The organism is Haloferax sp. Q22 (genome assembly GCF_001482285.1).
In the GTDB taxonomy this organism is placed as follows: domain Archaea; phylum Halobacteriota; class Halobacteria; order Halobacteriales; family Haloferacaceae; genus Haloferax.
This window is the reverse complement of the sequence record NZ_LOEP01000012.1, coordinates 1-56,511: the sequence shown is the minus strand read 5'-3', so window position 1 is coordinate 56,511 and position 56,511 is coordinate 1. Positions and strand designations below refer to the sequence as shown.

General features: G+C 50.2%; 54 protein-coding genes and 1 tRNA gene. 30 read left to right on the top strand and 25 right to left on the bottom strand.

Annotation, left to right across the window (positions count from 1 at the left end; genetic code table 11):
* Positions 1 to 73: 73 nt before the first annotated feature.
* From AM590_RS19745 to AM590_RS20390, 5 genes are read right to left on the bottom strand one after another with little or no spacing between them, the layout of a single operon-like run.
* Positions 74 to 502, bottom strand: a complete 429-nt coding sequence (locus AM590_RS19745; protein ID WP_172795756.1) for a transglutaminase domain-containing protein — start codon at positions 500 to 502, stop codon at positions 74 to 76.
* Positions 503 to 543: 41 nt separating this feature from the next.
* Positions 544 to 843, bottom strand: a complete 300-nt coding sequence (locus AM590_RS04245; protein WP_058826383.1) for a hypothetical protein — start codon at positions 841 to 843, stop codon at positions 544 to 546.
* A 22-nt stretch (positions 844 to 865) separates the two neighbouring features.
* On the bottom strand, positions 866 to 2,011 hold the full coding sequence (locus AM590_RS04240) for a 26S protease regulatory subunit (protein ID WP_058826382.1): 1,146 nt from the start codon (positions 2,009 to 2,011) through the stop codon (positions 866 to 868).
* Complete coding sequence (locus tag AM590_RS04235) at positions 2,008 to 2,691, bottom strand: hypothetical protein (protein ID WP_058826381.1); 684 nt, start codon at positions 2,689 to 2,691, stop codon at positions 2,008 to 2,010. The genes AM590_RS04240 and AM590_RS04235 overlap by 4 nt, the downstream gene beginning before the upstream one ends.
* Positions 2,688 to 3,011, bottom strand: a complete 324-nt coding sequence (locus AM590_RS20390) for a hypothetical protein (protein WP_157575433.1) — start codon at positions 3,009 to 3,011, stop codon at positions 2,688 to 2,690. Before AM590_RS20390 ends, AM590_RS04235 begins: the two co-directional genes overlap by 4 nt.
* 79 nt (positions 3,012 to 3,090) lie before the next feature.
* Here AM590_RS20390 and AM590_RS04230 point away from each other — a divergent pair, with 79 nt between their 5' ends.
* Positions 3,091 to 3,615, top strand: coding sequence for a winged helix-turn-helix domain-containing protein (locus tag AM590_RS04230; protein ID WP_058826380.1), 525 nt, complete (start codon positions 3,091 to 3,093; stop codon positions 3,613 to 3,615).
* Here AM590_RS04230 and AM590_RS04225 read toward each other — a convergent pair.
* The 9 genes from AM590_RS04225 to AM590_RS20980 form a co-directional block, all read right to left on the bottom strand.
* Positions 3,607 to 4,119, bottom strand: coding sequence for a hypothetical protein (locus AM590_RS04225; RefSeq protein WP_058826379.1), 513 nt, complete (start codon positions 4,117 to 4,119; stop codon positions 3,607 to 3,609). The two genes, AM590_RS04230 and AM590_RS04225, sit on opposite strands and share 9 nt — an antisense overlap.
* Positions 4,120 to 4,145: 26 nt before the next feature.
* Positions 4,146 to 4,991 carry a DUF6610 family protein gene (locus AM590_RS04220; protein ID WP_058826378.1) on the bottom strand — a complete coding sequence of 282 codons (846 nt, stop codon included), beginning with the start codon at positions 4,989 to 4,991 and terminating at the stop codon, positions 4,146 to 4,148.
* A gap of 124 nt (positions 4,992 to 5,115) precedes the next feature.
* Positions 5,116 to 5,400: a hypothetical protein gene (locus tag AM590_RS04215; protein ID WP_058826377.1), complete on the bottom strand. Its 285-nt coding sequence runs from the start codon at positions 5,398 to 5,400 to the stop codon at positions 5,116 to 5,118.
* A gap of 48 nt (positions 5,401 to 5,448) precedes the next feature.
* Positions 5,449 to 5,868 (bottom strand): hypothetical protein, encoded by a 420-nt coding sequence (locus AM590_RS04210; RefSeq protein ID WP_058826385.1) that lies wholly within the window; start codon positions 5,866 to 5,868, stop codon positions 5,449 to 5,451.
* A complete protein-coding gene (locus AM590_RS04205; RefSeq protein ID WP_058826376.1) occupies positions 5,868 to 7,790 on the bottom strand; it encodes a type IV secretory system conjugative DNA transfer family protein in 1,923 nt (640 codons plus the stop codon). Before AM590_RS04205 ends, AM590_RS04210 begins: the two co-directional genes overlap by 1 nt.
* Complete coding sequence (locus AM590_RS04200) at positions 7,787 to 8,764, bottom strand: hypothetical protein (protein ID WP_058826375.1); 978 nt, start codon at positions 8,762 to 8,764, stop codon at positions 7,787 to 7,789. Before AM590_RS04200 ends, AM590_RS04205 begins: the two co-directional genes overlap by 4 nt.
* 6 nt (positions 8,765 to 8,770) lie before the next feature.
* Entirely contained in the window at positions 8,771 to 11,257 is a 2,487-nt protein-coding gene (locus tag AM590_RS04195) for an ATP-binding protein (RefSeq protein ID WP_058826374.1), read from the bottom strand.
* Positions 11,250 to 12,404, bottom strand: coding sequence for a hypothetical protein (locus tag AM590_RS04190; RefSeq protein WP_058826373.1), 1,155 nt, complete (start codon positions 12,402 to 12,404; stop codon positions 11,250 to 11,252). Before AM590_RS04190 ends, AM590_RS04195 begins: the two co-directional genes overlap by 8 nt.
* A 3-nt stretch (positions 12,405 to 12,407) precedes the next feature.
* Positions 12,408 to 12,782, bottom strand: a complete 375-nt coding sequence (locus AM590_RS20980) for a hypothetical protein (RefSeq protein ID WP_216635669.1) — start codon at positions 12,780 to 12,782, stop codon at positions 12,408 to 12,410.
* 184 nt (positions 12,783 to 12,966) lie between these two features.
* Here AM590_RS20980 and AM590_RS20385 point away from each other — a divergent pair, with 184 nt between their 5' ends.
* Positions 12,967 to 13,566: a hypothetical protein gene (locus AM590_RS20385; protein WP_157575432.1), complete on the top strand. Its 600-nt coding sequence runs from the start codon at positions 12,967 to 12,969 to the stop codon at positions 13,564 to 13,566.
* 5 nt (positions 13,567 to 13,571) lie between these two features.
* Here AM590_RS20385 and AM590_RS04175 read toward each other — a convergent pair whose 3' ends face one another.
* On the bottom strand, positions 13,572 to 13,994 hold the full coding sequence (locus AM590_RS04175; RefSeq protein WP_058826371.1) for a hypothetical protein: 423 nt from the start codon (positions 13,992 to 13,994) through the stop codon (positions 13,572 to 13,574).
* A gap of 346 nt (positions 13,995 to 14,340) precedes the next feature.
* Here AM590_RS04175 and AM590_RS04170 point away from each other — a divergent pair, with 346 nt between their 5' ends.
* The 16 genes from AM590_RS04170 (at position 14,341) to AM590_RS04110 (ending at position 33,291) form a co-directional block, all read left to right on the top strand.
* Positions 14,341 to 14,859 carry a hypothetical protein gene (locus AM590_RS04170; protein WP_172795755.1) on the top strand — a complete coding sequence of 173 codons (519 nt, stop codon included), beginning with the start codon at positions 14,341 to 14,343 and terminating at the stop codon, positions 14,857 to 14,859.
* Positions 14,860 to 15,104: 245 nt separating this feature from the next.
* The gene (locus tag AM590_RS04160; RefSeq protein ID WP_058826368.1) at positions 15,105 to 16,829 is read left to right on the top strand and encodes a hypothetical protein; all 1,725 of its coding nucleotides are present in this window, start codon (positions 15,105 to 15,107) and stop codon (positions 16,827 to 16,829) included.
* An 18-nt stretch (positions 16,830 to 16,847) separates the two neighbouring features.
* The gene (locus tag AM590_RS04155) at positions 16,848 to 17,420 is read left to right on the top strand and encodes a hypothetical protein (RefSeq protein ID WP_058826367.1); all 573 of its coding nucleotides are present in this window, start codon (positions 16,848 to 16,850) and stop codon (positions 17,418 to 17,420) included.
* A 6-nt stretch (positions 17,421 to 17,426) separates the two neighbouring features.
* Positions 17,427 to 18,410, top strand: coding sequence for a hypothetical protein (locus AM590_RS04150; protein WP_058826366.1), 984 nt, complete (start codon positions 17,427 to 17,429; stop codon positions 18,408 to 18,410).
* A gap of 10 nt (positions 18,411 to 18,420) precedes the next feature.
* Positions 18,421 to 18,825, top strand: a complete 405-nt coding sequence (locus AM590_RS04145; RefSeq protein ID WP_058826365.1) for a hypothetical protein — start codon at positions 18,421 to 18,423, stop codon at positions 18,823 to 18,825.
* Complete coding sequence (locus tag AM590_RS04140) at positions 18,822 to 19,001, top strand: hypothetical protein (RefSeq protein ID WP_058826364.1); 180 nt, start codon at positions 18,822 to 18,824, stop codon at positions 18,999 to 19,001. Before AM590_RS04145 ends, AM590_RS04140 begins: the two co-directional genes overlap by 4 nt.
* A gap of 45 nt (positions 19,002 to 19,046) precedes the next feature.
* Positions 19,047 to 19,643, top strand: coding sequence for a hypothetical protein (locus AM590_RS20380; protein WP_157575431.1), 597 nt, complete (start codon positions 19,047 to 19,049; stop codon positions 19,641 to 19,643).
* A 116-nt stretch (positions 19,644 to 19,759) separates the two neighbouring features.
* Positions 19,760 to 20,986 carry a hypothetical protein gene (locus AM590_RS04135; protein ID WP_058826363.1) on the top strand — a complete coding sequence of 409 codons (1,227 nt, stop codon included), beginning with the start codon at positions 19,760 to 19,762 and terminating at the stop codon, positions 20,984 to 20,986.
* 212 nt (positions 20,987 to 21,198) lie between these two features.
* Positions 21,199 to 21,492 (top strand): hypothetical protein, encoded by a 294-nt coding sequence (locus AM590_RS20375; protein ID WP_157575430.1) that lies wholly within the window; start codon positions 21,199 to 21,201, stop codon positions 21,490 to 21,492.
* 300 nt (positions 21,493 to 21,792) lie between these two features.
* Entirely contained in the window at positions 21,793 to 23,754 is a 1,962-nt protein-coding gene (locus AM590_RS04130; protein WP_058826362.1) for a hypothetical protein, read from the top strand.
* 343 nt (positions 23,755 to 24,097) lie between these two features.
* A complete protein-coding gene (locus AM590_RS04125; RefSeq protein ID WP_157575429.1) occupies positions 24,098 to 25,132 on the top strand; it encodes a hypothetical protein in 1,035 nt (344 codons plus the stop codon).
* Between the two features lie 102 nt (positions 25,133 to 25,234).
* A complete protein-coding gene (locus tag AM590_RS04120) occupies positions 25,235 to 25,870 on the top strand; it encodes a hypothetical protein (protein WP_058826360.1) in 636 nt (211 codons plus the stop codon).
* Positions 25,871 to 25,981: 111 nt separating this feature from the next.
* A complete protein-coding gene (locus AM590_RS20370; protein ID WP_172795754.1) occupies positions 25,982 to 26,782 on the top strand; it encodes an HNH endonuclease in 801 nt (266 codons plus the stop codon).
* 134 nt (positions 26,783 to 26,916) lie between these two features.
* A complete protein-coding gene (locus AM590_RS20365) occupies positions 26,917 to 28,470 on the top strand; it encodes a hypothetical protein (protein WP_157575427.1) in 1,554 nt (517 codons plus the stop codon).
* Positions 28,471 to 28,539: 69 nt separating this feature from the next.
* Positions 28,540 to 32,421 (top strand): hypothetical protein, encoded by a 3,882-nt coding sequence (locus tag AM590_RS20360; RefSeq protein WP_157575426.1) that lies wholly within the window; start codon positions 28,540 to 28,542, stop codon positions 32,419 to 32,421.
* Positions 32,422 to 32,427: 6 nt separating this feature from the next.
* Positions 32,428 to 33,291 (top strand): hypothetical protein, encoded by an 864-nt coding sequence (locus AM590_RS04110; RefSeq protein ID WP_157575425.1) that lies wholly within the window; start codon positions 32,428 to 32,430, stop codon positions 33,289 to 33,291.
* Positions 33,292 to 33,351: 60 nt separating this feature from the next.
* Here the strand turns inward: AM590_RS04110 and AM590_RS04105 are convergent, their stop codons facing one another.
* Genes AM590_RS04105 through AM590_RS04090 form a run of 4 tightly spaced genes read right to left on the bottom strand, consistent with a single transcriptional unit; the run spans position 33,352 to position 36,444 of the window.
* Positions 33,352 to 33,942, bottom strand: coding sequence for a hypothetical protein (locus AM590_RS04105; protein ID WP_216635668.1), 591 nt, complete (start codon positions 33,940 to 33,942; stop codon positions 33,352 to 33,354).
* Positions 33,943 to 33,970: 28 nt separating this feature from the next.
* Positions 33,971 to 34,243 carry a hypothetical protein gene (locus AM590_RS04100; protein WP_058826356.1) on the bottom strand — a complete coding sequence of 91 codons (273 nt, stop codon included), beginning with the start codon at positions 34,241 to 34,243 and terminating at the stop codon, positions 33,971 to 33,973.
* A complete protein-coding gene (locus tag AM590_RS04095; protein ID WP_058826355.1) occupies positions 34,240 to 36,117 on the bottom strand; it encodes a hypothetical protein in 1,878 nt (625 codons plus the stop codon). The genes AM590_RS04100 and AM590_RS04095 overlap by 4 nt, the downstream gene beginning before the upstream one ends.
* A gap of 39 nt (positions 36,118 to 36,156) precedes the next feature.
* Positions 36,157 to 36,444 (bottom strand): hypothetical protein, encoded by a 288-nt coding sequence (locus AM590_RS04090; RefSeq protein WP_058826354.1) that lies wholly within the window; start codon positions 36,442 to 36,444, stop codon positions 36,157 to 36,159.
* A 237-nt stretch (positions 36,445 to 36,681) separates the two neighbouring features.
* Between AM590_RS04090 and AM590_RS04085 the strand changes: the two genes are divergently transcribed.
* The 7 genes from AM590_RS04085 (at position 36,682) to AM590_RS04060 (ending at position 42,706) form a co-directional block, all read left to right on the top strand.
* Entirely contained in the window at positions 36,682 to 37,809 is a 1,128-nt protein-coding gene (locus AM590_RS04085) for a site-specific integrase (RefSeq protein ID WP_058826353.1), read from the top strand.
* 675 nt (positions 37,810 to 38,484) lie between these two features.
* Positions 38,485 to 38,556 (top strand) — tRNA-Tyr (locus tag AM590_RS04080).
* Positions 38,557 to 39,096: 540 nt separating this feature from the next.
* Entirely contained in the window at positions 39,097 to 39,996 is a 900-nt protein-coding gene (locus AM590_RS19740; RefSeq protein WP_082677659.1) for a winged helix-turn-helix transcriptional regulator, read from the top strand.
* 90 nt (positions 39,997 to 40,086) lie between these two features.
* Positions 40,087 to 40,860, top strand: a complete 774-nt coding sequence (locus AM590_RS04075; RefSeq protein ID WP_172795752.1) for a hypothetical protein — start codon at positions 40,087 to 40,089, stop codon at positions 40,858 to 40,860.
* A gap of 186 nt (positions 40,861 to 41,046) precedes the next feature.
* On the top strand, positions 41,047 to 41,820 hold the full coding sequence (locus AM590_RS04070) for a hypothetical protein (RefSeq protein ID WP_058826351.1): 774 nt from the start codon (positions 41,047 to 41,049) through the stop codon (positions 41,818 to 41,820).
* A 44-nt stretch (positions 41,821 to 41,864) separates the two neighbouring features.
* A complete protein-coding gene (locus tag AM590_RS04065; RefSeq protein ID WP_157575423.1) occupies positions 41,865 to 42,341 on the top strand; it encodes a hypothetical protein in 477 nt (158 codons plus the stop codon).
* A gap of 35 nt (positions 42,342 to 42,376) precedes the next feature.
* Positions 42,377 to 42,706, top strand: coding sequence for a HalOD1 output domain-containing protein (locus AM590_RS04060; protein WP_058826349.1), 330 nt, complete (start codon positions 42,377 to 42,379; stop codon positions 42,704 to 42,706).
* Here the strand turns inward: AM590_RS04060 and AM590_RS20355 are convergent.
* Together AM590_RS20355 and AM590_RS21325 are read right to left on the bottom strand one after the other, a co-directional pair.
* A complete protein-coding gene (locus AM590_RS20355; RefSeq protein WP_157575421.1) occupies positions 42,673 to 43,077 on the bottom strand; it encodes a hypothetical protein in 405 nt (134 codons plus the stop codon). The genes AM590_RS04060 and AM590_RS20355 overlap by 34 nt on opposite strands.
* A gap of 17 nt (positions 43,078 to 43,094) precedes the next feature.
* The gene (locus AM590_RS21325; RefSeq protein WP_157575420.1) at positions 43,095 to 48,143 is read right to left on the bottom strand and encodes a glycine rich domain-containing protein; all 5,049 of its coding nucleotides are present in this window, start codon (positions 48,141 to 48,143) and stop codon (positions 43,095 to 43,097) included.
* Between the two features lie 89 nt (positions 48,144 to 48,232).
* Between AM590_RS21325 and AM590_RS04040 the strand changes: the two genes are divergently transcribed.
* The 3 genes from AM590_RS04040 (at position 48,233) to AM590_RS04030 (ending at position 51,053) form a co-directional block, all read left to right on the top strand.
* Positions 48,233 to 48,754: a hypothetical protein gene (locus tag AM590_RS04040; RefSeq protein WP_157575419.1), complete on the top strand. Its 522-nt coding sequence runs from the start codon at positions 48,233 to 48,235 to the stop codon at positions 48,752 to 48,754.
* A gap of 98 nt (positions 48,755 to 48,852) precedes the next feature.
* Complete coding sequence (locus AM590_RS04035) at positions 48,853 to 49,938, top strand: hypothetical protein (protein WP_058826344.1); 1,086 nt, start codon at positions 48,853 to 48,855, stop codon at positions 49,936 to 49,938.
* On the top strand, positions 49,935 to 51,053 hold the full coding sequence (locus AM590_RS04030) for a hypothetical protein (RefSeq protein ID WP_058826343.1): 1,119 nt from the start codon (positions 49,935 to 49,937) through the stop codon (positions 51,051 to 51,053). Before AM590_RS04035 ends, AM590_RS04030 begins: the two co-directional genes overlap by 4 nt.
* A gap of 10 nt (positions 51,054 to 51,063) precedes the next feature.
* Here AM590_RS04030 and AM590_RS20345 read toward each other — a convergent pair whose 3' ends face one another.
* From AM590_RS20345 to AM590_RS04015, 4 genes are read right to left on the bottom strand one after another with little or no spacing between them, the layout of a single operon-like run.
* Positions 51,064 to 51,675, bottom strand: coding sequence for a hypothetical protein (locus AM590_RS20345; protein WP_157575418.1), 612 nt, complete (start codon positions 51,673 to 51,675; stop codon positions 51,064 to 51,066).
* Between the two features lie 53 nt (positions 51,676 to 51,728).
* Entirely contained in the window at positions 51,729 to 52,025 is a 297-nt protein-coding gene (locus AM590_RS04025) for a hypothetical protein (RefSeq protein WP_058826342.1), read from the bottom strand.
* A gap of 3 nt (positions 52,026 to 52,028) precedes the next feature.
* Positions 52,029 to 52,265, bottom strand: a complete 237-nt coding sequence (locus AM590_RS04020; RefSeq protein WP_058826341.1) for a hypothetical protein — start codon at positions 52,263 to 52,265, stop codon at positions 52,029 to 52,031.
* 47 nt (positions 52,266 to 52,312) lie between these two features.
* Positions 52,313 to 52,651: a hypothetical protein gene (locus AM590_RS04015; RefSeq protein WP_058826340.1), complete on the bottom strand. Its 339-nt coding sequence runs from the start codon at positions 52,649 to 52,651 to the stop codon at positions 52,313 to 52,315.
* Between the two features lie 577 nt (positions 52,652 to 53,228).
* Between AM590_RS04015 and AM590_RS19730 the strand changes: the two genes are divergently transcribed.
* Both AM590_RS19730 and AM590_RS04010 read left to right on the top strand, forming a co-directional pair.
* Positions 53,229 to 54,365 carry a hypothetical protein gene (locus AM590_RS19730; RefSeq protein WP_082677657.1) on the top strand — a complete coding sequence of 379 codons (1,137 nt, stop codon included), beginning with the start codon at positions 53,229 to 53,231 and terminating at the stop codon, positions 54,363 to 54,365.
* The gene (locus AM590_RS04010; RefSeq protein ID WP_058826339.1) at positions 54,365 to 56,332 is read left to right on the top strand and encodes a hypothetical protein; all 1,968 of its coding nucleotides are present in this window, start codon (positions 54,365 to 54,367) and stop codon (positions 56,330 to 56,332) included. Before AM590_RS19730 ends, AM590_RS04010 begins: the two co-directional genes overlap by 1 nt.
* Positions 56,333 to 56,511: the final 179 nt, after the last annotated feature.

Below are 56,511 nucleotides of genomic sequence, written 5' to 3'. Positions count from 1 at the left end.
CTCAGAAGATCCACAAGCAACGACCGATCCTTCGAGAACAGCTCGCTACCACCATCCAACCGACTGCTGAGGCTTAGCTAAAGACCAATGACCAGTAGCCTATGTCGTCAAGGCTGTCGTGACGGTTACGATCCCCCAGAATCCATACCTCTGTATCACGGGATATGTTGTAGAGACGTTGGACCTTTCTCTCGCTAATGTTTCCGGGAGAGGTCTTGAGCAATGCTTCTGGGAAAATGTGGTCTTGGACTTGGACGAAACGCACGGGTATCCCTCGTGACAAAAGCATCGAGGAAAGGAGTATAGACTGGTCTGTACAGTCTCCCGACTTTGTTTCTAAGACTTCTTCTGCATGTCTGAAGTCATTGAACGCCTCATACTCGATCTCCGTTGAACAGTACTGATGCAGGGAGCAGGCTTCTTTGAAGACGCTTTCTTCTGTCTGTTCTACGATTTCTACAGCTCTTTTGGCTACAGAGCTGGGGTCGACGGCATCTTCCAACTTTTCTATTGAGAAACTTGCTCTTGTCATAATCTGTGGTTTCAGTCTTCGTCGTCTCCGAGGCCTAGCTGACTCATCGCATCGTCGGACCTCTGGGAGAGCTCTTCTGCCTGTTGCTCTAACTCTTCGAAGCTGTCGACACTGCTTCCGTCATCATCACTACTGCTGCTTTCGAGCCCCATCTGATCCATCGCGTTTTCACGGCGGTCTTTCAGGTTCTCGTATCGGTCTACCAGTTGCTCGAACCTGTCCGGTTCACCGTTCTCTGCAGCGTCTTCCTGGATTTCTCCGATTTTCTTTGCCAGTTCTTCAGGATCGTCGGGAAGTTCATTCTGTCTCATAGTTTATCTATGGGAATTTCCGTTATCCGCTGCTGTTCCAGTGCTTTAGACTGGGTTCCGTTTCTTCTATAGCAGTTCGAAGGTGGTCTGGGTTCACCGGCTGAAGACTCTCTTTCTCCAAGGAATCGATATGTGCCTGTTGAGCGGCGTCCTCAACACATTTTTTCAGGTCAGCAGCGGTGAACCCCTTAGTCTCCTCCCCGAGTTTCTCCCAGTTGAAGCTGCCTTCTGTCTCCTTCTCCCGGAGATGGATCTGCAGGATTTCTTGACGTGCTTCTTTGTCGGGAGGCGGAACCTCTATCTTCTCATCGAATCTGCCGCTCCTCCTGATAGCGCCGTCAACAGAATCAAGCATGTTAGTAGCCGCGATTACAACGGCATCTGTACCCTGCAAGTCTTGAAGGCCTTGAAGCAGCTGCGATACTGCCTGTGTATAGGCCTGTGATCCGTTTGTGTCGGCCAGTGATTGCCTGCTTGAGGCGATTGATTCCAGTTCGTCGATGAAGACGAGGCAGGGCTGGTTCTCTTCGATTTGCTGGAACAGTGCGTCGACGTTCTTCTCTGTCTCTCCAACGAACCGGCTGAACAAGTCGCTGGCCTTCACGTTCGCATAGTTGTATCCGAGCTCGCCGGCTACTGCTTTGGAGATGTACGTCTTCCCTGTTCCTGGTGGTCCGTGTAGGAGAACTCCATTCGTCGGTGAGACTCCTAACGGTTCTCTGTACGGAGAGTCACCGATCTGGTTGATGACGCTGTCGTTGAAGGTGGCGATCAATTCTTTCATCCCGCCGACGTCATCAAAGGTCAATTCGGGGGGTTCCCGGAACTGCACTGGTCCTTCGTTCGAGATTTCTTCCCTGTTTCGACTGTTTCCCCTTCGGCTCCGTTCTCCTTGCTTTCTGCCGCTGCTCTGAGCTGTTTTTACGTTAGTCGATATCCCATCGGAGCTATCTGTTCTCTGGATTTTTTGCCTGGACTTGTCAGCCAGCTTCTGCCATTTCTCAGCTTTCTCTCCGCTCTTCTGATCGGCCAGGTACTCTGCCTGTACAGCAGCCTTCACTAGGTTCTCCTCGGTCTTCTGTACAGTATCTGCTTCCTCTGCCTTCCGGACGAAGTCCTTGAATTTTTCAAGGAATTTCTTCTCCAGAGGCTTTCTTTTCCCCGTCATAGGTCCTCCAGTTTCTGAAGCTCTTCTTCTATCGCCTGGTCGATCTCCTCCTCGGTCTCCAAGCTCCGGTCTTCCAGCTGGGTTTCCTCGTTACTGTCGACGTCGTCCTCGACCTCTTCTTCTATATCGCTGAGATCGAGGCCTGCTGCTTCACTGTCTGCGAGCTCCAGTGAGTCCTCGAGATCTTGGATGCTATCCCGGCTTTCGAGAAGGTCGTCACCGCTTTCCTCGATAGCGGATTCGATATCGCTGGTCGGGAGCTGGCCTACATCGATATCCAGTTCGGAGTTGAGACTGGAACCGACGTTGTCCTGCATGTGCTGAAGCTTCAGCTTCTTCAGCATCAGCTTCTCCTTCCTCAGGTGGTTGAGAACCTTCTTTTTCTTCTGCTTCAGGACTTTGTGCTCCTTCGCCTCAACCATGTAGTCTTCTTTCTCAGACCCGGTTTCAGCCTCACGCGCACGTTCAACCGCCCGTTCTTTCTTCTTCCGGTGACGGTCGATATCTCTCTGCAGCTGGTCGATGAACTCTTCTCGCTCCTCGATGTCTCCCTGGAACTCATCGAGTTCGAACCCGGACTCGAGTACCTCGCCCTCCGGATCCAGTTCAAGGCCTCCGACCTCGACAGGCTCCTTGACCTGTTCCTCTGTATCGCTGAACATCCATTTCCTCAGGTTCATTGGTTATCTGGTTCGAAGAAGTACGTTGTCAGACCTGCTCCCAGGCTTGCACCGATACTTGAGAACACGGCCTCGCCAAACCGGGTGTCAGGCTGAGTGTTGAACAAGGACTCGTCCGGACACTGTAGGCAGACGCTGAACGTGCTGATCTCTGGATTGAAGACGAGCACTCCCAGCCCTACTACCAGGCCTCCGGTCACTGCAGCTGCAGCGATGAACAGCAGTCCTATCCAGCCTCTTCCTCGTTCAAGGCCTTTGATTGCGGATGCTGACGCGATTGTGCCTCCGATTATGGAAGCGATCAGTACTGTGTTGCTCACACTGTTTTCACCTCTTCACCAACCTCTTTATGCTTGCACAGATTTAGGTGTTTCCCTAAACAAGGTACTCACAGAACCAATGGAAGATACAAAGGTATCCAAACGCCTTTTTAGGAAGTTCCTCGTAGCGTTAGAGACAATGAGGCCTGAGCAGTGGAACAAGGAAGATTTCGAGGCCGTGGCCTCTCTGTTTCAGGGCTTGGGTCACGAGGCTCGTTTAGCGCTTCTACTCGGTTTATATGAGGATAAGTCGTTGAACGAGATCGCTGAGTTCCTTGATATCACCCGCGGGGGAATGCAAGACCATCTGGAAAAGCTAATCGACTGTGAGCTACTTTACAGGCCTGAGGATTCGGGGAAGACGTATGATTTGACTCCGTTCGGCACGTTTTTCGTCGAGTTCCTACTTGAGAATGAGGAGACGTTTGTTGATGCTGTAGATGAGCTCAGGGTTGAGGAAGAAAAGGTGCAGGAAGCTGTTGATGAGGTCCGGTCGCAGGTGGATGATGAAGATGTACCTGTCTCTGAGAAGGATTGGGAGCGGAAGATCCACTCAAAGAAATGGGAACAGGCCTGGGACGAGATAGAGGATATCCTAAACTGAATCCTCTTCAGTTAACGTAAGTTCGTAGCGAGGATGCTCTATCAAGGCGTTGACCACGCCTTCGATACAAATATCGCTGTGTTCCTCCGCCTCGTACAGCTTCTCAATTGGTATCCCTTCTGACTCGGATTTGACGTCTAAGGCGTGTACACAGCCTTCTGCGTCGAAATAGTAGTAGCCACCGTCATCCATTTTCCACCTGTAGATGTAACCCGCCTTTGTCAATTCGTCGAGTGCAGTGTAGAACTGTTCTTCATCAAGCAGCTCTGAATCCTCCGGGAGGTCCTCGCTCTTCGCCTCTTGGAACTCTTGGAACAGTTCTTCTCCACGGCCTTGGTCAAACTCGTCACCGAAGAAAAACAGTAGCGTCCTCCTCTCCTCGTTGTAAACCGATGAATCCGTATAGACATTTTCAGCAAGGCCTACAGAGCCAAGCATCATCTTTGATACCTCGGGATATTCCTCTTTCAACGTATCCCATTTCCTCTCCAGATCTTCTTCCATGACATCTATTTAGGCATCTTCCTAAATCAAGCTTTTCGATTAATCAGGCCCTCTCGATACTCGGTGAACTTCTTCTGTGACTCGCTCCGGAATGCCAGCTTACCCTTGTCCTCGTATTCATCGACGTAGGCCTTTTCCAGTTCCTCCAGGGAAGTAATGGGGTCGCCGCCGTCGTCCATCCACAAGTATTCGTCTGGTTCCTCAGTCGGCTCTCCATACAGTTCTACAGGCTCGGTCTCCGGCCAGATCTCCCTCTCTTGAAGGAAGCTTTTGATCTCTTCGTAGGAGCGTCGGGCGGTTTCCCGAGGCGTCATACTGCCGTTGTCCTGCCATCCTTCGGGGGTCCAGTATTCCCAGTGGGCCATCCGAAGCGGTAGATTACAATCGTAGCCGACTACGTTAGCGGGATTGCTGTCGTCCAAAGTTGGCTGGGTCAGCTTCTGTATAGCGTTGTAGGCCTCGTGAGGGTTCCCTCCTAAGAGGTGGACGTCCCAATCACGGAATTTTGCAGGTCCGAGATCCTCTGCCTGGATAGGACTGTCTCCATTCGCGTATCCTAGTGTAGTGGATTCGGGGTCGAGAACGTCGAAGGCCTCCTGGCACTTCGGAGCGACGATAAAACGACGGTACGGAAATTCATCAACAAGTTCGTCGATTACCTGTTGATACCGTTCCGCCTCCTCCCGGGTGTAAGCATCTCCGATAACAGCTACCTGAGGTCTCCGTTCACGCCATTCCTCCAAGAAACGGTCTAGGTCAGGATCTTCGTAGTCATTATCCATGAATCCTTCAAAAATGTCGACGTTGACGTGCTCCTCCGATAATTGGTAGTTGCTGTCCTCTCGGTTTCCCGGGAGATATCCAAGCTTCATCGCCTCGGTGACAAAGGGGTGTCTTCCGGTCGTAGCTGCATATTGCAGTTGCTGAGCATCCTGAAGATCTTCGCTGTCAACAGTCTGAACCTGATATCACCCTGGAGAAGGTCTCGAATTGACCTTATTGGGTAGGAACGGCTTTTTCGCCAGTTTCCGGTTGGCCGTTGTCCTCGATCTGGTTGTGGAGGAGGACTTTGTTCAGTTCGGTTTTCTCCTGCTGGGTCAGTTCCTCGTATGTTTCTTCGATGGAGGTGGCCGTAGTGTGGTGTATGCCGATGGTGTCGGCTGCGTTGACTTTGCTCTGGGTTTTCTTGGCTTCGAAATAGGCTGTGAGTGTTTCGAGTTGTTTTTCTCTCCCGCTTAGGGGGAATTTCCAGAGTATTTCTTTGATCGAGTCACGTTCCATTTATAATACTGACACTATACTCACACTCTTTTAAATGAAGGGGTTGGACTACCCCATCTTCTGCTGAATCTGCTTCTTGAACAACCTGAACGACTCCTTCAGCTCATCCACTTCCTGCTCAAGATCTACAACTCGCTCAACAAGCTTTCCGTGACTCATGTCCTCGTACTCAGTCACATCCTCGGAATCAGATTCCTCCAGGTACTTCAGGCCCTCATCGGTCAATTCTGCCTGCTTCGGATGCTGGAACACTCGCTTCTGTCCGTCAACCACTCTCTCCACCATCTTATCCGGCTTAGACACTACGACCAGGCCTAGATCTTCGAGTTTATCGAAGCTATAGGAGACATGGTGGTTCTCCAAGGTGGTCTCCGCAGTGATCTTCTGGACATCGTCGCGTCCCTCCTCGACGTGCTGGAGGACGACGTGGTCCTTGTCCCGAACCTGATCGAGGATCTCTTTCTCCATCATTCTCCTTCTTCCAGCAGGACGCACTGTTGCTCAAGCTCAGTGCAGAACCCATCTTCTTCCCGGTGCAGGCAGAACGCCTCCAGTTCTTCCTCGCTATTCTCTCCAAGCGCAGGGCACTCAGGTTCAACCGCTTCATCGTGGACCTGCAGTTCTCCTTCACTGACTTCGATCACACGGTACTCGCTGTCCTCGAGATCCTCGAACTCGGTGAACTCCTCACCTTCCTCATCGGTGTAGTAGCTGTAGCTGCCTTCATCGTCCTCGTACTCATTTCCGCGGCGGTTCTTCGGATCGTCGACGATGTTCTGCAGCTTGGCAGCTTTCCCTTCCTCGACGACGTAGAACACCTCACGATCTTCCTCAGTAGCCCGTTTCAGGTTGCGCAGGACTTTGACCGGGCGGGACAGAGTCGAATGTTCCGCTTCGAGATGAGCGATATCTCCATCCGGGAGGTGGACGTGACCGTCCGGCTTGTCATCACCGGTATCCTGATACAGCAGATTGACCTGGAAGCCACGTTCACTCAGTTGCTTCTTCGCTTCTGCCAGCAGTTCGCGGTGCTTGTCTCCTCCAGCGTTGTTACCCTGACCGAGGCTCTGACGGGTCTTGGTCGTGGAAGTTCCCTGTGACGTAGCCACCGTTCCGTCCTCTTTGAGCTGGTCGACGTCGCTGTAGTCAGCCTCCCATGGCGGATACGTGTCGAACAACGTAGCCGAGTTATGGCTTTTCTCGCTCGGCTTCTGCACTGCCGCACGGAACTTGCCCAGTGCCTTCAAACGCTGCTTGGAGAGGCCTTGGAACATTCCTGCGATCCGATTTTCATCTTCGCTTCCGCTGGGGTTGAACGCGATCTTGGTACGGCAGTTGTTGGTGACTGCCCGCCGCATATCCGTCGCCAGTTGATGGAGGTACTGCGTGGCGAGCCAGCAACCGAGACGGTACTCTCGAGCCTCGGACAGGATCTTTGTGAAGTTGCTTCCTTCCCCTCCGAAGTTCTGCAGCTCATCAACGTACAGGTAGAATGGGGTGCGTTCTTCTGCGGGTTGTGTGACTCGGCTTTGTGCTGCTGCCCAGATTTTTGTGATTACGATGCTGCCGACGAGTTGGGATACGGTTTCTCCGACTTCTCCTTTCTGGATGTCGACGAGAACGATTTTTCCGTTGTCGACGGCCTCGCGGAAGTTGATTCCTGATTCTTCGGGGCCGATAACTCTCCGGATGGTCGGGTTCATCACGAAGTCGTTTAGCCGCCGCTGTAAGGGTTCCATCTCGTAGCTGGTCATATCCTCTTTGACCCGGACCAGTTGTTCTCGGATGATCTGGTCGTCCGTCTGGTCGATGAGTTCGGTTAGCTGGTCTTGGTTGACGACACAGCGGAAGACATCGAGTAAGCTGTTTCCGGCGTTTTTCTTGATGTTGAGGTCGAGGTGTGCCCGGAGCAGGGTTTCTAGGACTCGTCCGAACTGGTCGCCCCAGTTCTCGCTCTGTCGCTTGAAGAGGTCTATGAGGTCGGAGACGATGATCTCCTTCTGGTTCTCCTTTTGTGCCTCCGACATCTCCTCAGAGACGTAGGGATCGAGAACGTTGACCGGCGTCACTGGATCATGCGCTGGATTGATGTAGACGACGTCGTCCTCCCGTTCCTCAGGGAGCTTGGCAAGGAACTCGTCTATCAGATCGCCTTTCGGGTTGATGATGGCGAGGCCGTGGCCTTTCTCGGCGTCCTGTAACGCGACGTGCGTCATTAGCTGTGACTTGCCGTATCCGGTCGGCCCGACGTTCAGGACGTGTGTCAGGCGTTTGTCGTCGCTGAGGCCGATGTTTTCCTCGACGCCGAGATCGCTCTCGCGGCTGCCGAGGTACGTCGTACTCAGGTTCTCGGTACTCTCGATCAGGGTTTGAACTTCTTCGGGAGTCATGGTTCTGCAAACTGGATATTCTCGCGGCTGTTACTGGGAAGCGATACGAAGGCGGCAAGCTCGTCAAGCGAGGCCTGGAACTTCCGGCCCCACCCTGCGTAGTTCCTGTTGGCTACTGCTTGGAGGAAATCGAGGATCCGCTGCTCGCGTAGAGCTTCGACGGTGACGGTATCGAGGTACTGGCCGGTTTCAGGATTCTCGTAGGTGTTGTACGCCCCTGCGAGCTCCTTCACACGGCTCTTCGTGTACTCGTCTGCGCCGATAACGGCGAACCGGATACTGGTGTGGAACCGGCTGTTCCCGGCCTTGGCTTCGATGCTGTCGGCCTGCCGTTTCTCCCGTTTCGTAGGAGAGCGGCTTCCCCAGAGCTGTTCTTTCTCCTTCTTCAGGTACTGGATCTGCTTGTAGGCCTGTTTCTTCCACAGCCAGCGCTGAATCCGTTCTCCGACAACCGGCTTGAACAGTACCTGGACGACGAAACTGGTGTTCTGCATCGCGTGTCGGTGGAACGTCGAGACCAGCGAGTTGACTGGTGGGTCGTCGAAATCAGTCCGGAACGGATACCAGTCTCTACGTCCCGAAGTGAGGAAGCCGCCGCCAGCCGTGGATTCTTCGCCTACTGGAAGGCCTTCGACGCCTTCATCGAACTCGACGCCCGGCACCTGATTCGACAGCTGGGTTCTGACCTTCCTTTCCAACCTCTTTGTGGGCGTGGAGAACTGGATCTGCAGCTTCTTGGGAGTGTGTCTCCGGATCTCGAATGCTATGGTTGGTGAGGCGTTTCTCAGCTTCAGCCACTTGGTTTGGAGCTCTCGAATCCCGGCGGCGAAATTGTCCAGGGTTGCTGGCAGGTCCTCATCCTTCGGAGGCCTGACCTCGACGTTGTACCAGTTTTCGCTGCTGTAGCTCAGCCTCTCAGCTTGTTCCTCTTCGAGGGTGACATGGTCGTGGTAGAGGCGATTTCTGATGCTCATAGCTTTTCAGGCCTCCTTGACAGCGTTGTAGGCATCTACCAAGCTGAAGCAGAGGTAGAGAAGCAGTGTGCTGATACTAAATGTCAGAATCAATTTAGCTATCGCACCGAATATCGAATTGGATTCGACGAGGTTGTCGGAACTAATGGCGGCTAATGCTATGACACAGGTTATACCCAGGAATAGGGCACCTGCAATCGCCAGTCCTTTAATCCAGTTAGGGATACCGAGACTGGTCTCTGCAGTTGTGTCGTTACTGTCACTCTCATTTTTCGAGGGTTCAGACGGTGTGGCGTTATCGCTGTTGCTTGAGAGGGAGGGCCAAGAGAGATCAGGGAGGTCTATACGAAATAGAGACTCAATGATGGAGTTAGTATCTTCTTCGGCAATTTGAGCTTCTTCGGAGATCTTGGATGGGGTGTGTTCTCCGTTGTGGTCTTTCTCAAAGTCGCTGGAAACAGGAGAGATGCTGTCCGCGATCTCTCCTTTCTCGATGATCGAAGCCTCAACGTCGGAGGCCTCCACCTTGATTTCAGATTCGAACTGATTGCTGACTGAGAGAATCGCCTGACTGTAATCCGTAGAGTCTTGATCGCCTTTCGCTAGATTATACAGGGAGGTTTCCGCGACCGTAGACAGGTTGAAGGCTTCTGCAGGCCTGTTGTCCGCTTCTTCGTGGGCGAAGAGGGCCTTACAGGGAATGTTCTTCAGGATGTCTTCGCCGTCTTCGGTGCGGTAGAAGTCGTTGATTGTCTGAGTGATGAGAGTAGCTGCTGTGTTTGAGGAGCGTGCCTCTCTGACTAGGGTAGATAGGACTGAGGCTCCTTGTTCAGTTTTGAGGAGGCGGTGGGCTTCGTCTACGACGACGATCGTCTTTGCACTCGTTTGTTGAGCGCTGTGATAGGCTTCTTCGACGTGTTGAATGAGCTCTTGTGCGTCATCGCTGACAGAGCCCTTGAACTCGAACCGGTTGACAGAGGCGTACTTCCTGAGAACTTTCTCTATCTCGCCGTACTCCGGCTTCGGATCAACTATGTTGATCTGTAAGTCTTCGTAGATCAGGCTGGACCGGAGCAGAAGCAGTTTCGAGTAGAAGCTTTTCCCGGATCCGGTAGCTCCGGCCAGAACCTGGTGTCCAGCGTTCCATTTGAACCGGTCAAGGATTATGGAGGCGTCAGTCGAGTTTCCGACACCGAAGAGCACTCCGTTTTCGTCGATACTGGACGTCGACGTGAAGGGGAATCCGCTTGCTGCACTTCCCGCTGGAACGAGTAGTCCTTCGTCCAGCTTATCAGGAAGGCCTGGCGTCGTCGTGTAGTGGCTTTGGTCGGTGCGGAGAGCAGTATCCCGGTATTTGATGCCGAGTGTTTTCAACCGGTTCTGGACCTGTCTCAGCGCGGCTTCACAGGTCTCATCGTTATTTCCGTAGACGGTGATGTAGACACCGTATTCTACAGGTTGGTCGTCTTGATCTGCCAGCAGATTCTGGAACCAGTCAACGTCGTCCAGCAGTCGTTCCAGCCTTCTACTGCTTCCGTAGCCCTTCCTGACCAGTGAGTCGTTCTCGGCTTCGGCCTTGTTCTCCAGCTTTTGAAGACTGGAGACAGTACCTGCTGCCTCTCTCGGCTTGACAACTTGTGTGACATCTACCAGGCCTTCGACCTGGAGGATCTGAGTTATCCAGCTGAAATCAACGTCACCCGGGTACTCGGAGACGTAGACTGTCTTGCTGGAGCTACGGTTCTCCGTGTTAGGGTAGGTGAGGTTGTTGTGGTTCACCTCGGGTGCTGGCTTGACCTGCTCTTCTTTGACCTTGGATACCCTGTTAGTGGTGAGACCTCCCGAGTTCAATTGCTCCTGGATCTCGTCGACACGGTTCTCCAGTTCTTCTACGTCTCCGTCTTCAACACGAACTGAGACATAGTGGCTCGTCGTGTTCTGTCCGTCCTCCTGAAGGCGGTGACAGTAGTCGCTGTAGCTTTTCTGGACTTTGTCGGTGGTATCCAGTTCGTTGAGATAGGATTTGAGGTCGACCGGGCTTTGAGTGCTGTAAACCGTGATTTCATAGTCGACGGTCTGCAGCAGGTCTTGGTACAGCTTGTGAAGCGCAGCCTTTTCGCTTCCAGACTTCAGCTCCAGGTTGACGGGTTCAACTTCGATTAGTGCAGTCGCTGAGTCACCTGCCTTGATCAGACCTTGTTCTACTTCAGGAGTTACGTCGATCTCCTTCTGCGTAGTCCAGCGCAGGGCCTGGTACAGGTTCTGATCAAGAGGACGTCCCCAAGGCCTCCACAGCGCCCAGGTGCTGCCGAAGACCGTTGAAGCAGCGAACACTGCATATGCTGTTATAGACGGGTTTGAAGCGGTGTAGATGTAGAGGAATGCGATGCTGGTTGGAAGACCGAATCTGGCGAGATCTCTCGAGTCGAATTTACCGAGGAGTTTCAGCGTGACCTGTCCTAGATCCGCCGGCATCCGAACCTTCTCAGTCATTGTTATCACTCCAGTTGCTGCGGAAGTCGTCCGATTGCTGCCGCTTTTTCCGTCTGTACGACTTCAGTCGGCGGGCCTCATCTTGGGAGAGGTCGAACTCACTGTCCTGTCCCGAATTTCTGCCTCTCTTGTAGCGGTAGGCCTGTTTCGCCCGGCTCTTCACGCCCTGACTGACGACGTAGGCCTGTCCGATGGCAGCTTGAGAAGCTCCGTACAGCTGGTACGGCACAATGATGAGGAGTGAGAAGGCGGCTACTCCGAGTATCCAGTTTGAGATACTGGCTGGGATGCTCGCTCCGTTTCCTTCCAGCATTGCGAAGCTGAACTTCAGGACCAGCATGTCCAGCGGTGCCATTGCGAGTGCGGTCCACCAGCCAGCGATGAACGTATCCGCGTATCTCTTCGCCTTTGGAATACTCCAGGTCAACGCCAGTAACGGGCTGATCGCGGCGACGAACATGATGTAGACGTTCCTGATGATGAACATCACCACGACCACGAGAAGCAACGCAGAGTTCACGACCCACGCCAGTACCAGGCCTGTTGAGAGACCTGCCAGTTGCGTGATGCTCATTGACAGCTGGGCAGGGGCGAAGGCATAGACCAGTGCGTTGCTCAGTTCTACGGCGTACTGAAGCAGGGGCAGCGAGATTGTGGAGAATATCAGTGCTGCTCCTATCCGCGGTAACACCATTCGGACCTCGCTGTAGGAAACTCCGAATAGTGGCCCGGTGATGTAGAGAAGACCTGCTATCATGAAGCCGATTCCTGACAGCAGGTAGGTGACCAGCAAGACATCGCTGTGAACGCCTTCGACTGCTGGGTTCGGGTAGATGTCGGGCGTATGCATCAGGATGGTAGAGAGGACGTTGAGGAGTTGCTGGGCGACAAGCCTGAAGGGTTCAAAGATTACTGCGATCAGGATTTCTTTCAGGGTTTCATCCCAGCTACCGGTGAACTCCTGGAAGTCCTGAATCAGGTCTTCAATTGCCTCGGTTACTCCGCTGAGGTCGATGATAGGGCCGCTATCATCGTCTTCGCCCTCACCGGGTGTGGTTGTGTTTTCACCTGCTTGAGCGGCTACGGGAGTTGTCAGAGTCCCTATCAGCAGCAGTGCGGCCAACACTGTAATTATTGGTCTCTTCATGGGTTAGGTGCAGAAGCTGGGGCTGAGTTGGCCGATCAAGAAGGCCACTACCATGTTTGCGGACGCGAGGATGACGACGCCGAGAATCGTGTTCTTCGCCAGTTGCTTTCCGCGTCGGACCCAGTCCTCGCCGAACGGCCCTGCGATCATCAATCCGGCTACGGACATCCCGATAACGCCGAGTGCTACTCCTCCGGAAAATGCCAGTACTTCTACCGTGTTCAGCAGGTCGAACAGGGGTTGAAGTGAACTGGGTATGGAACAGTCTTCGGTACCGGTCTGTGCGGCAACCGGTGAGCTCAGCAGTATCAGGCCGACGACCGGCGTTAGGCCTTTGGTCAGTATGCGATTCAAGCCTGGTTGCAGGTTTGGAACCATCGCATCCCTGACTACCGGGTGTGGATACTACAAAAGCATCAAATTTACAATATTATTGATGGAGATACTGCTGTAGAAGGCTGAAGGAAGCTATTTTCGTAGAATAGCGTAAGTTGATATCTTCTACGTGCTGGGTGGAGTGTTGCGGAAGTTTATAGTCCTCTATCCAGTTAGAAATTTCTAAATGGGTGTCGAGGCTCCTGCTGACGACGACTTTGACTGGGATCTGCGCTCGTCGAGTGTGAGGGCCGGAAACAAACTACCGATTCCTGAAGACATGCGTGATACGGTGGTAATAGATTCTGGAGAAGATCCTGCTACCTGGTGGGGGTATGACAAGGAAACCGGGTATGCGTTTCTCTCAAGCGATTATACAAACGGAGACAGGTTCTTAACAGTGAACAATCGGTCTTATAAATTGGAAAAAGGTAGCCGAGTGACTATTCCAAAGCCAGAGAACGAGGAGATAGCTGAGGGTATTCTCGGGGAAGACAGGCCCAATAAACGCGATGTTGTGTATTTTTATTCGGATACGAGGATGAAAACCGGCGACCTGTTCTCCGTGATTGTTCTGAGTAAGAAGCAACTTGCGGAGATCATCGATGACGATGAATTGATGCTCGATATATTCGGATTTGACAATGAGAGTGAATTTAACATCGGTGGTGCTCCTGGTATCAGTAGGTCGGAACTCGCTAAACAGATCCAGGACTCGGATGAAAAGAAAATAAAATCACAGCTTGGGGATGAAGTGTTTCGGAAGAAGCTTCCTGTCCCAGAGTAGTTGTGCTACAGTAGTTCTTCGAGGTCTCTGCTCTCGTCGAGCTCCCGGATTTCCTGCACTACATCCCGCTTTTCCTCAAGGAGATCTTGCTTGTCCTGCCAGACCGACTCCTTTGCTTCCCACTTCTCCTGATAGAGTACTTGTAACCGGTTCCGTATCTGGACGTCGTCGTTTCCTGGAGCTCTGTCAGCTGAATCTAACCGATCCTTTTGTCTCCGGATCTCGGCTTCAATCGATTCTATCTTCTCCTCGTGGATCTGCTTCCGTTCATCCAGTTGCCGGTAGATCTGCTCCAGCTGCTGTTCCAACCGTTCTTTCTCGTTGCGGATGCTTTGCTCCAGGAATCCGTCGATGTCGTTCCAAGAGGAACTATCGTAGAGGTCGTAGTCGACAGGATCCTGGACGATGTAGTCCAGAGAATCCGGCATATCCAGTATAAACTAAATAGGAGTTAAGAATCCCACACAAAGAAACTCTACTTTTTAAAGTAGTGAAAAGAAATTCTATGCAAGGGAGAACTTTGTGATAACCCGTCAAAATCCGATACTGTTCAGGCCCTGCCAAGACTGCGGTGAAAATATCCAGTTGACTATCGACGATCTCCAGTCCTGTAATCAACGTACGCTGTGCTCGGCCTGTAGCATCCTGACCGGGTGAGGGTATATCGCATCGAGAACGATTCTCTTCGTACTTTGGAAACTTCTGAAGGGGTTATTCACGGTATTTCAGATAGGAAAGTTCGCTCTTTTCAAGGCGTTGTTCCGTATCAAGGCCTTGTTCTCCCGGAATTTGGGGCTGTGGGGTTGGAGTGTTCTGGCGAGCATACTGGTTTTCGAGCATAAGGAGAAGATCGAATTGGCGTTTGAGCAGGGTTCTCCGGCACCTGTTATTCTGTCCTACGGTACGAGTCTGGGCCGGAGTATTCAGACTACGGTTACTGAGTTACAGAACATCTCCGGTGCTTCTGGGATGGAGTATCTTGTAATCGGTTTTGCTGTTGTCAGTGCCGGTGCTCACGTTCTCTGGTACTTCAAGGCGTTCTACTATATTAGTGTAAGAGCGTTTGGAGAGAACATTCCGCCGATTTACATCGTACTGGTCAGTGTCGTGATTTATTTCCTGGTCGTGTTTGCTGCGACTGGCTGGGTTCCGGATACTGGGACGTTTGAGGCCTTGTCTAATCTCCCTGAACTGTTCGAGTTTGAAAGAGCGAATCCGTTTTTCGATCCGGGTAGCGGAGGTAATGTGACGAACTCGACTGCGTCAGGTGTTGACAACTCGACTTTGGGGTGACTGGAGGCCCTTTCCCTTTAAAAGCAGTACTTACCACTATAATTAACAGTAGAGATGGATGACAGGCTTGACCACGATCTAAGCGACCTACAATTCGCAGAATATGGTGAGGGAACAGTCTGGGAGAGAAGTGCCAACGGGCAGAAACTGCTTACAGTCCCGTCTGGCTGCGACATTGAGCCTGGAGAAGACGTAGCAATCATCCGCAAATCGTTGTTCGATAAGATCCGCGAGGTACTGAGTATATGAGAACAGAGAAAACACTACTAGCAGCACTCTCTTTTGTAATTCTAACAACTTTCGCAGCAGCAACTCACACCGGAGAAACCACAGTACAGCCCTTGAACGAGACAGTTATTGACAGTAACTCCTCGATCAACGGCTCGAATATATCCCAGAATACGTTTCCGTTCCCACTGCAGGTTCAGAACAACTCCATCACTGCCGATATCTCGCTCGACTTCCCACCACAGAACTACTCCGGAGAGGTTGAACTCGAGAACAACTACAGTCATAGCTACAGGCTGGATCTTCTGAGATACACGAATTGGTCTCTCAACAAGGATAGTATAGAGAACACGGTGAACGTAGGAACCTCTGGTAGATTCACGAATCAGAGTATCTCCCTTCTCGGAAATACAGATACCGCTGTCTCGACGGAGATCTCCGGAAACGTCTCACAGTTCCTCGACGTTACTGAGGAGACCACGGTCTTCCCAGGGGTAGACAGCAGGATCGTATTATCCTACCAGGTGCCGAGGACCACAGAGTACGGGAATTACACCGGAGTTCTGAACCTGACCGGTGAGCACGGAGATTACGAAGAGGTTCCTCTCAGGTTCCAGTTCAAGGACAATACGACGCCCGAAGTAGAGTCGGTTGAGACGCCGAGCTTTGACGCTGGTTTCCCCAGTAAGTTTGCTGTAGAGGCCTCTGACAACATCGGTGTGGAAACAGTCCAGGCCGAGGTCTTGGAGACAGTGACCATCAATGGATCTGAGGGAAACAGGTCTGTACAAGACTTGGAGTTCACGCATCAGAACAACACTGATCTCTGGACAGCATCACCGTCAGGCGACGAGAATGGGACGTACATCGTCGACGGAACGGTTATTGACGAGGCAGGGAACAAAGTGAATTTCACCTCGGAATACACGGTAAGGCCTCTAAACGCAGTGAATCTGGACTCCGGTTCTATCGAGCTCAATAATTATCGTGTGGAGACAGAGATCTCGGAGAGATTCGGAGAGATAAATCGGTCTACCAGGATGAATGTAAAGTTGGAATCGTTCAGTCAGCCGTTGCAGAGTCCTAACGAGACTTGGACACTGGCTGTACTAACTGATTCTGGGAAGCAGTTCCTAAGGGAAGAAGGCTCGACAGTTACAGTGAACGGGCCGACAGATCTTGACCTATTCGTATACAGTAATACTGCAGAACGGTTCAATGGAGAGCTCAGCTTCGATCCTGAAGGCGAGCACGTTCCAGTGGGGAACAAGACGTTCAGCGGCAGTTATCTTGACTGCCCTGTCCCAGAGGAGAAAACAGTAGGTGTGTTCAACAAGACGATCCGGTTCACGCCGACGAACAGCGATAACTGCGGTGAGGCTGCCTTGAATGTCTCCTACCAGATCTTGATGAAGAACGTCGATAGTATGGATGAGATCGGGGACAGTATGGGTCTGTACTTCCCGAGAGAGGTAGAACAGGATATTGACCAGACCTGGAAGCAGAGACTCGAGGAAAAAGACGAGGAGCTTGAACAGGCTCAGGGAAGGGCTTCGGATGAGGATTTCTGGGGCGACATCTGGAAAGCTCTGTTAGTAGTTGCTATAGGTGCGTTATATTGGGAAAAGAGGGAAGCAAAATCATGGTACTACGTCCATCTCAGGGACACAAAACCGCTTAGAGAAAAAATGGCGCTGTCTGATGACGACGATGATGAGGATAGCGGCTTCGGTCTATTTTGATTTGAGGTAATCTATGCTATGGCAAAAGAAGGATTCGTAATCGACAAATTCCACGGCGAGTACTTTGGAGGACTCGACAAGTTAAAAGACTCGGAGAATTATCCTGGTCGGAAAAAACCTGTAGTAAAGATGCTAAATACGCATCCAAGTAAGCTGGCGCGGCGTTCAAAGAAGGAGGAGTTTCCGTACGCCTTGGATCCTCAGGAGAATATCAAGAGGATCGATGATCACTCAGGAGACTTCCCGATCATCATCTTGGAACCGACGAAGGACGTCCCAGATCTTACCGAGGAAGAGTACAGGAACACGATAGGATATCAGGAAAACGAAGGCGAGAAAGAGAAAGTAGAGAAGTGGAAGGAGAACTACAGAGACAAAAAGAAGGAATTAGAATCGGCAAGAAAGGAACTTGAGACTCTTCGTAAGGAGAGAGAAGAGTGGGAGGAACGTGAGAAGGCTTCGCAGACCTCTAACTCGAATAACGTCAACTGTCCTAACTGCGATTCCTCAAACCCTCAAAGCAAGTGGGAAGACAACAACGGGTACTGCCCAAGCTGTGACGACAAAACTCTGGACGAGGTCAAAGGGTGATATCCAGTGGCTGATTTGTTTAACGATGATGCTTTTGAGAAACTGGAGCAGGAAATGGTGGAGAACCAGGACCTGTCCAGAGCCGTTGAAAGCCTGCAAGAGGATATCGAACGGGAGATTGGTGATGACAAGACCATAGGCCAGTACAACCTGGAGAGGGAACTGGATAGCAGAGGAAGGACTATCCAGTCAGCTGTCAGCAGTGCATTGGCTAAAGCAGATAACGTCAAAGGAGACATCTCCGACCTCAAAAAGCGAACGAAGGAAGATGAGTTTAAGAAGAATATGCGGCGTGATGCGGTTGACAAGGAGGATATGGAGGATGCTCTGGATAACATTGATCAGCTTGAACAGTTGGTTGCTCGTCTTGTCCTTATCTTGAAGATCTACCGTGATGACCGGCAGCTGCTTCGCTCCGGGATTGATATCCAGCAGCAGCGGGCGAACGAGTCCGAGGTCATGGACATGGTGAAGAACATGGTAGAGTCTCAGCAAACCGAGTTCAAATCCATGGCTAAAGACATGAGTGATGAACTCGGTGAGAGGCTTGAGAGAGTGATTGATGATAAGACGGAGGCCTCCGAGCAGCAGAAGGAATTGATGGAGCAGATGCAGGAGACTGCTCAAGAGTTGAAAGAGGCCCGTCAAACTCCGCAGAAACAGGTAGTCGAAAGACCTCAGCAAAACGGGACGGGTACTGACGGATCCTACTCTTCGAGTTCTTCGTCTTCTACGTCGGCGCAGACTAATTCGTCTTCATCTGGCGGAGAGACCACTGATTCTGATGGAAGCAGTAATGCTGGTGAAGACGATGAAGAGCATCCTGATCTCACTGATGTTCAGACTGAGCTCTACAATCTCGTTCAGGACAATCCCGACAAGGATGTAGAATGGTACGCAGATCAGATGGATCAAGAAGAGAGATTGATTAAGATGTGGAGAACCAAAATCCAGAGAACAGAGGGATACAAGGGCTTCACCCTCGAATAATGCCTAAGAGGTGGAGAATCAGATTTCCTTAGAGATAAGAAAATTCCGGGATAACAAGAAAGATGAGGCCGTTACTGTCGATGATGTTCCGAAGAGCAGGTTCAACGGTATAGAAGAAGTCGAGTATACTGACGAAAGGTACCGAAGACATCGGTACAGAGTCTACAGGTATCCTCAGGGTTCCAAGCCGGTCAAGGGCCAATACAAGGGATTCGTTACGAAATACACTGGGTCGTTTGAGGAAGCTCCAGTCAATGCCTTCGCAAGGGAAGACGGTGAGATAGTCGTCGATGAAGGACAACTGGTTCACCAGCTGGTCGAGGAGTACGGTGAGGGCCAGTTCTACGTTTACAGATTCGGCGGAAACCCGAATCAGGAAACCCTGTTCAAGGCCTTTGTAGAGGTGATCTCATGATAGAGTTAGCTGAACAGCATCTGCTGATCGCACTTGCAGCGATGATCGTCATCCAGGCTTTGACCGTGATAAACGGGAGAAAATTTGGAGGAGTGATCATGGGGTTCATCGTAGGAACTCTTATCGGAGCCTCAACGTTCTGGATTTTACTGATACTCCTTCCTCAGGTGATGTAACCGGTGAGATTGACTGATTTACGGAACTACGGAATAGTTCTGATAGTGCTGGTCATAGGCAACTCGTTCCTTGATCTAATTCCTTGGCCCTATTTTGCGGGCTTGGTTGCCTTGCTTCTCGGGATTTTACTTTATGACAAGGCTGGCGGTGAAGGATTTGATTTCACGTTCAGTAGTTTAGGGCTAGGACCGGATAATTCCTCAAGTGTTGAATTAGAGGTTGAGCCAGTTGAAGCGCCTGAAAAACTCAATCAGAAAGTTAGGGAACATCCAGGGAGGAGAGAACTGAATATCGATAGGACGGACAGGGATAATCTGGATTACTACGATGAGTACCGGGAAGTTACGATAAATGGAGAGGAGAAGGGTGTATGGGGTGTTATAGGACGGCCCCGAAACCCGAAGTACGGTGAATTGATCGCATATATCTACGATCTTTCAGAGGACCGTATCCGGCGTTACAAGGGTAACGTGCAAGGTGTTGAGGGCAGGATTCAACCGTTCAATGACTATACCTGGTTGTCGGTTAGAGGACGTGATGCAAGCCGTGAATCAGGAGGATCTGGACGTAACCAGTTTATCATTGACCAGAGCGGTGACTCTCCAAGCAGAAGACCTTCTGACAACGGAGGTGGGAGCTGATCGGAGTACTAGATAATCTGTGGGATGTCGGGGATGACTACCATAGGGAGCGGTTCAAACAGGCGGATGAAGTTACAGAGATTGACTACAGTAACGGTATTCCTGTTGCCCGTGACGTGGAGACAGGCGAGCTCATCAGGATAAAGTTCGACGATACTACGAGGATCGCTGCTTTCGGTGCTTCAGGCTCAGGCAAGACTGTTGGTGCGAAGGCGATTCTGTCCCGGATCCACGACCAAGGCTGGAACGTAATGCATTTCTCTGACGTGAAGCACGACTTCCAGGATATCTCGTACAAAGGCGGTGTCAGCAAGAAACTGATCCGTGAGACCGCGGGCCTCGCTCCCGGTGAAGAACCGCACAGTGTTCCTCGGAAGATCTTCCAGCCGAAGTTCTTGGCCGACGAATACGTTGATGGGAAGCCGAGTTACGTGGACCAATTCACTCTCGGGTTTGAGGATATAGAAGAATCCGATTTCAAGGCCTTGGTGAACGTAACTTCGGACGCTCAGAAGCAGACTTTGAATAACTTGGTGTCCGGGCTTGACTTGGAGAATGAGACGTTTTCTACCATACTAAGTGAGCTTAATAATTTGGAGATAGACTACTCAGGATCGGAGGCCTTGAAGGGCGCACTGAAAAGAAGTCTCGAATCGCTTCAGAATGACAACATTCTCAGCTCTCGACTTAGGAAAGATCCGTTCCGGTTCGTCACATCGTGGCGGTGCCATACCTGCGATGAATACGTTTTCCCTGACGAGAAGGGAGACCATCAAGGCCATAATTTGGAGGAACGGCGAGCAGTGCTTTCGCTCGGCTTGAAGAACTACGACCGGTATACGCCGGATGAGAAAGAGAAGTTCCAGTTCTACGTGGCCTCGATGATGGATAACTTCATCCAGGCACTACGTCAGGATAGGATCCAAGGGCCTTACGTGGTTTTCTGCGACGAGTACCACGAAGTAGTTCCTCGAGATGAGGAATCACCTGTCAAGGACAAGTTCCAGAGGATCCTCGATGTCTCCGGGAGACAAAACGATATTGCTACGTTGATCTCGACGCAGAGGCCTTCCCAGGTACCGATGCCTGGCGGGAAATCCCGGTTCGACTTTATCGGAGATCTAGATCATATCTTCATCTCGGAGAATCTGAATGCTGAGGAGTGGAGTAAGGCCTTGAATGCGTTCAACTTCTACAATCCATCACACCAGCAAAAGTGGAAGGACAAGATGTCCTCGATGGACGAGTTCCAGTTCCTGTACGTGAATCCGAATCAGCATGACGGGGTTGAGGACTGTCCGGTAGTAGAGTTCCTCTCGCCACTTTGGAGTCACACTGGGTAGGGCCTCTTGTTTTAAAAGTAGTAGATTTCAATTCGTGGATAGGAGGTATCGGTTTTTCGATGGCGAAGAAATACAGGGTCAAAGCTGGGTGTGAAGAATGCGGAAATATCTGGAAGACTAAGAAGAAGAAAGACCGCTCAACACCTAACGAATGCCCTGAATGCGGCAGTACGAAAACGTACAGCATCGACTCCTGGCCGGTGGTAAGCTAAGTGGTCCTTGATGCTCTTGTACAGCTTGCGTTCCAGCATCCAGAAATCGCGGTCACGCTTGGCTACGTTTCTGCGATAGCGTTGAGCTGGAAGAGGATCCCGGCAAAAGTACCGATCATCCCTGGTCTGTATATTACTGGGTTGATGGTCTTGCTTGCATCAGGATTCTACTTTTTCGCTGTACCGGAGCCAACCACAGGCCTTGAACGGCTTTTCAGGCAGATCAGCGATGCAATATTCATCGGTTTAACAGTACTGGGTCTGAGAGAGCTGGTGAAGATCAAAACAGGGTGATACACAAATTATAGATACGCGCAAAGGAGGCACAGCAACGAATTTTGTAGTAGCTGGTTCAGTTCTATTACTGGCAGCTCTGGCTTTCGGTTCCTTTGCTGACCTCGGACCTCTCAACGTTACACAGACTGACGATGGTTGCTGGCACGAGATCGAGGTCGACAACAGAACCTTCGACTCAGAACAGCAATTCCGTGACTATGCTTCTGACCATGAGAAATCGATTCCAGGCAACCTTACGTTCAAAACCATCAACGGCACTCTTTTCCAGGAAGCCGAGTGCATAGGTGATCCGCAGTAGTGAAAAACGGGTTGAAGGCCTCGGTAGTAGCACTGTTTTTCCTATTAGCCGCTTCTTCTGCATCAGCAGCGACGAACTCTGTTGACACAGTCACCTACGAGAGCAACAGTGATTTCTTCGACGGACAGGTTCTCCAAGTAGGTTATACCTCTAATTTTGCTACGGACAAGATCAACGTATATCTCTCTGAAAGCAAGATCGAGAGTGAGACTGGAGCGGTAGCGGATGAACCGATTACGTTCGATGTTTCTCACCAGAATACGTACGCCAAGTACCCAACTCAGGATACAGGTTTAGAGTCGATAACTGGTTGGGACGCAGTCAAGAAGACTGTCAGCTCTAAGCAGGAGCTGTGGGACTGGACTACCACGAACTGTGTCGATACGAACGATGCTGGCACGTTCACAGTCGATGGTTACGGGACGACTGATGTAGATGCTCGAGCGAACAGATGGTTCGATACCTGGACAGGGCAGTACAAGTATACAATCTATTGCTGGCAGAGAAATGATTACTACGGTGCTGTAGCTGACATCGGTTCTCCTGACGAAGTCTTCCGGACAGAGTGGAGGCTTCAGGCCGGAGATAAGAATCCTCAGACAGCTGTGATCACTAACGGCGACGGCGGAACAGGAGTGACCTCTAACCTCGGCAGATATGCCAAGGTAAGCTGGGAGGGAAGTCTTTCAACCGGTGAGAATCCTCCGCTCGTCGATGATGAATATGCTCTCCACAGTAATGACTACGAAGGCGGTTGGAGAGTCATAAGCGAATCACGTTACTCCTCGTACCAGAGTTTCGTCCAGAACAATGCTGACGACCTTCTTGGAGAATGGGGTGCAGGCCTAACCACTGAGAGCCACATCGAGAGCGAGATGAACGGAAAAGCGGAAGAAGCTGCTTCGGAGTTTACGGAGTCTCCGCTTTCTGACTCCGAGATCTTGGACTCGAGCTTCCAGAATGGTGCGTTCAAACTGGATATGGAGCGTAGCCTGATGTACCCCGAGTTCAGTGTCTACGTTGATGCGGGTGAGAACGGTTATGCCACGATATCTAAGCCTGTAGGTAAGCCAGAGATCGTCTCTACAAGCGGTGCAGAGTTCGGTGAATTGGGTCAGGGAACGATATCAGTGGAAGCAGAAAATGTCGGTGATAGCGAAGGCAGTTTCTCGGCTCGTACCGATTCCTGCGGCGAGTACTTCAGCGGTAACAGCTTGCAGGATACTCAAAGGGTTTCTCCTGGCGGTACTGCATCGTTTGATTTCCGGGTGACGTTCACTTCGACGAGTATGACGCAGAGTGAGTTCTCTGACCAGTGTGAAGTTGTTGTTGAGGATACTGGGAGTGGGAACGAGGTCTCTGCCAGTGTCTCTGTTACTGCTACTCAGGAAGATGAGTGTACAGAGGGAGATGAGACGAAGAAGGAGAAACAGGTAAACGGTGAAACGGTCGACGTCATCATGTCCTGTACTAATGGCCTGAAACTGGAGGAGGACGAAGTCTGCAGTGCTGATGAGGAAGCTCGATACATTGACGACGATGTCCAGTATGAATGCCGTGACAAGGACTCGCCTCCCGGTGGAGGCGGCGGTGATCCGTGGACTATTCCAGGCCTCGGATGGCAACTAGATACTCCATTTGGCGGTATGGAGAAGGCCTTATCCGGTAACGCTGGTGCATTGACCTGGGCTCAATTGTTGCTGTCGTTCATCGGATTCCTCGCTGGATTCGCCTTAGTAGGGGTTAAGCTCGGTAAGATGGTTGACGGCCTTGCCACGGAGTTCATCCCATTGAGTGATGCCGTCGTGAGACTGGGTATAGGACTTGTAGGAGGCGGGATGGCGTTCATGGCTGTGTATCAGTTAGTGACGAATCCGTTAGGGTTCTTGCTGACTGTTGTCGGCCTGCTTCTAACAGGGTACCTGTATTTGAAGGGTACTACTCCGGACATTAACTTGTAGCGGGGACCGGGTTTTCTTGGCCCTTGTTTTAAAAGCAGTAACTGACAACCTGTTTATAGAATGTATCTCTTTTTCCAAAACCCGCGAAAGGCAGGCAGGGAATCCCTGGATCTGCTTGGAGAAGGTTGCGGCCTCAGCTACTCGGATCTGCCCAGGAATGGTAGAAAGAACGCACCGGTTCAACGGCTTGGAGCCAGCCGTTCGAGGACCAGTGCGAATAAGATACGCCTGGCAGCGGCGACTCCGATAGCACTTCTGAATTATTTAGGTCGGGAACCCGGATCTCTCCAGCTTGGTCCAGCCCTTGCTTGACCCATTCAACGTGGAGGTGACAAATTAAATTATGGATGCAAAAGTAGGAGCAGCAATTGGAATCATTTCAGCTCTGATTGTCGCAGGTGCATTTACCGGCGGCTTCGGAATGCTGAGTTCAGTCGGTGGTGACAACGGCGGAGACGATCCAAAGCCAGAACCTTCTGGTGACACAGTCTCAGTAAACGACTGGGGAGTAGACGGTGAAGTAACCCTTCCACTCGACGTATCGTCAGCAGAAGTGTACAAGTTCGAACCTGGCGTAGATGTCCCGGATGTCGGTGATTACGACGACTTCTCGATCAGTGATGCAACAAGCGGTCTTCAGGCCGGAGTAGATTACGAGGTCGTAGAGATCAGCAACGGTGACACAGCTACCTTTAGCGAGGTACAGCACCAGGATCAGGACTACCAGTTCGTCCTAGTGGACAAGAGCGATCCAAGAGAGTACCACTACAGTTTCTGGAACGAAGCAATGCCTGAGACAGTAGGAACGGCATTTGCAGAAGCTGGAAAGACGATCAACCTGGACGACAACGCCCAGTTTGACCAGTGGGCAACTTACGGAACAGACTCTGCAGGCTACAAGACTTCTGACAGTAAGTACTTCAGCGCTGGAAGCGACCTAAGCTTCGAGAGCAACGGTACTAAGACAGTAACACTTGAGAGATCAGTCGAAGTCTCGCAGGGAGTTGCCTACCTCGGCGATGTCGAAGTAACAGGCTTCAACGACGGTGAAGGAATTTCCGAAGTCGACGTCTCAGTAATGGTCGACGGAGAAGAAGTCTACAGTGAAAGTCTGAAGGATGGTTCCACAGGACCTCTATCAGACTCCACTTCGTTCAGAAATGCTCTCACAAACAGTGACGTAGATCTCAGTACTGACCCACAGATGGCAAGTGATACTGTGGAGATTCAGGTGACAGTTACGGGAGAGTTCGATACCGAAGTCAGCACTGCTGATGACGGTGAGCTCGGACCTGGTGAGTCAATCATCAGTCTGAACGCTTACGACATCTTCGACAATGCGATCGGAGATGGATCTACAGTCTCCTTCCAGGGGTAACTCTGGCGGAGCTGTAGGTTATTCGGCCTAAGTAAAAGGCCCTCTTTCCCCCCTCATTTTCCCTTTTCTTTTTAACTACGAATTGACAATTCCTGTGTATAGATGATTGAGTTGCCCGCAAGATTTTTCGAGCGACTGCTGACGATCACCTTGGAGGATTGGGTCTACCTCTTGTTCTCAGCAATTGTTGTGGCTTCGATTGTCGGAGTTGTGCTCGTAACTAATCCGCATGCTGATGCACAGTTCAGGTATTTCACCGGTGAAACAACTCAGTATCTGGGCTTAGATGAGCAAGACGGGAATGGTACAGGTATCAGCTTCACCTCTGATCAAGTAAGTAATATGAATTGGATTACGACCGGAGCGGTATCTACTGATAATTTTGCTCATGAGCGTCTTTTCTGCGGCACTGTTTCTGATTCAGGTTTGGTAGAGGAGTTCCGTTTTGCGGATAAGATCGACGACAGCGGATTAGAAAGTGTAAGTGGGTCGTGCTCCAACAGGTTTGGCGAGATTAATTTGTTCGTCCATACTCATCCTATTTCTAGTTCTCCAAGGCTTTCTGAGGAGGATCGTGAGCTTGAGTCGCCTGAGACTACGGATTATACGTGTATCGTGTTCGATGAGATTACATCCAGTCCTTTTTCGGAGAAGTTGCATGGGATTTCTTGTTGGCAGGTGGTTGAAGGCGGTGATGAGGCCTATAGTTTTGAAGAGATTCCTGTCTTTGAGAGATAGGTAATAGAAGGTGGCGGCTTTTGAGAAACTGTTTTAGGGTGCACACAGCTTCTGCTTCGCCGCCAATTGTTTCTTAAATGTTGATATTTAAATAATACTTGGGTGCACACAGTGGTTGATGTTGTTACTTGTAAAAACTGCGGTGAAGAATTTGAAGGTGAAGATTGGAGAGATAGAAAATATTGCTCAAAAGATTGTTTTCATGACAGCGGAGACTATGTAGATAACCTTCCTAAAGAAGCAAGAGAAACCGAAAAATTATCTAGGTCTTGTAGGTACTGTGGCGAAGAGTTTGAGACTACAGAGTTTAAGGACGAGGTGTACTGTGACCAGGAGTGTCACATAAACGACATCAGTAATGATAGAGAATTTGAAGAATGTCAAAATCCAGAGTGTGGCGACACCTTATCTGGAAAGTACCAGAAAAAATATTGCTCTACTGATTGCGCCTACAGACATCGAGAGTTAAAGGCCATAGTTTCGATAGAATGTGATTGGTGTGGTTCAGAATTTGAAAGGAAAAAATGCAACGTGAAGGAAAACAATTTCTGCTCAAGAAATTGCTATTATAGGTATAAAAAAGAAGAGGATATACTGGATTACGAAGCAGAAAATAACCCGCACTGGAAAGGTGGTTACTCTCCGGATTTTGGTTCAAACTGGGAGGAGCAGAGACGTAAGTGCTGGGAGAGAGATAGCTACAGCTGCGTTGTATGCGGTAAGGGAAAATCAGAGTTGGGTCAGAGACCTGCTGTGCATCACATCAAACCGAGGAGATGCTTTGAAAAACTCGAGAACGCGAACCGGCTAGATAACTTAGTGACTTTATGTCAGCATCACCACATGGTTGTGGAAGGATGGAATCTTATTCCGTCAAATTCAGATGTTGACTTGAAGAAGTTGGAGGCCTGAATTGCTGGGAGATCACTGGAACTGAGGATTCCGGTTTCAACTTTACCGAGGTCGAGGTCGGGATCAGCACCCGTCCTGAACTACTGCCGTCCTGACCTTTTATCAATACTATTCGATAATTTGTTCTTGTAGCAGTGGATCTTTTCGACTTACGCATAATCGGTGTAGCAACTGTAGTAGTTCTTGTAATTGGAGGTCTCAGTTCGTTTGATATCTCTTCGCTTTCTACTGTTTCAGGGCAGAATAAGGTCAACTTGCAGGCGAACAGTGACTGGACTGCCTACAATGATTATTATGAAGAGGCTGAAATCTACGGCCACACCGTTGATATGGAGATTACAGGGGCTAAGGATCCTGAGACGCAAGATGTTGCCCGGCTGATTTTTGATGGTGAAGAGATTTTACTTGATTCGTACGAGCAGTATAGAGAGGATGGTATCGTTATCTCAGATGTTCGTCCCTCAGGAGAATGGTTCAGAGATGATGGGACATACGTAACTGTTGACTATAGCGTCGGAATCGATGTCCCTGATGAAGACTTCACCGTTGAACTGAGCAGTGTAAGTGTTGAGAAAACCGGTCCTGGTGAGAGACTGGTTGAGTATAATTTGACTATCGAGAATAACTGGCATGATCTGAAGGTGGGCAGTGTCCACGCTGATGTAGCGGGGAACAGAGTGGAATTATTGAATGATGGTCTGCTGCCGAAAGGAACAACCGAGTTTACTGTTGTAGACACGCTTTCAGAATACGATGAGTCAAAGTTTAAGGTTGAAAAGGAAGTCAATAAATCAACTAAAGTCGTAATTCAGAACCCGAGCATCCCTGCAGCTAAGAAACGGATATGGGGTGACAAAGGCAGTAAAACACCTGATTTTAACCTTGAGAATATCGAGACAGAGCCTGTTTCTTTCGAGGTTGATTACAGGTTCTGTGGCGAGGAAGCAACGTACCAAGATGGAGAATGCGTGATTGAGGAAGACTTGCATCTTCGTGGAGATACCTGTTTCCTACCTCAGAATTATACTATTGTCACGGAGACCTTCAGCCCTGGAACCTACGATAGGAACGATGTAGCGCCGGATCCTTCGTACTTCTGCAGCAGGCACCCGGTCATCGTAACTGCTTCAGGAGTGCAGACTGATCGTATCACATCACCGTATCAGAAGCTCGTCGAGGACAAGAGTTTCTCTGTTCCTGAGGGTCAGACCTACACCATGTTCTGGGTCGTCAACGCCAATTCAGTGGACGTCACACGGGTCTGTGAGGAAGGAACTCTGAATAAGACGACTGGAGACTGCGTTGTGACTCCATCAGTTGTACATCGTTGTAGCTCAGGTGTTTGGAGTCCAGAAGCGGGTAGCTGCGTTGTGACGCCATCGGCTCAAGCCGTGTGCGAAAAAGGACGTTACAACAAGGAGCTGGGAGTCTGCGTCTTCAATCCTGAGGTCAAAGAAAGGTGTCCAGCTGGATCAACGATGGGCGAAGGCGGACAATGTTATAGTCAGGCCTCAGTTAAGAAAGTCTGTCCAGAAAACGTGAATGGTACTCTAAGCGGCGGTCGCTGTGTCACAGATGCTACTCTCGTCGTGAGAGATAGTCCTTGGTCCAGCTTCCGTGTCTTCGTACTCGATCTTCAGAACTGGGTTGAAGATAGCTTTGTCGAGAATCTACCTTCTCTCGGTTGAATCTGAGTTAAAGATTCTACCGTCTTTCTATGTCGTGGTTTTTTAATTCATATCAGCCACTTTTTATATATGGTTTCGAGGAAGCAGAGAGCTCTTTTAGCAACAGGTGTAGCTACTTTGCTACTCGTAGGTCAAGTCTCAGCCTTTGCTGGAGGATCGGGAACCTCGAGCGATCCATACCAGATCTCGAACGTCGACCAGTTGCAGAACATGAGCAGCAACCTCAGCGCCCATTACGTTCTTACTGCTAATATTGATGCTTCGGGAACTCGAGAATGGAACTCCGGAAAGGGGTTTAACCCGATAGGATCAGATACTGCTTTCTCGGGGAATTTCGATGGAAACAGCTACAAAGTCATTGGGTTATACATTAATAGGCCGGCTACACAAGAAGTCGGACTATTCAGTAACACAGCTAGTTCTTCTACGATTCGGAATGTCGGCTTGAGAGAGGCGAATATTACAGGAAGTTACTACGCTGGTGGTTTAGTAGGTACTAACAGTGGAAGTATTTCCTCGAGTTTCACCACAGGCCGTGTCCACGCAACTAATCACTATGCAGGGGGTATCTCCGGAGATAATGGAGGGAGTATCTCGTCAACTTACTCTCTAGCCCGTGTTTCCGGAACCTATGATATCGGTGGTTTGGTTGGCCAGAACAAAGGATCTATTTCGTCAAGTTATGCTGCGGGCCTTGTCTCTGGAAGCGATGACGTTGGCGGTTTAGCAGGATCTACAGGATATAGTAGCGGCACTAGCTCTGATTCCTATTGGGATACCAATACCACAAACCAATCTCGGAGCGGTGGTGGGTCAGGCTTGACTACTTCTCAGATGCAGGGAAGCAGCTCAGAATCAAATATGAACTTTGATTTCAGCAATAACTGGAGCTCACTGTACTCATATCCTAAATTAAGCTGGCAAACCTATACCTCAGACAATGCTATAATTGATTACTACGTGAAAAGTTGCTATGATCTCCAAGCTATAGAAAGGAGTCTAACTCAGTCCTACGCTATATCAAGAAATATAGATTGTTCAATAACCAAAAATTGGAACAGAGGTAAGGGATTTAATCCGATAGGGACAGATAGTAGCGGGTTTACAGGACTGTTTGACGGCGGAGATAAGATCATTTCAAATCTGCATATAAACCGCCCAGGTGAAGACAGTGTGGGACTTTTCAATAGTATAGAAACTCAGGAGCAGAGCGGAGTAGCAGAGATACAGTCCATTCGATTGAGAAATATAAATGTTACAGGGAAGTCCAAAGTAGGTGCCATAGCGGGAGAGACAACCATAACTATCTACACATCCTCTTCCAGAGGATCTGTAAAAGGAGAGTATTATGTAGGTGGCATAGCCGGTTATATGTTCGATTCAGAGTTGCTCAACAGCTATTCAAATGCAAAAGTAACTGCAGAAGGATATAGCTCAGGAGAATCATTCTATGCTGGTGGTCTAGTCGGGAGATTAGAACAGGGAAATATCTCAACAAGTTACTCAAGAGGCAAGGTTATATCTGAAGATGATGCTGGAGGTTTAGTAGGGTTCATACAGACTTTAGACGGCCAATCCTACAAGACTTCAATTACCGAAAGCTACTCAACAGCGAATGTAACCGTCACAGGCGGAGATGGAGATCGAAGTGGAGGAATTGCTGGCCATATGTACGATGCTAGCTTTTCTTCAGTGTACTGGAATACTGAGACCTCAGGACAATCAAACGCTGTAGGCGGAAGTTCGAATGTCGGTGGAACTGAGGGCCTGCAAACCGATCAGATGACGTATCCAGACGCACAGGGTAATCTAACCGGGTTTGATTTTGACTCGAGTGGTGCTAAATACTGGATCACAAAGGAGTACTGTAATTGGGGATACCCATACCTAAACTACAATGAGAACAGTGTTGTTTGTAACTATCCGCCGAACCTGAACAGTGTCTCCTGGAACGATTCAAACCCGGAATACGGGGCCGCTGTAAGGCTAAAAATCGATATAACAGATCCAGATGAGGGAGACTCAGTAGAGAAAGTACAGATTAAAGCAGAGAGAGGAAATTCCACTGTATTAAATGGGAATGCAGGTGAAACCGGTGAGCTCTGGTACAGTGAACCAGTTCAAATAAACGAGACTAAGACTTGGTACAATGCTTCGGTATTAGAAGCTGAGGACGCCTACGGCAACGTTATATCGTTCAGTTCCGGAAACAGCGACAGCTTCTACATCGATAACTCGAAGCCGAGCATCCAATCAACTACCATCAAGGTCAACGAAAGCACGGCAGATAATCGGTTAGAGCTCGGTCTATCGAGTGACGGGGAATCAGATCTTGCATCCTACCAAGGCCTCGCCTCCGCCTCAGCATTTACTAACACGACGTTGAAGGCAGCCTTTTCCTTCCCACTGAAGACGAACGTGTCGATATCGGATGATGTCGGTCTGTTCTCTGAGAATCAAGAGTTGGATATCAGGAAGACTGATTCGGGGCATAGACAGGATCCTTCCTGTGGCTCGCTTACAAAACAGTGCTTGAACCAGACCGTCGAGCTGGAGAGTCTGGGAGAAGACTCAGTAGATTACAGTCTTGCCCTGGAAATACCGGGGACACTCGATTCCAGTAAGACCTGGAGTGGGACACTGAATGCTGAATCCGCGGCAAGCCATACTGTAGAAAGCCACGGCGACTGGATCGACGAGGAACAGTACCCGCTTCGTATCCCTGATCAAGTAACAATTGGAGAGAGCTACGGAGCTACTCGAGGTCTTGAAATCTCAGAACAGCTCGGCTTCACTTGGTCCCAGATTTCAACGACAGGATTCGTGGATACGCCTTCTTCCTGCATCCAATCGAATCAGACAAGTATCTCGCTTAGTTCAGGTGCGGCTGAGAATCGAACAGTAGGTTTCTCATGCAGTCCTGGAGGAATCGATACTCAGTCCTTCAACTTGGTGAATAAGACAGACTATGAGAAGGCTTGGAACAACATCTCGTTCACTGTCTCCAGCAATTTGACAGAAGAGTCAAATATTACAGTACCTATTGATGAGTCGAACCTCGAGAAGCTTTCTGATAGAGATGGAGGTAGCTTAGAGGCGTACGTGAATGGGAGATCAGGGAATATATCTTTGCGAGATGGGAATGGTACCGTCTTCATCACCGTCGAGGATGATTTCGGTAACAGCAGTCTACATGAGGGCAGTCACACAGCTTCTTTAACCTATACCATCGGCAAGGACGATTCGTCGGGAAGTGCTCCTGCTCCTATAAGGCAGCCTCCTTCGGATGGGAACCAGACAAATTATTCTGTTGAGTTCACGACACAGGATTACTACACCGTTGCTCCTGGTTCAACCTCGAAGATCTACTTCACGGTCTGGAACTATGAAAAAGAGGCCAACTCTGTAACCCTTCAAACAAGAGATACGACCGCGTGCAGCCATTTCCGAGTGCAGAGCAACTTTGTCGGAGACAAATTCAGTAAGAACACTTCACTCAAAATCCCCGGGACAAGAGACGATCTCGGAGCTGGCGGGGCGGATGTTATATTAATGGCAAAAGTCAATCTTCCTAATAGAACAGAGCTTCAGAATCAGGGCCTGGGTGATACGTTCACCTGCCGGTTCGATACCGGTGCAGGAATCGGTGAAGCAGGATCTCTAAACTTGACGGTGCAGGCCGTAGACACTACACCACGCTGGGTGAAAGGAGTCCGGCAGTTAGTCCCGGATATCCCGGCGACATCCCTTATGACTCGAGAGGAGATCTGTCTGCCAGAAGGCGGAGAAAACGCTTCCCGACTGGAACAGGTGCAGAGATACTTGGAGGAAGGACAGTGCAGTGGGGAGTTGTATTCCGTTCCGTTGCCGACAGGTGAGGCTTCCGCCGTGATTTTTGGAGCGTTCGTCTTCGTAGCAGGCGTCAGCAAGTACCGTGGAAGGGTGATATAAGACAAGATGGGAGCAGTTACAAGCGTACTCATACCAGGAAATAACAGCGAACTGGATTTCGTCAATATCTTCGGAATCCTTGGAGTCCTGATTTTCTCCAGTCTAATGTTTGCCGTCTACGGCACTCAGAACGGTAATATCGATCTTGTTGTCCTTGGTGTTATCTTTGCTTTGATGGGGATGACCGGGGTCCTGTTCGTGGAGCTGGGTGCCGGATCATTCTTCAGAAGCTCGTCGACAACGGCGGAGGCGTCTTTCGCTGTCTGGGCAGGTATGCTGGCGTTCAACATCTCTAATCTAGTGGCGAATGTCCGTTTGAATGCTTTTGCTCCGCCGACTGAGGGCTATGCCTTCTCAGCGTTGTCCAGTCAGCAACCTTCTGTAAAGGGTATTGTCAACGGGGTGTGGGCACCTGGCGGTGAGAACCTGGCTTTGCTCGGTGCTTCAGCCTCGTTAGTGATGATCCTGTATCAGAAGACAGAGAGTATTTTGTTGTCGGTGGTTTTGGGAGTATCTCCGTTTGCTGTCTTGTTTGCGTCCCTGCACGGAGTAGCAACTGCAGGTTTCTGGGTCTTCGCAGCCTCGGTCATGTTCGTAATGGGGTTGTACCTGTTCGGAACAGATCTTGGTGCCGAACTGCCGTTAGCCCGGTACGTACCTATCACGTTCGGCCTGTTCTACGGTGTGCATAGAGGCATCAATATTTCCCAGTTCGGAGGCTTGGTGAATTGGTATACTACGATTCTTCAGGCACCAGAGCCGTTGATCTACGTATCTTACCTTGTCATCCTCCTGGATTCGATTATGGCGGTATTCGCTTTGGTGTACGTAGCTGACAAGGCCTATACTATGGTTCAGGCCTTCTCCTGATTTATATCTCTGAGAAAGGGTACGTTGGCAGGTTAGAAAGAAGGAGAAAAATGAGGAGTTCTACTGAGGGAGGATGTCGTTTTCGCGGAAGTGTTTCAGGTTGTTCTCGAAGGTCTTCGGGTTCATACCGGTGACCCGTGCCAGTTGGGCTGTGGTAATTGAGTGGTCTCCACCTGTTTCCTCGACCGCTGCCTTGAGACAGGACCCGGCGATCGCTACCTTGCTCCTGGACAATCCATCGTACTCCTCGACAGCTTCACAGTACTTCTCAGCAGTTCCAACCAAGTCATCACTGGCCGCGACATGCTCCAATTGGGAAACAATGTAATCCAGGTACTCGGTGCTGCGGACGAGGGAAAGATCGATGCCTTCCTGCTTCCTCAGTTTCTTCACATCCTCCCTCACGTACCGGCCGATATCCTCATCCTTGTCAGCGGTGAACAGGTTATCCTGGGCTTCGAGGTAGGCGACGATCATTTTCTGAGTCCTCGGCTCGTCGTTGAGACGTGAGGCAACGTGGACGGCAGCTGCGGGCAGATACTGCTCGTAGACCTTGAACTGGTCTCGGTAACTTTCTACGAGGTCAACGGCTTTGTCGAGAGTTCGTTCGCTGAGGTCCATGCCGTGACCGATTTCGTAGACCTTCTTCAACAGGTCACTGCGGTCGTTGTCAGGTGTTTCAGTGTCCAAAATCCGGCATCACCTCGTCGAACTCTTTCCTGATCGGGTTTTCAGAGTCTTCGAATATGGGGTCAAGCAGTTTGACCGACAAGTAGAATGCTGCTGAGAGCGGGACTGTGAATTTCAGTACGTCCTGCCTGAGCAAGAGACCTACGTGGAAGAAGTCGGGGAAGAGAAAGCCGTGAACTGCACCGATAAGAATGTTGACTGTGAGAAAGCTTACAGCCGTACCCAGAAGAAAACGGGATACGTGGCCGAGAAGCTTCCTCACTGATTACCACACTCGCGTTCGATGATGGTGTGTACGGTTTCCCCGTTTTGGAAGTTGTCAGGGATCTGCGCGGAGATGAAGGAGTTGTGATGCTCTTTCATCCCATCGTTTCTTGTGTTGATATGATGTTTCTTGGCCTTCCTTGCTGTGTACACTGCTTCTTCCAGCGGGCATTCTGTGCAGATCACGTCGTGATGGGTATCGTAGTACAGGTTGCAGAATTTGAACGGGCCGAATATTTTGAATCGGTCTTTTTCGTCTTTCTTCTCGATTCTCTCGACTCGATCCCCGTCTTTCCTCGAATACGTCTCCAGATGATTCCATACAGCCTGGTACTCTTCATCATCCTCTGAGGCCTCAAATCCGAACAGTACCTGTGTTGCCTCAGGTATCGAAATCTCACCACAGTCCTTCCGGTACTCTTGGAACACTTTCAGGACCTCGGCCTCTACGCTGAGATCCTCGTCGTCCCGTAGTTCTTCAAGGCTGTACCGTCCGCCTTTGTCGCTAAAATCCGGTCGATCACTGTCGCTGCTTTCTACTGGTTCTGATGGTTCTGGTTCTTCTGGAACCTGTGTTTCAGGGCTGTCGTTTTCCTTAGATCCGTTCACGGTCTCCGATTCAGGTTCATTACTGATTGAGGTGTCCTGATCTTCTGTCTCTTGGCCTTCTGGGAAGCTGTATTTCGTGCTGCGGCCGTCTTTCTCTTTCTCCAGTTCATTCCTGAAGTCCTGCATCGCGTTCTGGACGGCTACGTAGGCATCTGTCCCTGATTTGGCCTCGTATCCGAACAGTTTCTCGCAGATCTCGGAAGTCCCGATCGGTTCGTACTCCTTGATGACTTGTTTGATTTCATTTTCTCTCTGTGCCTTGCTGAGCCGGTTGAAAGCGGAGACAGACCGTAGAAGTCCTTCACCCTCACCTTCTCCCTCTTCTTCGTCTTCCTCGTCGACGTCGTCTTCAGGCTCCGAGCTGTCCTCCGTTCCTTCTCTGTCTTCTTGCTCGGGTGAGTCCTCAAACGCCTCTTCGGAGAAGGCGTACAGTGAACTGCGGCCATCTTTCTCTGTAACTAAATCACCTCGGAAGGTTTGAATGGCATTGTGAATCGCTTTGTAGGCATCGTTGTCCCAGTCTGGTTTGTAGCCGAGAATTTCGTTGCAGATACCCTCAAAGTCGACAGGCTGTTTTTCCCGGATGACTGGTTTGATCTCTTCAGCCCGTTCCTTCCGAGAGATCTCCACGATCTCCTCTTCAGTAAATCGGCCTTCTCCCGTTTCCTCTGTAGTGGTTTCTTCGTCGACGTCCTCACTTTCTACTGTTTCCGAAGATTCCTGCTCCTCTTCTCTGGCCGAGGTTTTCTGCCTCAAGGATTCTAATTCGTCGTCGACAGAAGTAGCGTACTCCTCGACGTCGTCAATGTACTCTTCTAAGGCCTTCACCTCCTCTCGGAGCTCTCCGAGGTGACGGGAGACATCTTCCGGTAACTGCTGGACTGAGTCCTCGAGTTCCTGGATCCGGTCGATGACTTCTGCGAGCTGACTGTCTTCACCTCCGCCAAGTTCGTCCTCGACCCGGTCAACTCTCTCGTCGAGCTCCTGGACGTTTTCTGCCACAGTGGTAACTACGTCGTTTAGTTGCTCAACCCGGCCATCTTCCTGCTCCTGTACCGATCGGTTGCCTAGAAGGTCGGTGTCGAAACCGTTTCTCCGGGCTAAGAACTCGAGGTTCGCAAGAACTGTATCCAGGTCCTCCTGTTCCCGTACCCTGATATCTGCTTCAAGGCCTTGTGCGTTGATTTTGATAGAAGGTTGTTCAGCCGCCTCCTCATCGTCGACGGCCTGCTTAACTTGTGAATCATTGTCGTCGTCTTCCAAAACTAAGTTTACACCCTGAATTTGAGTAGCATAGTATCTTCAGTCATCCTCGATCTCGAAGTCTTCTGTCTTCTCCCATTTTTGCTTCTCTGCAATCCCACTGTCTTCTTCTATTATTCTGATCTTCCCCTCGTCTTTCCATTTCTCTCTAAGAGCTGTCAAGGCTTTTTCCAAGGTTCCTTCGCTCCACGGGTAGTCTTCTGGGTTTAGAACGTTGTAGGCTAATCTGTAGCTGGTTACTTCTCCGTCGCCGTGTTCAAGTTCGTGGTCCACGTCCCTCTTCAGTTGCTTCATCTTGTGATCGGCGAAGTCTTCGTATTTGGACATGTATAGTTGTGGGGAAGTCTGCTTTTTATAGGTTTTCGGGGGAAAGACTGACCATCATAACCTTTCGGCCGAAACAATCTTTCAGCCGAAAAGCCAAGAAAAATAATTCCAAAAATTCAGCGCTCAAAATCTAGCTACAGAAAAAAACAGAAAATCGGGTTTAGAAATAGAGTGTTTTACAGATAACATAGCATTATCTGGAAAAGGGATAAAAGTACCCACAGGCCAAACACCACTATGGAACCAAACATAGTAGACTACTCAGAGGAAAAAGAGAAAGCGAGAAAAAACGCCCTCAAACCAGATGAGGTCAGACCCCTGATATCAGAAGTAGAGGAGGAGGAAGAGGACTTCAGAAACTGGATCGTATCCGAAGATGAGAAAGATAACTCAATAAGCACCTTCAAAACCTACTGGAACAATATACGGAAGCACCCCCACTTCGACATACTGACCGAGCCCGACTACGACATAGACGGCCTGATCTCCACCTACACCGAGTCAGGAAGCGAGAGAACACACCTTAGACAGTACATCAAGTTCCAGTTCCAACGTCGTAGAGAGTTCATCGAGGAAGAAGCAGATCTAGATGAGTTGGAGCAGTACTTCGATAAACAGCTCACCACCAGGACTCGAGCCATTTCCCTGTTCAAGAAGAAGAAAAACGAGATCCTGGAGCTCATAGAATCCGAGGGAAGCAACGACCAGGATGAGGGTCCTGATGTTGAGTACCATTACATTTACAAGGAGGACCTGGTAGAGCTGTTGAGGAAGGCCCCTCCTATCCGGGCAAAGTTCTGGGCGACATTGTACCTGCTTGGGGCACGGTGGGGAGAGGTGAAACGGTTGAAACCAGAGCATCGTCTCCCTGATTACAATGATGAGCATGGGGCATACCAGATTGAGAAAAACCGTACCAAGTCAAAGAAGGCTCACAAGAAGGCGCTGTACACTGGTTTAGTTCCGAGGATACTCGAGGATGTCCCGATCGGGAACTGGGTTGATCCGGAGACTGATGAAGAGTGGGAATCCGTGTACTTCCCTGACCGGAATAATAGCGATGAGAACTACCAGCTGGGGAAGGAAGTCAACGGGAAAGTGTACGGCTTGGCTGGGGAGATCGGTATGGAACCACGTACTCTGCACAGCTTCCGTCACACGAGGATAACCGACCTTCTCAAAGCGGAGGGAAGACCTCTTTCTGAGGTGCAGGACAGGTCCGGACACGAGGACAGCAAGACCACGAATGACTACAAAGAAGTCAACCTGAAAAAGCAGCCTACGTCACTGGAGCAGTACTGTGACGACAACGATATCGATCTCTTGGAAGTCATCACTACTGAGTCAGAGCAAGCGCAAAGGTAGGATTGTCCCGATCGGTAGAGGATTGAGGAAGTTCTGGATAAGGTATAAAAATGAGTGATTTAAAACTACTGTTAGAAGGGATTTCGGAGACTCCCAGAGACCTTTTTTGGGTCGATGACCCGGGAGCAAAACCCTGAGACAACAAATTTTTCGACGGTATCCTGCATACCGAGTCCTCTCCTCCATCGATCTGTGTAGTGGAGAAAAACCATTCCCTCCCCCCTTATTTGGTTCACTGCACGGAGTCGTGAGCGGAGGATCTCGGTGACGTGGATACCTGAGATGTCTTTCTTGGCCTTCTCTCAAGGCCTTTGGAAACTGGTACAGTTGCACGATTCAGGGTAACCTGGAAGGTGCCGCAGCTGGCCGTATTCCATTCACCTCTCTCTGCTTAGATCCCAGAGAGCTCAAACCAAAACACTAGGCCTTTTGAGAGAACTGTGGCCTGGAGGCAGAGCCCTAAAGTAGCGAAAACCTGATGGCTGTAAGCAGGATCACTTCCTGCCTGACCTCCGTTTCCCCCAGTTGTTCAAAGGAAAATCAGCTCGCACGAGGCAGATCGCCTTGAAGATTGCCGAGAACCGGTGTGCGTAGACACCTTGGCCTCTAATCGGGGCCGGGTGTGGGCAGACACTTACTGATCTCCTCCCTGAAGGACTGGGGATATACTATCCCCGCCTCTTAGCTCAGTGGTAGAGCTACCGCCTGTAGAGCGGTGAGTCCCCTGTTCAAATCGGGGAGAGGCGATTCCGCAGCCGGATACTGGTCTTAGACCCTCAGGAAACGATGGTCCAAGGCCTGACATAGCCTTCACCGGCCTATAGTCCGGCTGTACCTTTCCAAGCCGTCGTGGGAGACGCTGGCATACATCCACAAAGGTTGTCGAAGGCCTTTGACACCCGCTGGTTCGATTCCAGTCGACGGCATCGCATGAGGTGCAGAACTTAGAATCTATGCCGCCGACAACACGAGCAGCACTGGCAGTACTGACAGTAGTAATTCTTCAAGGCTTAGCGCTAAACTCGTTGATTCAGAGCCTTGGCCTTGGACAACTGGCTAACTCACTGCTTCCTGGCGTCCTGCTCGCATGGACGATTGGCCTGTTCTATCTCTGTTCTGTCCTCGGACTTTACGACGACGTTCCAGAAGGTGAAACCGTAATTGACTGACGAACTACCAGATCTAGACCGTAAGGAGCTGCTTCGACGGCTCCCAGAAATCCGCAAAATCGAAGACGAAAAAATAGGTCGAAAGACCACTCTCTCCCTCACAGCGTGATGCCGAGAGTTGAAAACATGCCCTGAATGCAACGAACAGTTTGTAAATATCGGGAGACACTGGCGTGATGGAGACTGCAGTTATCCACAGTTCTCAGAAAGACAGTTAGATATTCTTCGAGGCATCTTGCTTGGAGATGGCCATGTAAGACGGAAATCTGAAAATGGGAATCCTCAGTTCACTGTGAAAATGATCAACTCTACCTTTTTGAATTGGGTTGGCACCGAACTCGGTCTTCTATCAAATGGTGTAAAAGAATATTCAGATCCTCACCCGACTAATGGTACAGTCTACATCTTAACGACAGTTTGTCATCCCCAGTTAGAGCAGCTTCTCAACTGGTACAGCTCCGGAGAAAAAAGATTCCCGGAGTCTCTGGAGTTGAGTCCTCTTATAACTAAGATGTGGTACGTTTGTGACGGAGACCTTACTGAAGATACACGTTACACTGGAACAAGAAGCAGAGCCCGAATTTCCAACTTCGATCAAAAAAACCAGATAGATTTAATTAGAGAGTTATTTGAAAAGGCAGGGATAAAATTCACTGAGGCAGAAAATGGATTCCGCTTTTCTGCGGATCAGACAGAGGAACTGTTGGAATATATGGGAGAACCTCCGCCAGGCTTCGAATATAAGTGGAACACGCGAAAATCGAGAGGAATTGAGCCTCAAGAAAAATATCGGGTTGACCACACGCCCAAAGAACTCCAAGAACAGCTCCTAAAAGTCATTAGAGATAATCCTGGGATACATCAGGCAAAATTAGCGAGATTCTCCGGATATAGCGATCGGACAATTAGGAAGTACTGTAAAATATTGGCGGAAAAAGGAAATATCAGGATTGAGTTTGATGATAATAGAGTCAAGAAGAAAAAATTCTATCTGAAGGGTGAATCTGTAATTGGTTGATTTTCTACGCAACGAAAAGAAGATTCGAGAAAGCCTACGGAAAACCTTAGACTACCTGAATGGAGGTGAGAGTCCTCAGTGAGTGTTCAGATGACGAGTATCAATGCTTACTACGAGTTGAAGGAGGAAGGCAAGATCTCGGAGAGACAGGAACTGGCGTTCATGGCGGTGCGGAATTTCTATGATGAGAAGGGGTATTGGCCGACTCCGAAGGAGGTCCACGCTTTTCTCGCCGTCGAGCAAGGCAATGAATTGGCGCAGTTTGAAGGCCCGAACTTGGTCAAACCACGCATCACGGAACTCTTGGAGGATCCTGAGGACGATGATCCGGATCTCCTGGAGAAAAAAGATGTGAGCCGTAGTCAGGAGTATATCGAGGAATTGCTTGATGACTACAGTTCTAAGAAGGCGACTCCTGTGAAGATTGCAGAGAAGCATTTGGATCGACAGGATATCGAGGGCTCTGAGGGAGATGAAGACTCCGAGGAGGTCGAGGAACAGCAGGACGAGAATGAGGTCGATGACGAAGAGGACGATGAGGATTCTCCGGAACCCGGCGAATTGCTGTACGGCAGTGAAGACGAGGACTCCGGTACCGATTCCGAAGACGCTGTAGACGATTCAGAAGAGGATTCTGAGGACCGGGAGACAATGACGATGGACGGCGTCGAGTACAAGAAGAACGAGGACGGTGTCTGGGTCAGCGAGGATGGACAGGAGTATCTCTTCCCGCCTGGCATCGATGAAGAAGAGTACCTGGAGGATCAGGAAGACAGCCAACAGGAGGAGAGCTCGGACGACGTCGACCAACAGAACGAGGATAGGGAAAAAGAAGAAAAACAGCCCTCGGTAAACCAATTCTAAGGTGGACAAAGAATCTCGTTCTACGTTAAGGATTTAGAAAAGATAGCAAACGCTAAAATCTGTACAGACGCCGGCAAAGGTGCGTTTTGAAGTTATGGAAGAAACTGCATCCGGTGTGAACAGAGATCACTCCCGCCGGGTTTCCTTGGCCGAGCTCAAAGAGGCCTTCCATGAAGTGATGACGCAGTGAAGGATGTGCTCGTACAGGAAACCCGGGAAGATATCAAAAGCAAACTGTCCCCGAATTTCGACGGGCGTTTCTGCTACTACAGAGACCTCGATGGGAAACCTGAGAAGACGAAGGCGGGGAAGAAGATCTTGTTCTCCACAGGACAGCGAGTCATAGCTGAATCCACGATCATCGAGATCGAGGAAGACTACATCCGGTTTGACCCGTTGACACCTGTTTCCAGGCCGAACCCTGCCAGTCCCTCCAAGAGAGGACTTGAGTACGTCGACGCTGACAGCTGTGGGAAATACGATATCAAGATCATGGGCATCGAACACAGCTACAAGAACACCCACAAATTGGTTCGTGGAATCCTCGAGAACAGGATGGAGGCCCGCAACGACCGGGATCTTCTCAAGCATATCATCTGGACCAAGGCCCAGGACCTGGATCTCAGCGACTACGAGGATTTTCAGGAAAGGATCGAACCAGGGTATATCGAGAAGGTTGCGAACGAGATCCAACTGCAGAACTGTGCGTACCCACCTACAGATCCGGACGTATTGAAGTCGATGTTCAAGCACTCGAAGAAGGTGAACCGGCACTTCGATAGCTTAGAACAATTTGTTAATTCTGCGGTCAAGTTCTACGATAGAGATGGTAGTAAGTCGGAGGCGAAAAAGATCAATTCCAGTTTCTCTTTCCAGGGATCCAGTACTGTCTCGCCTGGGGCAGGGAATCAGATGGATTCGGTCAAGGAGAAGGTTAAGCAGGTAGTGGCACGGGACTAACCCGGTATCTTCCTTCCATACCCTACCCCTGTCTGGTTGGAAACATGGATCTATTTTCCCTTGTATATTTTTCTTCAGACGGATCTGCGGTTCCCGGTAGATTCTTTGTAAGCCCCAGTTCTAGTTTCTATCTGAATATGGGATTTGAACGCTTCGAGGATACGGGTTCGATGGAAGCAAGCAGTCAGCCCAGGATCTCGCTCAGGAAGTCTGGATCCATCGGTATCAGCAAGGCCGCTATGAGCGAGTGGTTCGAGGACAGTGATGCCGTGGTCCTGCACTTCGATGAGGATAACGACAGGATCGGGTTGGAGCCTGTGGAGGAAGGAACGGAGCACTCGTATACTATCAGCAGGTCGGAGGGAGGCGGCAGTGTAACCCCCTCGGCTTTCCTTCGAAGATTCGATCTCGTCCCTGAAGTTACGACTCGGTACGCTGCTGAGTGGGACGAGGACAACGAACTGGTCGCAGCATCACTCAATGAACCAGTAGGAACGTATGGTTCGGAAGACGGAGAATAATTAGGTCTCCAAGCGTTACCTGTTCACCTATCTGGATGTCTGGCAGCTGTGATCTTGATAGGACCGTAGAGTTCTATCCAGAGGAAGGAGAGTATCGTTCCAGTTTTCACCAAGAAGGGGAGAAGGTGAGCATAGCCGTCATCGAAACCGTGGCTACGATCAAGGACGAGGACCCCTTAGAGCTGGAGACTTTGGATCAAGCTGTTGATCCACGGTCTTTGGAGGCATTGTTTGAGGATTCGGATGCGACAGGGCAGAGGGAAGGCCTTGTCCGGTTCCATTATGAAGGTTTCCAGGTGGACGTGGATTACAGAGTAGAGGAGATCCGGCTTCAACCGTTGAGCGAGGTCACTGGTTCTTCGTAGTCTGATTCTCCGCACCAACGACAGCTGTCTAACTGGCATTCTTCCATGATCAAGGCCTCGCAGTTCCTGCATCGGCCCATGTCCTCGCTGAGACCGGTGTGATCTTCCGGGATATCTTCTTCTGGGATGACGGTGGTTACGGTACCGTCCTTTGAGACGAGAAAGACAGCTTCTCTTTCCTGGTTCCAGAGCCCTCGGTTGTAGCCATCAGGAAGATTGACCCGAGTAGTGTTCTCGATATGCTTCTGCTTCAGGTCTTTAGAAGGTTGTATTCGCATTGTCCACCGGAGCTTGACGTGCTCAGTGATTCTATAGTCGGTTCCGTTCTTCTCGACGTATTCGATAAGGTATCTCTGCCTCTTTCTAACCAATAATTCTGAAAGCCTGTTTATAAAATGAATCGTAGGATCTTCCGCAGGGACAGGAAACCAGTAGCCGCTAACAGGAACAGACCGAAACCATGTATAGCGTTTCTGTGCTGCTGGTAGTAAATCTGCATCCACTCAGGGAGACTTCTCTCGATAGGGACGGGCTTGATGATGGTGATAGGTTCGTCGCCTCCGATCACTCCGGTCCCATCACCGGGCTGTTGTTGGGTCTGGTTCCCTGTCTGGTTTCCTGTGATATCCTGGTAACATGGACTTCCGGCCCAGCAGATCTCATCGATGTTGATTGCTGTGGAGATGTAGTCTAATGCCAGTACACCTGTCTCAAGAGTTGTGGACAATCCGATGTCGGTGTATAACTGGGTTGAAGCGGTTCCCTGTGAGTCTGTCTTGGTTGCTACGTTTACCGGTGTGAGTAGCTCTCCGAATTTCTCTGCGTATGTGGAGACTTCTTCGTTGACCTGTATACTGGCAGTGGTGCTGTCGGAGGCGTTCACTTGGTCTTGGTTTTGGTCGGTGACGTCGACTTTGCTCGTTAGCGAGGTATGTTCTGATACTGTATCGGTGATATCGTCGACCGTGACAGCTATCGTGGAGGAGAGTTCTTCGTCGATAATTCCTTGGCCGATGGTACCTGTGCTTAGTTGGATTGTCGAGTTGAGGGTCTCGCGGGCTGAGATACCGAGGACCTTCACCTCTGTACTGACGTTGATGGTATCTAACGCCTTGTCTGATACCATGACTTGGGAGTCTGTGGAACCGGTTACCGGGACTGTATCGGTTTGGTTGTCTTCGGTGTACCCAAGGGAAGAGATCTCCAGGGAGACCGTGACCGGTGTAGTTATTTGACTGAATGCGGTGACGTTGTCCTCGACGTCAGCGGTGACCCCAAACTTATCCTGAAAGATTTCTGTGGTGGAGGCCAGTGAGGAAACAGCTTCAGACAGAGAGACCGCTACACTACTGTCTCCGAAGAACTCTCCGTAGCTGCTGGTTGACCCGGAAAGATTGACAGAGTCATTAATACTTGAAGTTACAACTCCTTGAACCTGGACAGATCCGGTCTCCGTCCGATTCCAGTTCCCAGCACCATCCCTGGCATAGATCCTGTAGCCCAGATTCCCGGTAAAGGATTCATTCTTCCAAACAAAATCAGAGACCACCCTCTCACCGGTCTCGCCGTCAAACTTTTCGACTGTAGGAGGCTCGACGTACTCAACTGTGACATACCCGTTGCTCCGAGTATCTCTCGTAGAGCCGCCCGTTTCCTGCTCTAAAACAGTCAACGCAGTTCCTGCTTCCTGACCACCGTCTTCTGGAGGCGTACAGTGACTTCCGTCTCCTCCCAACCCTTCGCCTCCAGCATCTTCTCCTGGATGATACCCATCCGTCCCTCCTTGTCCTCCTCTGGCTCCTCCTCCCCCGCCCACTGCTTGAGTGTCACATGAATCTGTGCCTCCAGATCCTCCACCTGCGTCAGCAGCGGCAACCAGTGTTCTGTCTAAAAGAATTTCAGTTGAACCGCCTCCTGCACCTCCACGTCTAATTCCAAATCCTGTATCCCATATGCCGCCGTCCCCTCCAAAATGTCTGCCCCAGCCACCCTGATTAGATGATCCTCCGCCATCTTCTCCTTTTTCACCTACCCAGATACTCAAATCCTGAGAAGTGAAGGATTTGAATTGTCCTTTGATATAGCCTCCTTTTCCTCCACTGAACTGTTTAGAGCCTCCGTTTGCTCCGTAAACCGTGACACGGTACTTACCTGGGTCCAGAGAAACATTGTAACTGGAGTTCTCAGCAGAAGGACCGTTGAACGTATAATTCCGGGTCTCACCGACACTCCAAGAACCCTCTTTACCGGTGTAGTTCTTCCACGTCCCGGTCTCGTTCGTCGCCAGAAACGCCTCTTCGAGTCCTGAAACGTTATCCCTCCAGCTTGCGGAGATGTTCAAGGACTTGGTCTGTAAGACCCCTTCATCCGAGGCATTAGTCTGCAGATTGAACCAGTTCGGACCACTGGTATCCCCAACCACTGTAACCGAATCATTCGAGTCAGCGAACGCACTCTGCCCGTCACTCTGCTCGACTTGGACGTTCCAGTCAAAAGTCTGTGGCAGAGAGTTCTCACTCGGCAAAGTGGAGAAGTTGAACCCGATACTGTTCGTAGTACCATTTTGAACGTCAGATGTAGAGTTGACGCTTCTCCAGACTTCCTCTTTCTTCAACGTCTCCAACTCTACAGAATCAACCGTAGGCGTAACCGATGAATCACTGGTGGACAGAGTGGCGTTGAACCGTGCATACCTGCTTTTTGGAAGCTGGTCTACAGTATCGTAGTACGTCCACGTCCCGGACTCATTAGTACCATAGTCAAGTTCTACCGAGGTACTTGTTGGTACGTTGCTTTGAATATCTGAGCTAGTCCAGTCTATTGAAGTTGACGATGAAAATAGTTTAGAAGTGTACTGTCCTTCGCTGCTGTATCCTTGGTTTAGGAGTTTCTGGTTGTCGAACAGCATTCTTCTGTTCGTTGTTCCTTTGCTGTTTAGGTTTGCTCCAATAGCTATTGAACCTGCTGAGGTTATGGTCGAGTCTGAAACCTGCATCTCTTGTGTCCAGCTTGTCTCTGAGGGGTTTTTTGAGTATGCTGTGAAGGTGTTACCGTTTACTACGAGCTTTATGTCGCACCATTGTCCTCCTGTTCCTGAGCAACCACTGAATGATACGCTGTTGAGGCCTGTAGAACAACTTCCTGAGTCGCAGCCGTTGAATTTTGCAAACCTTAGGTTACTTCCTCCTGAACCGTCTCTTAGAATATAGTATGTGTCTGGCCCTTGTCTTCTGAAGGCAATTCCTCCGTCTGCATGGTTTTCCCCGCTTGGTTTCTTGAATGACCCAACCCATGTAAAGTCTTTAACAGGGTTAGAGGAGGTATGGTCAAGGGTTACGATACTTTCTGTTGCCTGTGAGTTCATGTCGATGTCTAATACTTGGCCTGATGTACCGTCTGGCTGAGTATATGAACCTACTGTAGCTGAACCTATACCGTTATGAGTCCAAGACGGGTTGCTGGAATAGTCTCCGTCTGTAAATCTATCTATTATGTCTTCTGTAGCTAACTCTATGCGGCCGCTCGAAGCAACTGTCTCTAAGAAACTTCCTTGATTCCACTGGTTCTGGGTGTCGGTTAGGAAGGCCTCCGTAACATTCGCTGTATAGTTCATAAGAAGAGAGGCATTGCTACACCCACCGGTGCTGAAGCAGCTTGCATTGAACTTGAAATTAACAGGAGAAGACACAGTACTGCCGTCAGCAGGCGACTCCGAAGAAAGATCAGGAGGGGGCGTGGTTCTGATAGCGGTTATCTCAACCTGGCCATCACCAGAGTTTCCACCGCCAGTATTCTCCGAAAGAAGCGTTGCCCCATTGAATACTTGCTGAGACCCAGGGCTACCGTCTGTCCCGTCAGAGTTATCGTACGAAAATCCGCCGCTTCCTCCACAGCAAGCTCCTACACCCCATCCACCGATACCAGCATTTGTATACCGGTTTTCGTAGCTATTTGTACCGTTCTCTCCATCTGTACCATTACCGTTTCCTCCCGCACCTCCCGCACCTCCATAACCTTCTGAACTATCACTACCTCCACCTCCGCCCCCACCACCTGCCACTGCTTTAACAGAATCACCGAGAAACACAGATGTCGCACCTCCGCCCCCACCACCTGACGATTCCCCATAGCTTTGATAATTTCCTCCGTTTCCGCCCCGCTCCCCGACATTAACCTCTAAAGAACCTGCATCAGTAGAAGACAAATCAATCTGTGCCTTAACATATCCTCCGAGCCCTCCAGAACCCCCATCATAGTCATAAAACTCTTGGTCGTCTCCCCCGCTGCCTCCTCCTGCTCCGTATAAAGTAACGTTCAGGAAATCAGCACTGTCAGGTATGTCGTAATTGTAACTGCCCCAACTAGAGTAACTATCTGTACCTATTACGGAGGCTGACCCGATTATGTAAGTATAGATCTCTTTAGGTGATCTGAACCTTGTTACACCGTCTTCCTGCACCCTTATCTGTGGGTCATAGCTGTATTCTGCTTCGATAGTTCTGTTACTGTCTGCAGGGAAGGATACGTTGTAAACTCGATAATCGAAGGCCTCGGTATCCTGTATAATCAGATCCTGGTCGATCCCCGTATTCTCAGCTTCCTCTAACGCCGTACCAAGACCTTTGTCAACCTGTTCGTGTTCTAAGCGGTTGAAGTCGATATAGTCGATTGAGGCATTTTTCGGAGTTACAAAGTAGACCAGTTCGCTTTCCTGTGGTTCATACAGATTGTCGTAAGTAATGGTATTGTAGACCTTATCTCCTTCACGCCTGAGTCCGGCTTCTGTAGTGAGCAATTCTGTGTCGTTTCCGCTGTAGACGTCTTCTGTTTCCCACACCACCTTCTCCGATGTATTCGATGACCCGTTCACCGAGACGTTCTGCAGGACCTGGTATTCGATGATCAGGTGCTCGTAGTGGGACTTGACGTTGATATCGAACCGGGTTGGCCCGTCCTGTAAACCCATATCGAATACTTCAGAAGTGCTGTTAGACGTTCTCACGTAGTCATAGTTGCTGTAGATGTACTGATGTGAGGTGAGATTCCCTGTCTCCGTCTGATTGTCTCCAAGCACTGTTGATAACTCGGATGTAGGGTAGTCGCTGCTGTACCTGCCTCCGTACTGGATCTGCAGAAACAGCTGTGCCTCGACTCCCGGCCACTCATCCTCGTCGAAAGACTGGAGACTGTAGGTGAAAGCGTCCAAGTCGTCCTCAAGCTCCTGAGGTACAAACACCTGTCTAGGGGACAAAGACTGATTCATATACGAGGTGGAGAAACCGATACTATCGCTCTCGAAGGACGTGTTAACGTTCTCCGCTTCCAAGCCCTCTACCTCCAAGTCTTGAGACTGTGCTGTAGCAGAAGGCACTAACAGAATGGAGAACACGATGAGTGCTGCAGCTACGGAGAAATATCTCTCACCGAGGATCCTCATACAGGATAATTGTCAGAAGATACTTAAAAAACGTCAGATAACATGACGGGAACTGGTATACACTACCGGATAAAACAGGGATGATAACGGTGCTACCTCTCCAAGCCGATATCTGGTCCATCCTCACCGACGTAAGCCTCGGCACCTGGCTCGGCTTCCTAGTCACAATAACAGCCAGTTTCGGAGTCTACCTGTACCGACGCAGACAACAGAAAACCAAGCTACGTCGCTCACTGATCTCCGAACTCGAAGAACAGGACCTCGACCAAGTCATCAAAGCAGTCAACTCCAGCGAATCCGCCGTCCCACCTGACGACAACGGTGAAAGCCCGGAACTTGACCCGTCAGAACTTCCACCGGCAGGCACCCTGCCCACCCAGATCTACACGTCCAACGCCGGCAACCTCGGCATCCTTTCACAGGACGAGGTCGACGACATCGTCTCCTACTACTCAGGCCTGCTCACCCAGAAAGCCATCATCAAATCCATCCGCACAGATGAGGAAGCGATGACCGCCGACCAGAAAGAGCTCCGAGACAAGATCTCAGACCTGGAAGACGACCGTTCCTCCCTCGTCGATACACTGGAAAACGCCAAATCCATCCTCTAACACCGGAGAAAAACCGCGAACCAGTCATATCCTCGAAACAAATGTTTTTTGCTCCTTGGATATAACTTCCGAGGTACGCAAACAACTGAGAGCCTATAATGTCCAGTACAGAAGCGGATTTCCTCGACGCGATCGACCGCGACTTCTCCTCCAGAGCTGACTTCATCTCCTACATCAACTCAGAGGTCGATCTCGGGAAACTGGACAACAAACTCAGTTTGATCGGCTCGGTCTCCGACCACGACCGGGCAACCTTCATAGACAGGCTTAGCAACCACTTCAAACTCGTCAACCAGAGCGACGACCTGCTCCTCTTGTGGGCCTCCGACGAACGCATCCCGTACTACGTCCACCTGGAGGACGACGAGTTCCCGATCTTCTTCACCGCAGCGAACAAGACCGACGAAATCCCTGACACCCTGGTCGAATACCTGAAGAAAGACAGGGCGATGAGCCGGATGTGGGTCGGGAAACGAGAGATGGAACGTCTCCGCCAGCAAATGGTGGACGAACACCGCGACCTCATCATCCCACAGTTCACCGCCAAACGCTCCAAACACACCGATATCCCGGCCAAAAAAAGGCCTGAATACGATCGGACGATGCGGTACTGGGCGGACGACGGGTTAGAGACCTACCGACACATGAAAAGCCGGTACGGTGTCCTCCCTACCAACATCCAGTTCGAGGTACCCGGCAACTTCAAATTCCAGATCACTCAGGACGGCGTGTTCACCGCTATCGACGGCGGCGTAGACAACATCGCATCCTTGATCGACCAATCCACGAAACGGCTGCGATTCGTCAAACAGATCATCAACACCTCCGACTACGACGAGAACGGCTCAGGTTTCCTTGAAGACGTTTCCCTGCCGTACAGCAAGCCCTGGGCCATACAACTGGATGACCGACCTGCGAAGGACGATATCCGCCACTTCGAAGGGAACGTCGAAGCAAGCAACCTCGAGTTCAGCGTCGTCCATTTCGACTCCTACCTCGATTCACGAGGATTCGACGCCGAGTTAATGGATAAGAACAACTACGGGAAAACCGCTGTCCGGACAAAGGAAGACGCGATAAGGATCTATCCAAGGGAAGACACCGGGATCGATCAGTCCTTCCGTATCTACAATTTCGTCGACGATCACATCGAGGCAGATCCTGAGGCCATCGAAGTTGTATGAAAGATCCCGAGGACCCTTGGACGTTCGATGACGGATATCTAGAGGATCTAAGCTCCAGGAACCAGGAACGGTTCGAAGAGGATTTTGACGATAACCTGGACGATTTCGACGAAGATACCATGGAACGCCGGTTGCAGACCCGGTTCAACGAGGCGGAAGAGCATTTGAAATTGGTGAAGGCGGCAGCTGCCTGTTTCCATCCTCGGGAGGGTGCAGGACGTTCTGAAAGCGGATTCCGGTATGTCGGTGTGGATCCTCTGCAAGCCGTAGACGAGAACCCGGCAGATGCCCTACTGGTGAAACCGGAGTACAACGGAGCGTACTTCTGCGTGGTTTGCTGCGAGATAGGCGGTGAGAGCAGGAAGGACTGGATTGAGAACGTGAACGAGGCACGGCGGGTGTTCGAGTCACGGGACAACCGAAGTGTCCTGACCTCGCAGCTGGGCATCGAGAACGATGATCTGTCCTTCCAGTATGTAACGTTGACCCGGACGGATGATACCGTGGAGATGGATTTCTCAGTGCTTGACCGGAACTGTGACGCTGATACCTACGCTGTCTGGTCTGCGGACGTCGAGGACAAGTGGATGATGCACGAGAACGGTTCATTCGTCCATGCCGATCTCCGGTCAGCTTTCTCAGAGCAACTGGATTACATGCGCCGTGAGGACCCGTTGAAGTACACGGTCGGCACCCATCCGGTGTTCCCTCTTCAGCAACTCGTATACCAGGTTGTCAAGGAGAAGTTCGAGTTCGACGACGAACACAAGTCCGAGTTCGCCCACGACACGTTCTACGAGTTATTTGACAAGGGGCTTCAGATCCAGTGCAGCGGTGAGCGGCGGAAACAGGTTGTGTCGTCGGAAGTGGATAGACTGCTGGATATGGCTTTGAAGACAGGGGTTTTCTCGGATGAGGATGATGATCTCCGGTCTGATGACAGTGATTACAGGGTCATGTATTCCGGGACTCGTGGCCCGGATCATGCGGAGAACGCTGTGAAGCCGAAGTATTTCGATAACATTGGTAAGGTTCAGGTCGGGCAGTTGGCGTATGATAAGACCCGGGATGAGTTTGATCCGGAGACGGATCTTGGAAGCTATGGAGCGTTCTAAACCGTTGATGTCAGTTGAAACAGACGCTCCACGACTGCCTATAACGGTATCCGTCCTGTAATATTTTCTCGGGAGAAAGCGAGGCTTCTGCGACTTCTACTACGTTGCTGTCGACCTGTGTGTCTCCGGTTTCGTCAGCTACGAACAAGCCGGTGCCTTTGATCCCGTCAACGTACTCGTCTGCTACCCAGGTTGCTTCGACTTCGAGGCATCCAGTACCGGTTTTCTGCCTTACGTAGCTGGCGTCTCCACGAGTCAGGTTCGTTGAATCGGCTTCGATCTCACCTTTCAGATAACCTCTTGTAGCGGAGGCGGAGAAACTGGAAGCGTTACTGAGACCGATGTGGCTGATAGTTGGTTCTGAGGCCTGGCCCAGAGAACGATCTGCAAGATAGTCACGTCCCTCGTCCGTCACCAAGTTCTCTTGGAACGAGGAGTGGATCAGCTCGCCTTCTTTGTTGTAGATCTCCGTAGTTACGTTACCATCCCACTGTAGTGTTTCACCTGTCTCTACCGGGTCTTGTACACTCTGATCCGGTAGTTGAGGGACTGAAACCAGTGCTGCTGCAAGAATAAAACTGAGGGCCAGAGAGTATCTATTTAGGTTGATTGGTTCTGTCACCTGGGAAAGCTTCTGTAAAAGAAACCGGATTTACTACTTTTAAAACAGAGGGGTCAGGTACGGAAAAGCACATACACGACTCCAGCACCCCAGGTAAAGAAGAAGGCGTAATGCAGCTGTGCAACGTTGATACCCCATTTGTAGACCGGCAGCCAGATCAACCCGAACAACTGCTTCTCGACCTCCGACTCAACCTCGGTACAGATCTCTACCGATTCAGACACACCGTCTACATCACCGACCTTGTTGCGAGAATCTTGGTCACTGCAGGAGTCACCGAACTGAGGGGCTGACGTCATCAAGAAAACGTAGCCAGGAAGCAACGCCAAAACCAGTACCAACTTCCACATCTGTTACATCCCTCGCATTACTCTGTGGAATCCTGCCCGTCCAAGCTCGTGGATGAACAACCCCAGAAACAGGATTACGCCGTGGTCGTTGAGGAACGTCTGCATGTCGAACTGAAGATACGGGACTTCACCGAGAACCCAGAACACCGCCAGCAAAACGCCGAACGAGATGAACGTAATCGCTACCTCAAACAGTATTAGGTAGGTGATTTGGTTGTCCAACCAATCCAGTGCTCCCATGATACCTGTTTAATGAAAAGTATTTTTAAAACAAGAGGACGGGTAGTTCACTGGTTCTCCCGGCAAGACCTCTTGAAGTCCTCAGGATCAACATCAGAATACCTGTCAAGGCCTTTCTTCCTGCGAAAACCACTGCTTCTAAACACCTGCTCTACGATCCAAGTATCTCTCCGAGGACTGTAATCTGTAACCACCACCGTCTTCTGATGGACGAACAGGAACTGTTTGTCTATGGAATCATAGAGCTGGATTCCTTTACCCCTGTAAATCCATTTCTCAACTATCTCCTCGGGCAACTCGCATTCTGATTTATCATTGTCGTCAGCTACGTCAAAAGCACCGTCTTCAAACTCTACATCAGTGATACCGGCTTCACCATAGAACACTACTTGTCAGTGAGCATTTTTGAAACCCTTTGAGTGAAGAATTTCAGAACTCGTACCGTACGACTTCTTCGCATCCGCACTCGGAGCACTCGTCAGCATCTCGATCGAGAGTCTTACCGCACCGACGGCACTCAAACAAATCCTCGCTTGAAGGTCTCAGAACCCGCTTCACTCCTTCCAGTAAACTAGAGCTCATTCGGGGTGGACTACCTCGTTGCAGCTCGGACACTCTGTCCAGGCCTCCTCTTCTCCCGACTGATTCTCGTACCTGATCAGGGTGTGACGGCGGTAGATCTCTTCGCGGCAGAACGGGCAGACTCCGAGACGCTGTGGTTCCTGAGCAGCCATATATCGTAGCCTCCAAAGAGGGGGACGGGATTCGGGGTGCGTGTGACTGAGGGCTAGGAACGCCCTCTAACAAGACCTGAACACTGCCAAGGGCATATAGGTCAGGTAACCACAGTGAAAGTAGAGAAAACATAGCCCACTCCTTCTTCCGGACAGGCCAATCAAAGAGACGAGAAGACGGAACAACACCATGCTTTAACCAATGGATTGAATAATTCCTCAAAAGAGAATGGCCTCCCGAAGACAAATATCCGCCATGAACACGCGATCACTGGGAACCTCAGTGATCCGCTTCGGGACTTTAGCTGTAATCGTATCTACCCTGTTCGTCTTCCTCAACCAGGTTCTGGATGTGAGCTGGCAGATCCTCACGTCCGCCGTCATCGCAGCACTCCTCCTGACTTTAGGATGGATGTGGAAACGAGGTTTCTTCCTATCCCCCTGGTCACTGCAACTGCGATCACTTTACCGGAAATACAGCTACTCAGGCTTTGTACCGCTTCTTCGAGTGTTTAAATCTCGGGAACGCCGAAGAGTGGAAGTCCTGAAAGGGCTTTTCCTAGTTGCTGCAGCAGTGGTTGTAGGAGGTTCAATCTCTCTCCTTCATTCAACTCTACTAAACGACTTCACGCTCAACGTCCAGAGCAGTGTACTTGGAACAGCATGGCAGGTACACGCAGTCATCATCGGTTTCAGCTTTGTTGCCCTGACTTTTGTCTGGGAAGAGATCTACAGTAACTCCCTAAGCGACGAATTAACAAGGTTGTTCGTCGAGGATATTGGATCAATCTGGACAGTTACCTTTGTCTTCGGCTCTAACCTGCTTCTTGGAGTAATCGCCTTCACACAATCTTCAGCACAGGACGTAGGGCTTCTACCAGTCTATATAACCGCTGTACTGTTTGTGTCGTCTATCGTGTCTGTAGCTGGGCGATTCTTGGATGCATTAGATCTCTTGTTCTACACAGATCTAGACGAGGAGGTTAAAGAATACGCAAAAGCCGATTTAGAGAAGGACCTCATAAGAGAAAGTTCTACCCCGAACCAAGTACTCTCAGAGACGGTACACAACTTCGAACAGGTATCGATAGGTATGCCAAACTTCGGGTTAGATCAGACCACAATCTCTTCGAGAGACATCGAAAAACGAGGGGTTATCACAGATATCAACTTGAAAAGGATGGAAAATGTTTCAGAGATTGTTGACCAAGAGCCTGCTACCAGTATAAGGAAGAACCCGACAGTAGGCCTTTCTCTCGCTGAAGATACCACAGTTCTCTCTTTAGAAGGAGATATCGATGACGAGACAGTAGAAGAGCTCACGGAACAACTGCGTCGTGGACTGCGGACACGTAGGGAAAACTGATGCCCAACTACGAAGACTATCTGGAGCACTTCTTCGACAATGCAGAGGCCTCAATCCGGGAGGGAAAAGGACAGGAACTCTCAGATAATCTCTCTCACATCGCAGAGCTGATTCAGGAACTGATCGACAAGGAAACGGACTCAAATGGTCAGTTCCGGTCGAACTATGCTTTCTGCAGACGCCAGTACATCGAGCTGTACGATACAGTGCTTGAGAACGGTGCTGACGAGGATCTTAGAACAAGCATTATCGACTCGATATCAGCGATCGCTAATTACTCCCGTCAAGCAAATGATCTGGAGGCCTTCGATCAACTGCTTAACTCCATCACCGGGTGCTATGTGCAGTCATATCCGAACCCTGGATTTGACGACGCTGTAGGGAATATCTTCGAGAGATTCAGCCATATCCAGTTCGGAACAACTCAGACCTTCGAAGACGTAGACAGTGTCGACAGATTAGCTAAAAGCCAGGAAATCATCGACACTCTTCTCCAGTACTACCGTGAGCTCTGGCGATGCTCTATTGAAAACGGATGTAAGGAGTCTATCAAACGACTTCACCACAATCTGGAGGACGTAAGAGTATTTGAACGAGCCCAGTACCTGCCGCTCGGAACCTCGGAAAGCGAGTACAACGAGGACTTCCTTGATCAAAAGCAGGAGATCGCTAACACCTTCCGGAAGCGAATCCAGATACAGAAATTCGCCGGCTACTCCTGGGGATACAACCTCTACGTGAAGGGGATAATTTCTGAGGAAGAGTTTATCGAGGAACTGCTTCAGAAATACGCCGAGCAGAACTTCTCCTCCATTAGCTCTCTTACAGAGACCTACTTCGAGATTCAATCCATTCTCGGTGAGGTGCCTTACTGGGAAGATTGGGAGACAAGCAGACAACTGCAGCAGTCACTCGGCCCAGTTATGACCTCTATGGGGGCGAACAGTTGGATACCCTCGTTCTACCTGGCGTTTTCACTGTATCTGTTCGACGAAGACACTCAAGAGAACTTCTCGAACTCTACCCCTGAAGAACTGCCATTCCCTACAGGAAGCAGGGAACGGATTGAGATCAACAGCCTACTGGATGCAATTGAAGAATTTGAAGACGACTATCCTCTGGACTTCCTCCTAGACGACCAGGTTGATATAAACGAGAGAATAGAGAAACTGTCTGAAACCCTGGATAGAGCACTGTCACACGCTGAGAAACAGGATATAATGCGGATGAGGAACCATCCTATCGAATCAGAGTACGTCGACTCTTGGGAAAAAGAGGTGAACGACCAATTCGATAGCTCGTGCCTGTTGAGGCAAGCACTGAAAGAAATCGGACTGCTGAAGCAGAAACCGTTCCCCCCGGATCTTGACGGTATCAAGGTCTCAGTTGGATATCCGCGTAAGCGAAACTTCGTGCCTGAGGAAGCAGTACACAAATCTCCAACAGGCAATTTCCGGAGTATTTTAGACAGTTATCGAGAGTACGTTTTGAGACGGCTGACCCTCGAGGAGCACACGGTAGATACTGTCGACGAGTTACTCGATGAAATAGAAGATCAGGTGGAGCGAAGACATCCTTCAGTAATCCTCTTCAGGGCCGGAGAGCACCGCAGAAAGCTCTTAGAAGACGACCGGTTCACACACGGAAGCGATTTCCCCAACTCCCATCACACCTTCTTGGACATCCCTGTCCTCACTGAAGCCACGGAAACGTATTCTGCCCTCCTGCTTTTGGAGAACGAAAGCCACGGGGTCGAGTTCGTTGAAGACGACATAGTATTCAATCTGGAAGCTACGCCAGGAGAGGAAGCCGAGGTAATTGATATGCCGAACAAGCCTCTGGAGTCAATCCCGTATACTAACGCACCTCATGACTTTGTAGAGATGGAAGTCCGGCTCCGGGGATACATACAAAGTGAGGAGCTCGATGGAGTGCTGTTCCAAATGGACTCCGAGGACCCAGAATAGGATTCAGCTGGGTTTTGAAGGTGGGAAGTGGAGACGGAGAAGAATGCAGAAGTAGAGAAACGAATAATTGCACAGGGCGTTTAACTACAATGAGGGTGTCATAGAACGATTAGCACACCAAAGAGCAGGGTGAATGCTGAGGTGGAATGAGCTCAGCGACCCTGCAAGATGATCCTTCG

Excerpts from the sequence above, each read along its gene's own strand:
- AM590_RS04110 (WP_157575425.1), top strand. The coding sequence starts at position 32,428 with ATGGGAGCAGTTACAAGCGTACTCATACCAGGAAATAACAGCGAACTG.
- AM590_RS04075 (WP_172795752.1), top strand. The coding sequence starts at position 40,087 with ATGACGAGTATCAATGCTTACTACGAGTTGAAGGAGGAAGGCAAGATC.
- AM590_RS20980 (WP_216635669.1), bottom strand. The coding sequence starts at position 12,782 with ATGGTTCCAAACCTGCAACCAGGCTTGAATCGCATACTGACCAAAGGC.
- AM590_RS04125 (WP_157575429.1), top strand. The coding sequence starts at position 24,098 with ATGGATGCAAAAGTAGGAGCAGCAATTGGAATCATTTCAGCTCTGATT.
- AM590_RS04020 (WP_058826341.1), bottom strand. The coding sequence starts at position 52,265 with ATGGGAGCACTGGATTGGTTGGACAACCAAATCACCTACCTAATACTG.
- AM590_RS04230 (WP_058826380.1), top strand. The coding sequence starts at position 3,091 with ATGGAAGATACAAAGGTATCCAAACGCCTTTTTAGGAAGTTCCTCGTA.
- AM590_RS04030 (WP_058826343.1), top strand. The coding sequence starts at position 49,935 with ATGAAAGATCCCGAGGACCCTTGGACGTTCGATGACGGATATCTAGAG.
- AM590_RS04245 (WP_058826383.1), bottom strand. The coding sequence starts at position 843 with ATGAGACAGAATGAACTTCCCGACGATCCTGAAGAACTGGCAAAGAAA.
- AM590_RS04120 (WP_058826360.1), top strand. The coding sequence starts at position 25,235 with ATGATTGAGTTGCCCGCAAGATTTTTCGAGCGACTGCTGACGATCACC.
- AM590_RS21325 (WP_157575420.1), bottom strand. The coding sequence starts at position 48,143 with ATGAGGATCCTCGGTGAGAGATATTTCTCCGTAGCTGCAGCACTCATC.
- AM590_RS04215 (WP_058826377.1), bottom strand. The coding sequence starts at position 5,400 with ATGGAACGTGACTCGATCAAAGAAATACTCTGGAAATTCCCCCTAAGC.
- AM590_RS04025 (WP_058826342.1), bottom strand. The coding sequence starts at position 52,025 with ATGTGGAAGTTGGTACTGGTTTTGGCGTTGCTTCCTGGCTACGTTTTC.
- AM590_RS04010 (WP_058826339.1), top strand. The coding sequence starts at position 54,365 with ATGCCCAACTACGAAGACTATCTGGAGCACTTCTTCGACAATGCAGAG.
- AM590_RS04160 (WP_058826368.1), top strand. The coding sequence starts at position 15,105 with ATGAGAACAGAGAAAACACTACTAGCAGCACTCTCTTTTGTAATTCTA.
- AM590_RS04060 (WP_058826349.1), top strand. The coding sequence starts at position 42,377 with ATGTCTGGCAGCTGTGATCTTGATAGGACCGTAGAGTTCTATCCAGAG.
- AM590_RS04085 (WP_058826353.1), top strand. The coding sequence starts at position 36,682 with ATGGAACCAAACATAGTAGACTACTCAGAGGAAAAAGAGAAAGCGAGA.
- AM590_RS20360 (WP_157575426.1), top strand. The coding sequence starts at position 28,540 with ATGGTTTCGAGGAAGCAGAGAGCTCTTTTAGCAACAGGTGTAGCTACT.
- AM590_RS04190 (WP_058826373.1), bottom strand. The coding sequence starts at position 12,404 with ATGAAGAGACCAATAATTACAGTGTTGGCCGCACTGCTGCTGATAGGG.
- AM590_RS04225 (WP_058826379.1), bottom strand. The coding sequence starts at position 4,119 with ATGGAAGAAGATCTGGAGAGGAAATGGGATACGTTGAAAGAGGAATAT.
- AM590_RS04035 (WP_058826344.1), top strand. The coding sequence starts at position 48,853 with ATGTCCAGTACAGAAGCGGATTTCCTCGACGCGATCGACCGCGACTTC.
- AM590_RS04210 (WP_058826385.1), bottom strand. The coding sequence starts at position 5,868 with ATGGAGAAAGAGATCCTCGATCAGGTTCGGGACAAGGACCACGTCGTC.
- AM590_RS04220 (WP_058826378.1), bottom strand. The coding sequence starts at position 4,991 with ATGAAGCTTGGATATCTCCCGGGAAACCGAGAGGACAGCAACTACCAA.
- AM590_RS19730 (WP_082677657.1), top strand. The coding sequence starts at position 53,229 with ATGGCCTCCCGAAGACAAATATCCGCCATGAACACGCGATCACTGGGA.
- AM590_RS04140 (WP_058826364.1), top strand. The coding sequence starts at position 18,822 with ATGATAGAGTTAGCTGAACAGCATCTGCTGATCGCACTTGCAGCGATG.
- AM590_RS04065 (WP_157575423.1), top strand. The coding sequence starts at position 41,865 with ATGGATCTATTTTCCCTTGTATATTTTTCTTCAGACGGATCTGCGGTT.
- AM590_RS04205 (WP_058826376.1), bottom strand. The coding sequence starts at position 7,790 with ATGACTCCCGAAGAAGTTCAAACCCTGATCGAGAGTACCGAGAACCTG.
- AM590_RS20385 (WP_157575432.1), top strand. The coding sequence starts at position 12,967 with ATGGGTGTCGAGGCTCCTGCTGACGACGACTTTGACTGGGATCTGCGC.
- AM590_RS04090 (WP_058826354.1), bottom strand. The coding sequence starts at position 36,444 with ATGTCCAAATACGAAGACTTCGCCGATCACAAGATGAAGCAACTGAAG.
- AM590_RS04235 (WP_058826381.1), bottom strand. The coding sequence starts at position 2,691 with ATGAACCTGAGGAAATGGATGTTCAGCGATACAGAGGAACAGGTCAAG.
- AM590_RS04200 (WP_058826375.1), bottom strand. The coding sequence starts at position 8,764 with ATGAGCATCAGAAATCGCCTCTACCACGACCATGTCACCCTCGAAGAG.
- AM590_RS04240 (WP_058826382.1), bottom strand. The coding sequence starts at position 2,011 with ATGACGGGGAAAAGAAAGCCTCTGGAGAAGAAATTCCTTGAAAAATTC.
- AM590_RS04195 (WP_058826374.1), bottom strand. The coding sequence starts at position 11,257 with ATGACTGAGAAGGTTCGGATGCCGGCGGATCTAGGACAGGTCACGCTG.
- AM590_RS04175 (WP_058826371.1), bottom strand. The coding sequence starts at position 13,994 with ATGCCGGATTCTCTGGACTACATCGTCCAGGATCCTGTCGACTACGAC.
- AM590_RS04155 (WP_058826367.1), top strand. The coding sequence starts at position 16,848 with ATGGCAAAAGAAGGATTCGTAATCGACAAATTCCACGGCGAGTACTTT.